Here is a 44,583-nt window from a genome sequence, read left to right as displayed (position 1 = left end):
CATTCTCAGGGTTCACTCCACGTAACAAGGAGGAACTTTATGAAAAAAGAAATACCTTTTGGAATAGCGATTATCCCTATTATCATTACCGTTGCAGTTATGATGGTTACAATTGTTGTATTAAAACAAAGCCCTCACGTTCCACTTATTATCGGTACAACCGTTGCTTCTATTGTCGCTTGGCGTTACGGTTACAAATGGAATGATCTTGAAGAAGCAATGTATAAAGGGATTCGTCTTGCATTACCCGCTATCGTCATTATTATTCTTGTTGGCTTAACAATTGGTGCTTGGATTGGCGGTGGAATCGTCGCAACGATGATTTATTACGGTTTAAAACTTTTAACTCCATCACTATTTTTAGTTTCCATTACTGTCATTTGTTCTATCGTTGCATTAGCGATTGGTAGCTCTTGGTCTACAATGGGTACAATTGGTGTTGCTGGAATGGGAATTGGCCTAAGTATGGGAATTCCAGCTCCAATGGTTGCTGGTGCCATTATTTCAGGCTCTTATTTTGGCGATAAAATGTCACCGCTTTCAGATACAACTAACTTAGCCGCAGGATTAACAAATACAGATTTATTCGCACACATTCGTCATATGTTATTTACTACAGTTCCCGGTTTAATTATTACTCTTATCGTATACGCGGTCTTAGGAAGAAGCTTCGGCGCTAACAATATTGATGCGAAGAGCATCGATCAAACGTTACAAGTATTGCAACAAAACTTTGTTATCTCACCTTTCCTACTCATTATACCCGTAGCTGTTATGGTATTGGTCGCTAAAAAGGTTCCTGCCATACCAGCCATTCTCGTCGGTATTATTTTAGGATTCTTATCACAAGTCTTTATTCAAGGTGGTTCTGTCTCAGCATCTGTCGGTGCACTCCAAGCTGGATTTGTTATAGACACTGGAAACAAGCTAGTAGACGAACTATTTAACCGCGGTGGCTTAGATTCGATGATGAATACAGTCTCTATGACAATTGTCGCTATGACTTTCGGAGGAGTATTAGAACATACAGGTATTCTTCGCTCAATTGTAAATCAAATTTTAAAGTTAGCGAAATCAGCAAAAGGGCTTATCGCTTCTACTATCGCATCTTGTTTTGCAACAAACCTTACTTGCTCTGAACAATATATTTCAATTGTTGTCCCTTCAAGAATGTACGCAAATGCATACACAGAAAAAGGACTACATTCAAAAAACTTATCCAGAGCATTAGAAGATGGCGGAACATTAACTTCTGTCTTCGTTCCTTGGAATACGTGCGGTGTATTTATTCTCGCTACACTTGGCGTAGGTGCATTTGAATATGCTCCTTATGCTATTTTGAATTTCATCGTACCTATTATCTCAATCATTTATGGTATAACAGGTTTCACAATTGTAAAACTATCAGACATTGAAAAAGCAGAACTGCTAAAGAAACAAAAAGCTCAACTAGAAGCTTAAAAATAGTGGTAAATTCAGTTCATATAGTGCGCGAGGTCGCCCTTGTTGATAGGGCATTTCCTCGCCGCAAATATGAGCATACCCGTAATCAACTAATTTCTTTAACAACCTTTCTGTCGATCTTCGAGTCACTTGTAAGTACTCAGAAAGGTCAGCTGCTGTAAATTTCAATGACGGATGCGATTGACTAAATTGAATAATTTTTGACAAGTTGGCCGGACTAAGCTTCGTTTCCTTCGCTATTTTCATTAGTTCCGGATTATCATTTTTCAAACTTTGTACTCTCTGTTCTTTCGGGAATGGACCAAACAAATCTTTATCACTTGTTAGTATATAAAAACAACGATCTATTGGATTATTCTTTGCAAAACTTTGAGCAATTTTTGCATTTTGCTCCGCTTCTTTCACGGTTTTTCCATAACCAAATCCAATAGCTATCGTTCCTTCTACACTCGCAAACAAGTTATCTATCGCATTTGTTTTAATAATTGATTCGATATCACCACGAGTTGTATACAAAATGCATGTCATTTCATCCACTTGTTTAAATGAACCACGTAGTTCTTTTGAAATGACATCTAGTTTTTCAAGCAAACTCGTTCGTAATTCTAAGGACGAAATAATACAAGTACCAACAGTAGCTGAATAGCTTTTTGCTAACTCAGCTTTTATTTTTGCATCTTTTAGCCCATGTATAATGGATTGTGTTGGATCAATCATACGCTCTGAAGGAACACCCATTTTTTGAAGCTCGTCGTAAACAGCGTGAATACTAGTTAAAGCTAAATGAGCTTCTCCAGATTGATATTTAGCTACATGAAAATCGATAACTCTATTTATTTCATCTTTACTCCACAGCATATTTTCATAATCCAACACTTGCGGACTTTCTTTTATACCGATATCATGGAACACATTTGTAATAAACGAGCGGTCTACTAAATCGATGGAAATGTTATGTGGTTGAATACTTTGATGATACATGATAGAAAGAATGGAAGATGCGACAGTTGTCTCGTCTTGCTGTAAGTATGTACTTGGAATTCGTAATTGTTCTCTTACTTCTTTTGCCATATAATAAGGTAAAGCACCTGAGAAAAAGATGACATCACAAGGCTTTAGACACTTTAATAGTTCAGAAGATTCTGCCGGATGAAGGTAAATATAGGAATCAATTTCTATTCCTTCTAATTTTTGAGCAATAGGAAAAAGGTTCTCCATAAACTCCTTTGAACCGACAACTGCAATTTTTATCATCATTTTCTCTAACTCCTTATCATTAATTAACGACTATTTAACGTCAACTATATCAAATGTATAAAACTATTGTAAACAGGAAGGAGTTTCTATTCAATGAAAATTACAGCTATTCATCTTTACGCAATTCGTTTACCGCTTCGCAGTCCGTTTGTTATTAGTTATGGCTCTTATTCTGATATGCCCTCTATTATCGTCAAAATGGAAACAGATGAAGGTATTATCGGTTACGGTGAAGGCGTTGCTGATGATCACGTCACAGGTGAATCATGGGAAAGTACTTTCCATACTTTAAAACATACGCTAACCCCTGCTCTAATCGGGAAAAATCCAATGAATATCGAAAAAATACACGACATGATGGACAATACAATTTACGGTGTTCCAACAGCGAAAGCCGCAATTGATATTGCTTGTTTTGATATAATGGGCAAAAAACTAAATCAACCTGTATATCAATTAATTGGTGGGCGCTATCATGAAGAATTCCCTGTCACTCACGTTTTAAGTATTGCCGATCCTGAAGATATGGCTGAAGAAGCTGCTTCTATGATTCAAAAAGGTTACCAATCTTTCAAAATGAAAGTTGGTACGAATGTAAAAGAAGATGTGAAACGTATTGAAGCTGTACGAGAACGTGTAGGAAATGACATCGCTATTCGCATTGATGTAAACCAAGGCTGGAAAAATAGCGCGAACACATTAACAGCACTGCGTTCATTAGGACATTTAAACATTGACTGGATTGAACAACCTGTTATCGCGGACGATATTGATGCCATGGCTCATATTCGTTCTAAAACAGATCTCCCGCTTATGATTGATGAAGGACTAAAAAGTTCTCGTGAAATGCGCCAAATTATTAAATTAGAAGCTGCCGATAAAGTGAATATAAAACTAATGAAATGCGGCGGCATATATCCAGCTGTAAAGCTCGCTCATCAAGCTGAAATGGCCGGCATTGAATGCCAAGTGGGATCAATGGTCGAATCCTCTGTTGCCTCTTCCGCAGGATTCCATGTCGCTTTCTCAAAGAAAATCATTACGAGCGTAGAGCTAACAGGACCATTAAAATTCACGAAAGACATTGGAAACTTACATTACGATGTACCATTCATTCGCTTAAACGAAAAGCCGGGACTCGGCATTGAAATAAACGAAGATACACTACAAGAACTAACCGTCTTTCAAGACGTTGTACGCTAAAGGAGGACTATCATATGACGGTTCTATACGAAGGAACATTAAAACAAAATAACGAATCATTTCACGTTACATTACTATCACTAGAGCACATCGAACAAATTTTATCACTACAAAACATTGTAGTTGAAGCACTAGAAGATAAAAGTCGTTTACAACCACTCTCACAAGAAGAATTTCAATACATTCTAAAAGGAAACGGCATGATGATCGGTGCTTTTATCGAAAACGAACTCATCGCATTTCGCGCTCTACTCGTCCCGCCTATCGATGATGAACATTTAGGGCTTGATATTGGTTTGCCAGAAAGTGAACTACACCGCGTCATCTATCAAGAAATCTCAAACGTTCATCCGAACTGCCGAGGAAATGGTATGCAAAAAATATTAGCAAACGTCATCATGGACGAATTGCAAAAAGAAGATAGCAAATATGATTATGTATGCTGCACCGTTGCTCCTTTTAACATCCCGAGTTTGAAGGATAAATTTGCGCAAGGGATGGAGATTGCTGTGTTGAAGGAAAAGTATGGTGGTAGTCTGCGGTATGTTTTTGTGAAGAAATTGCGCGGAGATAATGAAAGAGATTGGACGGATGTTCAAAGTATTCTAATGAGTGATGCTAGTGGACAGCAGGCTTTGCTTTCGGAGGGGTATCGTGGGTATGAGATGGAGAAAGTTGATGAAGAATTTGTTGTGAAGTTTGGACGATAATCTATATACTCGAAAAGAGGAGATGTCCCTTGTGGCATCTCCTCTTTTCGATTTGTTGAACAATCCTGTAGTAAATGAAATTATATCAACGATTTTTCGAATATATCTATCAAAACTTACAATATATCAACGATTTTTAAAATATATCTATCAAAACTTACAATATATCAACGATTCGACAAGAAATATCGATTTACCGACAAAAATTGATATCCCTTCCTAAACCGTCATCTTCCAACTAGATAAAGCTAACCAGTTCTCCATTTCCTTATAATCAGGCATTATCTTCCCGACAAGACGCCAAAAAGAGCGATCATGATTTAAATGAACCATATGACACATTTCATGAACGACTACATAGTCAATTACTCGCTGTGGTGCCATTGCTAGCTTCCAATTGAATGTTAGTTGTAAATTCGAATCGCAAGTACCCCAAGTACGACTACTATCTGTAATACGAATAGAACGTGGTTTTGTTTTGAAATTACTTTGATGCGCTTTAATACTCTTCTCTACTAAAGATTTACACTGCTTATAGTAAAATCGTTTTAAAGCTTGTTGTATTTTCTCATCCTTAAGCTCTTTTACATAAATATGTAACTTATCCCCTTCAAATACTGCGTTGTCTTGCTCAATGCTTGCATCTTGGGAAATCTGTATCGGATACGTATTCCCTAAATACAAAAAGCCCTCTCCTTGATCATAATCCTTTTCCTGTGGTCCATGCGCTCGCTCCGCCATTTCCTTACGAGTTGTCTGAATCCAATCCCACTTCTCCTCTAGCAATTGGACTAAGTATTCAACAGGTGTCCCTTTCGGAGCCTGCACTTCCACATTTCCATACGAATCTACAAAAAGACGCACGGACTTTTTCTTCTTATAAGTTATATGAAAATTAATTGTCTCACCTAAATATGTATGTACCATTTCATCACCTAGCGTATTATTTTACAAATAAAAAAGAGTAGGATACAAACGTCCTACTCTACCTATTATATCATTTACTGCTTTAACGAACTCATTATCCTCTATACTTTACACCTAATCCCTTAATGAAATTCCTTGCGTATCTATCGCCGCACTCTTTGTAATTTTTATGACCTTTTTTTCTTAATAGAGCGCCTAACTCTCCTTTTGTTACCGTAACGCCTACGCTATCTAATATATCAAGTACATCCTCACTCGTTAAAGATAGTGCGATTTTCATTTTCTTTAGAAGAAGGTTATTGGCACTCTCCTTACTCTGTACAGGTGCAGGCTGCCCTGGTTTCGGATCTTGCTTTCCTCTTTTTAAAGTAATAAATCCATTGAAAAATGCCTCTAACATCATCATATCGCATGTTTTTACGTACTCATCTTCGATTACATCCGCATCTTCGGCTTCATGCTGAGGAGCTCTCTTTATTTTTGTAAGCATATCAACTACGTCTTCTTTCGTTACTTCCATCCCGCCGAGTTTAAAGATTTCCACCATATCTATATCTCTTATATCTAAAGCGTATCGTACTCTTTTTAATATATCGTTGTTGCTCATTGCCATTGGGTTTCCTCCTGAAATGTTGATTATTTATTCAGCAGTTAAAGTTTATCCTATAACGTGCTTTAAATTATCATGTTTAAATCTAACCTTTTAGTTATTGTCCGCTAAATTAATACTTTAACATTTTAAAGATATGTTTTATAGTCTTACCCGAACTTTTCTCTATCATTGTATCTACAGAGCTCTTACGTGTTTTTTATATGCCTTTAAAAAGATTTCTCTCTTAACATTAACTAAAAGAAAAAAACAGTGCTTTGATTTCTCAAATACACTGTTCTTTTCCAGCTCTACGCTTATTTTCAACTCACTCATGTCATACACTACATATGAAATGATTTAACTGCTTAAAAGTTAAACCGTCTCACTATCCTGAGCAACACCAACACTATCCTCAAACTTATCCAACAAAGCACGCACCTCATTGGTCGATTTCGTACTCATCAATTGATTTCTCAATTCCGCAGCTCCTGGGAAGCCCTTCACATAAATTTTGAAGAAGCGGTGAAGTCCTGTGATTGAGCGTGGCAGTACTTCTGCATATTGATCTTGAAGATCAAGTTGTAGTCTTAAAAGATCTAGATGTTCTTTACTGCTATGCTCTCTTGGCTCTTTTTCAAAAGCAAATGGATTTTTGAAGATGCCTCGTCCGATCATTACGCCATCAATGCCGTATTTTTCAGCAAGTTCCAGTCCCATTTTACGATCAAGGATGTCTCCATTGATTGTTATTAACGTATTTGGTGCGATACGGTCACGTAATTTTTTAATTTCCGGAATTAGTTCCCAATGCGCATCTACTTGGCTCATTTCTTCTCTTGTGCGTAAATGAATAGAAAGGTTCGCAATATCTTGTTTGAAAATGTGCGTTAACCAATCTTCCCACTCGCTTAACTCTTTAAAGCCAAGTCTTGTTTTTACGCTGACAGGTAGTCCGCCCGCTTTTGCTGCTTGGATAAGTTCTGCTGCAACGTCTGGACGTAGAATAAGACCACTACCTTTTCCTCTTGATGCTACATTCGGTACAGGGCAGCCCATATTAATATCAATGCCTTTAAATCCTAACTCTGCCATACCAATACTCATTTGACGGAAATATTCAGGATTATCTCCCCAAATATGTGCCACCATTGGCTGTTCATCTTCTGTAAAAATTAAACGACCACGTACACTTTTCATACCTTCTGGATGACAATAGCTATCTGAGTTTGTGAACTCTGTAAAGAATACATCTGGACGACCAGCCTCACTTACTACGTGACGGAAAACAACGTCTGTCACATCTTCCATTGGTGCAAGTACGAAAAATGGTCGTGGTAATTCACGCCAAAAATTATCTATCATTTCAAATTCAAATCCTCTCACTATGAATACAATTTCAAAATCTCAATTTATAATTTGTGAAAATCAGCAATATTTATTTTAACTAAAATCGCTTATGAATGGTATTTTTGTAAACCAAAAAGCAGATGGTATAGATTTTCCTATATCAACTGCTTTCCTATTATACTAACTTAAGCCAAGCCACACACTCCACATGAGTCGTATGCGGGAACATATCAACAGGCTGTACTTCCTGTGTTTTATATCCGCCTTCTTCTAGTACTTTTAAGTCACGTGCTAATGTTGCTGGGTTACACGATACGTATACGACGCGGTTTGGCTTCATGTCGATGATTGTGTTTAGTAATGCTTCGTCACAGCCTTTACGCGGTGGATCTACGACCATTGTGTCGGCGATTACGCCTTCTTTGTACCATTTTGGAATGACTACTTCTGCTTCTCCTACGCCAAATTCAGCGTTTGTCATGTTGTTTAGTGCTGCGTTTCGGTTTGCGTCTTCGATTGCTTCTGGGACGATTTCAACGCCGTACACTTTTTTCGCTTTTTGCGCTAGGAATAACGAGATTGATCCGATTCCGCAATAGGCATCGATTACTGTTTCGTTACCATTTAATTTTGCGTATTCTAACGTTTTATCGTATAGCACTTTCGTTTGTTCTGGGTTTACTTGATAGAATGAACGTGCTGAAATCGCAAATTTAATGTCACCGATAAAGTCATAAATATATTCTGATCCGTACAGTACTGTCGTTTTATCTCCGAAAATTACGTTTGTACGCTTCGTATTTACGTTTTGAACGATTGATTTTACTTCTGGGAATTTCGCTGCAATTTCTTCAACGATTGCTTTTTTGTTTGGCAATTCCGCTGTACGCGTAATGAAGACAAGCATAATTTCCCCTGTTACTTGTCCGTAACGAGCCATTACGTGACGAAGTGTTCCTTTGTTACGCTCTTCGTTATACGCAGTGATACCGTGCTTTTCACAAATACGTTTTACTTCTTGAATTAATGTATCGTTTTCTTCTGCCTGAATTAAGCATGATTCCATATTAATGATGTCATGCGTTCCTTGGCGATAGAAACCAGCTACAAGCCCACCTTCACGTTCTCCGATTGGTACTTGTGCTTTATTGCGGTATACCCACGGGTTCTTCATGCCAAGTACAGGATGAACAGGAACATCACCTAGTCCTCCGATACGCTGCATAACGTCACGTACTTGTTTTTCTTTCGCTTGTAATTGTCCTTCATAAGTTAAGTGCTGAAGCTGACAACCGCCGCACTGATTATATACTGGGCATTCAGCATCTTTACGATATGGACTTTCTGTATGAAGCTTCATTAAACGACCAAATGCAAAGTTTTTCTTCACTTTAATAATTTTAATTTGCGCTTCTTCACCTGGTAATCCGTTTTTAACGAAAATAGGATAGCCCTTTACTTTCGCAACACCGGCACCATCATGTGTTAAATCTTCAAATACTACATCTATAAACTCGTTTTTCTCAACTGGTGGCGTCATTTTAGTACTCATTTTCCGACCTCTCTTTTTCATAACACTGCGTTACATTTTATCATACTTATATGGTCTTTTTCTATTGGAAGAAAAAAAGCTATTGACGATACTTCTCTGTTAATGTTACGCTACTACTAATTTAATACGGACGATGTTACCTCATATATACTTGATAATATGGATCGAGAGTTTCTACCCGGCAACCTTAAATTGCTGGACTATGGGGAAAACTAATGAATATTAGCCTATGCGTAAAAAAGGACTCATATTGATTAGCTTTCTCTCATAGATGAAAGTGAATCCATATGGGTCTTTTTTTATTTTTATTTTTCTAAAAGGTCAGACATCTTACGTATGACATAAAACCTCGTTCTTTTATTTTTAGTAATATAACGAACGTTTTATGTACAAACTTTATACGAACTTCTGAAAGGGGCAACTACATGCAATATGTAATGAGCATTATCGGTATTCTTGCCGTGTTAGGTTTATGTTTTGCTTTGTCAAACAACAAAAGTAAAATCAACTTCCGTGCAATTGCAATTATGATTGGTTTCCAAATTTTAATCGGTTGGTTTATGTTTGCTACAAAGATTGGTCAACAAATCATTATTTTCATTAGTAAAGTTTTCAACAAACTAATTAAACTTGGTACGACAGGTGTCGATTTTCTCTTTAATGGAATTCACAGAGATTTTGTCTTTTTCTTAAACGTATTATTAATTATCGTATTTTTCTCAGCACTACTTTCAATCTTTAGTTATTTAGGTGTTTTACCATTCATCGTTCGTGTTGTCGGCGGTGCAATTTCAAAAATTACTGGTTTGCCGCGCGTTGAGTCATTCCACGCAGTAAACTCTGTATTCTTCGGTTCAAGTGAAGCGTTAATCGTCATTAAAAACGATTTACAGCATTTCAATAAAAATCGTATGTTTATCATTTGTTGTTCTGCGATGAGCTCCGTTTCTGCTTCTGTTACAGCATCATACGTAATGATGTTAGATGCAAAATACGTACTAGCAGCTCTTCCGCTAAACTTATTCTCAAGCTTAATCGTTTGTTCGTTATTAACACCAGTTGATACGAAAAAAGAAGATGAAGTGATTCAAAAATTTGATAGAACTCTATTCGGAGACAGCTTTATCGGCGCAATGATTAACGGTGCGCTTGATGGTTTAAAAGTAGCTGGTATCGTTGCCGCATTAATGATCGCCTTTATCGGTGTGATGGAAGTTGTAAACTACGTAATTAGTGCAGCTTCAGGCGCAATGGGACATGCTGTTACTTTACAACAAATCTTCGGTTACGTACTTTCTCCATTCGCATTCTTAATGGGTATTCCAACTCAAGATATTATCCCAGCTGGTGGTATTATGGGTACGAAGATTGTTTTAAACGAGTTTGTAGCAATCCTTGATTTAAAAGACACAGCTACAACATTAGCTCCACGTACAGTTGGAATCGTTACAGTATTCTTAATTAGCTTCGCAAGTATTAGCCAAATTGGTGCAATCGTTGGTACAATCCGTGCCCTTTCTGAAAAACAAGGAAGCGTTGTTTCTAAATTTGGTTGGAAAATGCTATTTGCATCAACACTTGCTTCTATTTTATCTGCAACAATCGCTGGATTGTTTATTTAATAAAAAATCACCTTACTTTAACGAGTAAGGTGATTTTTTTGATTCTTTATGAAATCGAACGGAATTCGACTACTTCCTCGTTACTAATAAGTTTTCCTTCGTGTATGCCTTTTACTGAAATAACCATAACAGATTTATCTTCTCCTTCAAGCTTTCCTAAAGAGAATAAATAGATTAAATTTTCTTTTTGTAACATCCATTGTTTGCCATTTACTCGACCTAATATTCTTTTTTCTGAAGATGGCTTTATTTCTCCAACATACTGACATTCTCCAAAAGAAGTTTTTATTATATTCTTCTCTGTATCAATTACTAGATGCTGGAATAGTTCTAGGTTTCTACTTGAAACAATTTCAATTTCATGGTTACTTTTTTGCTTAAATTGAAGTTTTCCATCACTTGTATTAGATAAACTACTATTCTCAACGGCGTTTCTAAAAAAGTTATATTCTTCTTCTGTAATACCAAAGTTAGGATGATACGGTTTCACCTGTTTATCTATATGCCCTGATATATAGTTTATGTACCACTCTTTATCATTCTTTACATGATCACTCATCTTTTTAGTAATAACCTCTACTTTTTTACGTGTATCACGATCCATCTCTAGTGTCATAATATCCGCCGTCACTTCCGCATTCATAAGATGCGATGGAATATACTCTTCCACACTATTCGCTTTACTCACTTCACTTTGACAACCAACTATAAATAGCGATATGAAAAAGATATATATTATTTTTTTATATTTCATTTCTATTCTCCACTCCATACATTATCCTTACTTAGTTTTATAGCGGTTTTTATTATAGTATAAAATCTTTATATTTTAATAGAATCCATACCCGTATGCAAAATTGCATATTAATAAGTCTTCTTCTTACTTTAAAATTAGCTTAAATCACTTTCCAAATTATACAAATAACAAGTTTAAAATGTTATAATTTTCAAAAAGCCATTGGAGGATATTATGAAAGCCCACGCAATTTTCGATTTCTTACATTTACTAGTCTTAACCCTAAAAAGCTATTATGTATGGGGAATGCCTATCTATGTCTTTATTATTCCTCTTATCTTTGTAGTCGGTTATATTATTATTAATTCTAATAAGAAACAAAAAAATACATCTATTCAAAGTCACTAATCTATTACCTTAATAGCCTCCTAAAAATCATATTCCCCTCATTTTCTTCAAATGATATGATGAACAAGGGTATATCCCCACCACTCTTATAGCGGTGGGGATTTTAATGTCAATATGCAACATACTACACAATAGAAGGTGATTTTTATGAGAAAATACGCAACAATTGCTTTATGTACGTCTGCCATTCTAGCAGGCTGCAATACTAGCAATGTAAGCCAAGAACCTAAAAAAGAGAAAAAGGTTCAAGAAGTAGCTAAACAAAAAGAGACTGTACAAGAACAAGGTAAAATTTCTTATACTCCCATCACATACGAATCTACAGACACTACTATTCATATGACAGATATAAAAGATAATTTAACTGAGGTACAATATAAAATTTGGCGCACAGCTGATGGAAAGGAAAGTGCTAAATCTTTTTCTTCTAAAGAAAAAGAGAAACAATTTACACTTCCTTTTGATATAAAAGAATTTGAAGGAAAACGCGGTGAGTTCCAAATTGAAGCAACAGGAATGAAAGAAGATGGGAAAACAATCTCGCTTACGAAATCTACTATTACTTTCGAACAAAAGGTTCCTGTTCTTATGTATCACGCAATTGATGATTATCATGGTCAAGGTATTAAAGACTTATTCGTATCACCAGCTAACTTTGAAGCACAAATGAAACATTTAAAGGACAATGGTTATACGCTGTTAACGTTTGAACGCTGGAGTGATATAAATAAAGTAAATAAGCCGATTTTCGTTACATTTGATGACGGTATGAAAAATAATATGAATGCATTTCGCGTTTTACAAAAGCTAAAAGATGATACTTTCAAACCGGTAGCAACAGAATATATGATTGTTGATAACGTTGATGTAGAAGGAGCATTGTCTACTTCTGAAATAAAAGAAATGGTTGATTCCGGCATTTTCTCGGTGCAATCTCATACTGCAACACATGCAGACTTGCCGAAAATTACAAACTATGAGGAAGAGTTAAAAGGTTCAAAAGAAAAGCTAGAAAAAATAACAGGTAAGCCTGTTATCGCAATCGCATATCCATTCGGCCATGTAGATGATAAGGTTGTTGCAGAAACGAAGAAGTATTATCAATTTGCGACGACGACAAAGCCTGGGCAATTCATTACGAAGGGTGAACCTGATGAATTGTTAAAGATGAAGCGCGTTCGTATACACCATACAACGACTGTAGAGCAATTTGCTTCTTCAATTAAGTAAATGTAAGAGCTCAATACATTTTGAGCTCTCTTTTTGCGCTATATTTATATATATTTTTAGAATTTTCTTGTATTATATATAGTAAGAAATCTTTCAAATTAAAGGAGATTATACATATGTCATTTGAACAAACGTTAGAGAAATATGCTGCTCTTGCAGTTAATGTTGGTGTTAATATTCAACCTGGACAAACTTTATCAATTAGTGCACCTCTTGAAGCTGTACAATTTGTACGCCTCGTTACAGAGAAAGCATATAAATCTGGTGCAAAACACGTATATGTGGATTGGAATGATGAGACGTTAACACGCTTAAAGTTCGATCTAGCTCCTGAAGAAGCTTTCTCTGAATTCCCTTCTTGGAAAGCACATGCTCGTGAGGAATTAGCAAAAGAAGGCGCTGCATTTATGTCTATCTATGCAGAAAACCCTGATTTATTAAAAGGTGTAGAAGCATCGCGTATTGCAACAGCTCATAAAGTAGCTGGAGAAGCGATGAAAGTATACCGTGATTACGTACAAGCCGATAAAGTAAGCTGGTGTGTAATTTCTGTTCCTACGAAAGAATGGGCTGCGAAAGTATTCCCTGACATAGCGCCAGAAGAACAAGAAGCAAAGTTATGGGATGCTATTTTCAAAGCTACTCGTGCTGATTTAGAAAATCCTGTAGAAGCATGGAAAGAACATGATGAAACATTACATACAAAAGTGGATTACTTAAACGAAAAGCATTATAAAGCTCTTCACTATACAGGTCCTGGAACAGATTTAACAATCGAACTTCCAGAAAAACATGTATGGGCTGGTGCTGGTAGCTTAAATGAAAAGAACGTACCATTTATGGCTAATATTCCAACTGAAGAAGTATTTACAATGCCACTTAAAACAGGTGTAAACGGCCAAGTTTCTAGTACAAAACCGTTAGTATTTGCAGGTAATATTATCGATAATTTCACGTTAACATTTGAAAACGGACGTATCGTAGACTATAAAGCTGAAGCTGGTGAAGAAGCTTTAAAACATTTAGTAGAAACAGATGAAGGTTCTCACTTCTTAGGAGAAGTAGCTTTAGTACCTCATGACTCACCAATTTCAAACACAAATGTTTTATTCTACAATACACTATTTGACGAAAATGCATCTTGCCACCTTGCAATCGGAAATGCTTATGCATTTAACTTAGTTGGCGGAAAAACAATGTCTAAAGAAGAACTTGCTGAAAACGGCGCAAACGCTAGTATTACACACAACGACTTCATGATTGGATCCGCTGAGCTTGATATCGATGGTATTACAGCTGATGGCAGACATGAGCCTATCTTCCGTAAAGGTAACTGGGCGTTTTAAATCCATTACCATAAAGAAACACATTGGATAATCCAATGTGTTTTTTATTTATTTGGTTTCAATTCAAATTTTATCGTTCTATTTTCACGCGTAAACTCCGGTCTATACGTAGCGATATACGTATTTTCTTTCGCTACGTCAAATAGCATGATATCTTGAATTTTTTCATCTGGTGCTAACTTTTTACTAATAAAGCTATCAGGGTTATTATATTCTTTAAATCTTGTACCTTTCTTATCGATAATCTCAAATTCATAAAATGCAAAAGGTATTTCCTTTTTACTATTATTTTCCACTTTGAAAATAACCCCCAAAATCTCTTCTTTCTTTTTATCCTCATCATAATCCGGATATCCTAATTTAACTGAATCGATAGTTACTTGCAAACCATCTACGTCTACTGTCTCCCCTATTTTATACACTTTATCTTGAACATCTTCTTGTTTACTTTCATTACTATCTTTAGTCTCAGTGCAAGCACTTAAACTAAAAGCTATGCCAAAAATTAAAACAATTTGACTCACCTTTTTTAACATACTCTTTCTTCCACATAAGACAATATTTCATATGTATCATAACAAAACGCTTTACTCTTTCTTGTCATATTTTGTCGTATTAATTGCTAACTGCACAAATAGAAAAAAGCTATCTTCTACAAAAGATAGCTTTCAGGATGCCGATGAAACCTTAAGACCAATGACACCCAAAACAATAAAAAGAATACAAAATGCTTGGAATAAGCTAATGTGCTCTTTAAAAAAATACACACTAATGATTGTAATAAGTAATGTTCCAACGCCAGACCAAATAGCATAAGCAATACTTAAATGAATCTTCTTCACAACGATGGCGAACACGCTGAAACAAATTCCATAAAATACGAAAATCAATACACTTGGAACGAGCTTTGTTAAACCATTTGATAGTTTCATCGCAATTGTTCCAGCCACTTCAAAAATAATTGTAACAAGTAATAATAGCCAATATACCATACTAGAATCTCCTTCTCTGTTACCTTATAGAGATTCTAGTATACTACTTATAGTCCTAATGAAATATATTTAATTTCTAAATATTCCTCGATGCCGAAATGGCCTCCTTCACGGCCGATACCACTTTCTTTAAAGCCACCGAATGGTGCTTGTGCAACTGATGGAAGACCGTCATTTAGACCAATAATACCGTACTCTAGCGCTTCACTAATTTGGAATGCTTGGCTAATGTCTTTCGTGAAAATATACGCAGCTAAACCGTATGGTGTATTATTTGCACGTTCGATTACTTCATCAACTTTTTTAAATTTCGCAACTGGTGCCACTGGCCCAAATGTTTCTTCGTTCATACAAAGCATCGTATCATTTGCCAACCCAATTACAGTCGGTTGAATGAAATGTCCCTCTAACTCTGCGACCTTTTGACCACCATATAAAACTGTTCCACCTTTTTGAATAGCATCTTCAATATGTTCTTGTACTTTTGAAACTGCATTCTCATCAATAAGTGGTCCGACAGTCGTTCCGTCACCGAAACCGTCTCCTACTTTCAACTGCCCTACTGCCTTTTGGAACTTCTCTACAAATACTTCGTATACTTCTTCTTGAACGAATACTCGGTTTGTACATATACACGTTTGTCCTGCGTTACGGAATTTCGAACCAATCACCGCTTCTACTGCTTTATCTAAATCTGCATCATTCATTACGATAAACGGAGCGTGACCACCTAACTCAAGTGAAACTTTTTTCATCGTTTGCGCCGCACTAGCCATTAACTCTTTTCCGATTTCCGTTGACCCTGTAAAGGACACTTTTCGCACACGACCATCTTCCATCCACGTATCAGCAATTGCTTTTGCACTACCTGTTACGATATTAATTACACCCTTTGGAATATCCGCTTCATGTGCTAATTCAGCTAATTTTAATGCAGTTAGTGGTGTTTGACTTGCAGGTTTTACAACTGCTGTACAGCCTGCTGCAAGCGCTGGGGCTACCTTTCTCGTAATCATAGCAGCTGGAAAGTTCCATGGTGTAATAGCTGCCATAACGCCAACTGGTTGCTTCATAACTAAAATGCGCTTATTCGGATGAGAAGCAGGAATCATTTCACCATATACACGTTTCCCCTCTTCTGCATACCATTCAACAAAGCTATTTGCATAATTTACTTCACCAAGCGCTTCTGCAAACGGCTTTCCTTGTTCCTTCGTCATAATCGCTGCGATCTCTTCCTTATTTTCATCAATAAGTGTGAACCACTTTTTTAACTTCGCTGCACGATCCGCTGCCGTTAACTTAGACCACGTTTTAAAAGCTTCATGTGCAGCATCAACAGCTTGCTTTGCCTCTGTTACTCCGCCTTTTGGTACAGTTGCAAATATTTCCTTCGTCGCAGGATTATTTACTTCAATTTGTTCTTGTAGTGTAATCCACTCACCATTTATATACATCGCCTTTTTATCTATACTTACGAAAGTCGCCTTTTTATCCAATGTTTTCTTCCCCCTCTATGAACTTCTTAATTTTCCTAGTAGCAGCAGATTGACTAATTTGCAAAAACTCAGCCACTTTATAACTTGATCCATACGTTTTATACGCTTTAAGAATAATATTTCTCTCTACCTCTTCCAGCATTTTATAAAGGCTTTGCCCCGATTGTTCAACTGCAGCCTCTTGCATAGAGAGTGGCAAATCCTCTACCGTTACAACATCATCGACAGTAATAACAATTCTCTCAATTACATTCTCTATTTCTCTATTGTTTCCTTCCCACGGATATCCAACAAACATTTGTAATGTACCCGGTGCTAGTTTCACATCACGTCCGTACTTTTTATTAAAGTGCTGCAAGTAATGATAAATAAGCGGTAAAATATCTTCTGTTCTTTCCCTAAGCGGGGGAATTGCAATTGGAATGACATTCAGACGATAGTATAAATCTTTCCGAAATGTTCCTTGTTTCACCATCTCGCTTAAATCTCTATTTGTTGCCGCGACAATTCGAACATCCACTTTTTTTAATTCTCTTCCGCCTATAGGACGAAATGTTTTTTCTTGCAATACTTGCAAAAGCTTTGCTTGGATTTCAATCGGCATTTCACCGATTTCATCTAAAAAAAGAGTTCCTTTATGCGCGGATTCTAATAGTCCCTTTTTCCCTTCACGATTTGCACCTGTAAAAGATCCACCTGAATATCCAAAAAGCTCCGATTCAATTAAATTAGTTGGCAATGCCGCACAATTAATTTCATAGAAACTTTCATTCTTCCGATGACTCACCTCATGTAAATGGCGTACTAATCGACTTTTTCCTACTCCAGTCTCGCCTAAAACGAGAACAGTACTATCCACTACAGATACTTTTTTGATTGTATCGACTATTTTTTGCATAGCTAGACTTTTAAAAATAAGTCCTTCATGCTCATATGTTTCTCTTAATTCTTTTTTATATGTTTTTAGCTGATTATCCATTTCCTCTACCTTTTGACGTAATTGATAGAGTTCAGTAAGGTCGCGAGAATAACTAATCACTCTTCTTAAATTTCCCTCATCATCAAAAACAGGCCTTGTACGAACGTGTAAATACTCTCCTGATTTTGTAGTTTGAACGAGTTCAATTGGCCTCTTTTTTTCAATCACTTCTAATGTCGCTGATGGATAAAAGATTCCATCCTTTTGTAGTTCTTTTACATGCTTACCCACTAACTCTTCGGCAGCTAGTTGGTAGTGCCTTTCACATGTACTATTTACACGCACAACGATCCCTTGCTCATCTGTAACAAAAATTTCGTCAAACGCATATTCAAATACATCTTTTAAATCCATTAACACTCGTTCCTTTTCTGCAACCATCCTAGCCACCCCTAACTTCAAATCCATCGATTCACTTCACTACCTTTATTATAAAGTGAATTTTCTGCATTTAATATAGAGTCAGCTAGAATGTTTGCTATTTATACTTCAGTTTTTAAACGCGAGCGATGTTTGTTTGCTCATAACAAGCTTGCAACGATTCTTCAATTATTGTTAATCCTTCTTCAAGTTGCTCATCTGTAATAATTAAAGGCATTAACACACGTATAACATTTCCATACGTTCCTGCTGATAATAAAAGTAACCCACGCTTATTTGCTTCTGCACATAGATTAGCCGTTAACGTTTTGTCAGGTGCTTTAGTCTTACAATCTTGAACGACCTCAAATGCACACATTGCGCCTAACCCACGCACATCACCGATGCAATGATATTTATTTTTCATCTCTTCGAATCGGTTCATTACGACTTTTCCTAATTCTATCGCTCTATCATTTAGTTTCTCATTTTCTATTACATCGAGAACAGCTAATGCAGCCGCACATCCTAATGGACTTCCTGCATACGTTCCACCAAGTTCACCTGGTGCAGATTCATTCATAATTTCTTTACGTCCAATGACACCACTTATCGGTACACCAGCCCCTAATGATTTAGACACTGTAATTAAATCTGGAACGACATCATAGTGATCAATTGCAAAATATTTTCCTGTACGACTAAAGCCTGTTTGTATTTCATCCGCTACAAATAAGATGCCGTTCTCTGAACAAATGCGGCGTACTTCTTGAACAAATTTCTTACTTGGGACGATAAATCCACCTTCCCCTTGAACAGGTTCCATTACAACAGCTGCAATTGTTTCTGGTGCTACTTCCGATATGAAGAAGTTCTTAAACTCTTCAATAATAAAATCATCATACTGCTCTTCCGTTAATCCCTCTGGGCGACGGTATTCGTATGGAAATGGCGCTTTATATACTTCTGGAGCAAAGGGACCAAACCCAAATTTATATGGCTTCACTTTACTTGTCATCGTCATTGTCATTAATGTACGCCCGTGGAAACCTTTAGAAAATGCGATAATACCAGGTCTCTTCGTATATTTACGAGCGATTTTCACCGCGTTCTCAACTGCTTCTGCACCACTATTTAAAAATAGGACTTGCTTATCGAAACTTCCTGGTGCCAATGCCGCAAGCTTTTCCGCTAATTCAATATATGGCTCATACATCATGACATTAAATCCAGTATGAATGTATTGATCGACTTGTTTATGGAGCGCTTCTTTAACCGTTGGATGACAATGTCCTACGTTAATTGTCCCGATTGCTCCTGCAAAATCAATGTACTGATTGCCATCAACATCCGTTACAAGAGCACCATTTGCAGATTGTACAAACGTTGGGATGCCGTTACTTACTCCTTTTGGTACTATATTTTGACGGCGTTCCAATAAAGATGCCGCTTTCGGTCCTGGAATTTGTTCATTTACTTTAGCAAATTTTTTTGTGTTCATTGCGTACCCCATCCTTTTCTTTACATTGTTTTCTCTTCTTATTGCAAAATGTATGCCAACTTTCCTTTCTAGCATTTATCCTATATTCTTTGTATCCAGGCATAAAAAATAAGTCTATAAAGACTCATTAAGAGTCTTTATAGACTTATTTTCCTTACACATTAGACTTTTCTTTCTCCCAGAAAAACTCACCCGATTGAGAAATAAACTCTCCAACAGAATCTAACACTAAATCAGCAAGTGGTTCTAATGTTGGACGGTCTCCCGTACCAGATAGCACCCCAATTGCATAGCAATCACCACCATTTTTAGCTAAATGTAAATCAGTTGGCGTATCTCCAACAACCGCAACCTCACATGATTCTAAATTAAATTTCTCACAAAACACTTCTATAATCTTTTTATCTGGTTTTTGCGCAAGGAATGTATCCGAGGCTATAATATAATCAAAAAAGTTCTCCAACTTATATTGTTTTAAAAATAATTCTGTTGGTGCGAAATCATCCGCCGTGACAACCCCTAATATAAATCCTTTATCTTTTAATGCCTGTAACACTTTCGGTAAATCTGCTGTCATTTTCATATGCGAACGATGCTCATACATAAGGGAAAATAACTTCTCACTTACCCAATGATGCATCTCTTCTTCTCTAGCAGACTCAATATAATTACAAAGCCCCTTCGCTACATCAAGGCTTGTTCCAGCAGCTATTGCACTCCTCGGATTAACAAATGCTCCCTCTACACCAATCTCTTCTAATAAGGTCTGCCCTATTGTACTTGGTAAATGATATAAACTTATACATTCAGCTACAAGTTCTTCAGCTACTTTTATCCAAATTGAATGAAAATCCATTAATGTCCCATCTTTATCAAATAGTATTGCTTTTACCTTCTCCATAGCATCCTACCTCTCGTTTCTTATCTCCTCCAGTGTATCAATAAAATATGGATGTAAAATAAAAGAATTGTAAAAATACCATAAAAATCAAACTAACTCCCAATTTACAATTCATTTTAACAAAGTAAAAAAGGATGCCTTTACAAGGCATCCTCTTGATGTTCAGGAACAAATAGTTCTAAACAATGATATATATTTTCGAATTCCATCGGTGCATCTCCACCATACTCACCATCTAAATTAATCATTAGTTTATCTGGTGAATGTACTTTAATTCGGTTCGCTTGTGTATATAACACTTTTGGATTATTAATATGTTCACCACGTTGTGCTTGTGTTGCTGCTTTAATTAAATCAGCGATAGAACCTTTTTTCAGTACTAATAGGTCAAATAACCCATCGTTAATAGATGCATACGGTGCTACCTTTTCAAATCCACCTACTGAACGAGTATTCGTAATTAAAAACATCGTAATTTCTTCTTGTAGTAACTTTCCATCATACTCAATTTCAACATATGTCGGATGCAATGATGGTAACATCTCGATACCTTTTAGGTAATAAGCAAGTTGTCCTAATACTGTCTTTAACTTACTCGGTACTTCGTATGTTAATTCTGTAATACGACCGCCACCAGCGATGTTAATAAAATATGTATCGTTCGCTCTACCGAGGTCTAATGGCACTGTTTTTCCTTCGCAAATAATATCTGCTGCCTCTTCAATAGAACGAGGTACACCAATCGCACGTGCAAAGTCATTTGTCGTTCCAACTGGAATAATTCCAAATTTCGGGCGGAATTCATGTCCAACTAAACCGTTTACTACTTCATTTAATGTACCGTCGCCACCAGCGGCAATAACAACATCAAACTTACGATCCGCAGCTTGCCTCGCCGCCACAGTAGCGTCTCCAGGACCCGTTGTCGCATGACAAGATGTCTCATAGCCAGCTTGTTCTAATTTTTGTAATACTTCTGGTAAGCTCTTCTTAAATAGCTCACGCCCAGAAGTAGGATTATAAATAATTCTTGCTCGCTTCATCATTTATTAGCACAGGAAATTTCTTTATGCATCGAAAAAGAACATACCGAACTTCTATTCAGTATTCCCATGCCTACCTCCTCTCATCTTGCTATCCTTCTTTTATCCCGCTCAAACAGGCAGTAAGAACCCGATTCGTGTAGTCCATCAAAAGTAAATATTCATTTCAATGGTTTTGTTTTATTTGACCAAAAAATTTATCCCGCTATTTGTGGGCAGTAAATGCCCGATTGGTGTGGGCTAATAATCAGCTTTGGATGAACCTCCCACTGATTAAAGTTTCACTTTATTTCTATCCATTCTTCCATAAAAATTTACATATAACGAATAATAACTATCTATTATTTCATGAGATGAAAAAAACCTCTATGTTTAGATTTATCATTATTCCCACCTTTTTGCAACTATCATACCATAGTTGCTATACAAACATTTTTCCACTTTTGACAGTTAATCAAACGTTTGTTTAAACGATTTTGTCTCATTTAAACAAACGTTTGATTAACCTAGAAAAACACCCATGTACGGGTGTTTTTCTGCTTAATCTTTAAAAGTCACTACTATTATCGCTTATTAATCTCTTCAAGTAAGATTTTGTTAACAAGCGGTGGATTTGCTTGTCCTTTTGTAGCTTTCATAATTTGACCAACTAAGAACCCAATTGCACGGTCTTTACCGTTTTTAAAGTCTTCGATAGATTGCCCATTATTATCAAGAATTTCTGTTACAACTTTACGAAGTGTACCCTCGTCAGAAATTTGAACAAGACCTTTCGCTTTAACGATTTCTTCTGGGTCTCCACCTTTTTCGATTAATTCATTAAATACTTTCTTCGCAATTTTAGAAGAAATTGTACCTTTTTCAATTAATTGAACCATTTTAGATAAACCAGCAGGCGTTAATGCAACGTCTTTTAATTCTTTTTGTTGTTTGTTTAAGTATGCAAGTACTTCACCCATTAACCAGTTCGATGTTAATTTCGCATCAGCACCGTCTGCAACAGTCGCTTCAAAGAAATCAGACATTTCTTTCGTTAATGTTAATACGTGTGCATCATAAGCTGGTAAGCCAATTTCTGCAACGTAGCGAGCTTTACGCGCATCTGGAAGTTCTGGAATAGAAGCTCGAACTGCTTCTTTCCACTCATCGTCGATGTAAAGTTCAACTAAGTCTGGCTCAGGGAAGTAACGGTAATCGTCAGATCCTTCTTTCACACGCATTAAGATTGTTTTCTTCGTTGCTTCATCATAACGACGTGTTTCTTGTTGGATGATACCACCAGATAACAGTTCTTTTTCTTGGCGCACTTGCTCGTGCTCAAGACCTTTTTGTACGTAAGTGAATGAGTTTAAGTTTTTCAGTTCCGCTTTTGTACCAAACTTCTCTTGTCCAACTGGACGAAGAGAAATGTTCGCATCACAACGCAGAGAACCTTCTTCCATCTTACAATCAGATACACCAGTATATTGAATGATTGATTTTAACTTCTCTAAGTATGCATATGCTTCTTCTGGCGTACGCATATCTGGCTCAGATACGATCTCGATTAAAGGCATACCTTGACGGTTGTAGTCTACTAATGAACCATCAGCTGTATGCGTTGATTTACCAGCATCTTCTTCTAAATGAAGACGTGTAATACCGATACGTTTCTTTTTACCGTCTACTTCGATTTCAATCCAACCATTTTCACCAATTGGCTTATCAAATTGAGAAATTTGGTAAGCTTTCGGATTATCTGGATAGAAATAGTTTTTACGGTCGAACTTCGTTTCCGTTGCGATCTCACAGTTTAATGCCATTGCAGCTTTCATTGCAAAGTTAACTGCTTCTTTATTTAAAGTAGGAAGTACCCCTGGGTATCCTAAGTCAATTACACTTGTTTGTGTATTTGGCTCCGCTCCGAATTCTGTTGGACTCGCAGAGAAAATTTTCGAATTTGTTTTTAACTCAACGTGAACCTCTAAACCAATAATTGTTTCTAAATTCATCTATGCTCGCCTCCTTACAGACTTGCTTTTTTTGTATGATAGTCTGTTGCTTGCTCAAACGCATGTGCAACGCGGTAAATTGTCGCTTCATCGAAGTGTTTACCAATGATTTGTAGACCAAGTGGCATGTTGTTAGCACCGAATCCACATGGAACTGAAATCGCTGGAACACCCGCTAAGTTTACTGGGATTGTTAAAATGTCATTTGCATACATTGTCATTGGGTCGTCAACTTTTTCTCCAACTTTAAATGCCGGAGTTGGTGTTGTTGGTCCAATAATAACATCATAGTTAGCAAATACATTTTCAAAGTCATTTTTAATTAATGTACGTACTTGTTGTGCTTTTTTGTAATATGCATCATAGTAACCAGAGCTAAGGGCAAATGTACCAAGCATAATACGACGTTTAACTTCATCACCGAAACCTTCACTACGTGTGTTTTTGTAAAGATCTAATAAGTTATTTACATTATCAGAACGAACACCGTAACGCACGCCATCAAAGCGTGAAAGGTTAGCAGATGCTTCAGAAGAAGATAATAAGTAATACGTTGCTAGAGCGTATTTAGAGTGCGGAAGAGATACTTCCTCCCAAGTTGCGCCCATACCTTCTAATACTTTTAAAGCAGCTAGTACTGACTCACGAGCTTCTTCGCCAACACCTTCGCCTAAGTATTCTTTCGGTACAGCAATGCGTAAACCTTTAACATCGCCTGTTAAACCAGCTAAATAGTTTCCAACTTCAACATTTGCAGAAGTTGCATCCATGCGGTCAATACCTGAAATAGCTTGTAATAAGTATGCATTGTCTTCTACTGTACGTGTAATCGGTCCGATTTGGTCAAGTGAAGATGCGAATGCTACTAATCCGTAACGAGATACGCGTCCGTAAGTTGGTTTTAAACCTACAACACCGCAATATGCAGCCGGCTGACGGATAGAACCACCCGTATCAGAACCTAGAGAGAATAGTACTTCTCCCGCTGCTACAGCTGCTGCAGAACCACCACTAGATCCGCCCGGAACGTAATCTAAGTTCCATGGGTTTTTCGTAGCGTAGAATCCTGAGTTTTCATTTGAAGAACCCATTGCAAACTCGTCCATGTTTAATTTACCGATTGTAATCGTGTCAGCAGCTTTTAGCTTTTGCACAACTGTCGCATCATAAATTGGATCGAAGTTTGCTAACATTTTACTCGCACAAGTTGTACGAAGGCCGTTAGTTACAATGTTATCTTTTACACCAATCGGCATACCGAATAATAAACCATTATCTTCAGCGCCGATTTTTGCATCTAATTCTTTCGCTTTTGCGCGTGCATTTTCTTCATCTAATGTAAGAAAAGCTTTTACGTTATCTTCAACATCCGCAATACGTTTGTAAGATTCTTCTACTAAATCCGTAACGGAAATTTCTTTGTTGTTTAATTTCTTATGTAACTCTGATACTGAATGATCAAATAATGACATCGAAATTCCCCTCCTCTATTCTAATACTGCTGGAACACGGATTTGATTATCTTTGTGATCCGGTGCATTTTTTAATACTTCTTCGACTGGTAAACCTTTTTCTGGTACATCTTCACGCATAACATTTTTCATAGTTAATACATGAGTTGTTGGTTTTACATCTGTTGTATCTAATTCATTTAACTGTTCTGCAAATGTAACAATTGCATCTAGTTGTTTTTGAAATTTTTCAGCTTCTTGATCAGTAATTGCAAGACGTGCTAAATGTGCTACGTGCTTTACATTCTCAACGGAAATTCTTGACACGGCTAGGCCACCTCCATAATATATCGTTCAATCTACAATACTATTGATGATACCAAATTTTCAGTACTTCAAGCAAGTCAACACACGGCACTTACGCCATTTTTACATAAAAAAAGAAAGGCAAATGCCTTTCTTTACAATTTACTCTTTATCTAACGGTTTATTTTTCGGAAATCTCTCGTTATCTTCTTCATTATCACGAATTGTTTTTTGTAACACAAAACAAGACATCGTTAAAAATAGTGTTCCAATTAAATAGTATCCTTTTACACTAAGCGTTTCATCTAACGTATAAATCCCAATTAGCATACCTGAAAGCGCACAAACAAATGAAGTCCATGCTAAAAATGTGAACGCTTGCGTATTACGTCTTCTCATCGTTCTCCCCCTCGTTAGCTGTATACCCATTATAGATAAGTATATTTACCATGATGGATTTTTATGTAAATTCTAGTTTTATATTTATAAATCTATCATAAAAGAATACTATTTTAAAGATAGTTTTCTTTTTAATCTGAAAAATCAATTAAAAGCATTGACAATTATTTCTATTCTACATAAAATAAAAATAAATATTACGAACCTCGAAATATACGGGAGTGGAATTAATTGTTGCAATATGAACATTTTTTAGACTTACTGCTAGATAACGCCAAGAAACTTTTCTATCCTGAAGAATGGGTAAGCCTAGATTTAACACTTTCTAAAACAGAAGTATTTTGTTTACTTTGGATGGAGCGAAATACAGATATTACAATGACAAAAATTGCTGACCTTCTTGATATACCGATGAGTACAACGACAGGTGTTGTAAATCGCCTCGTAAAAAAGGGCTATATTGAAAGGTACCGTGATGAAAACGACCGACGCATTGTATTAATTCGTTTAACAGAAAACGGCGTAATGCTCGTCCAAGAAGTAAAACAAAATGCAGCCCATTACTTTAACCTAGTGACAGAAGCATTATCAGAAGAAGAAAAAGCATTCTTACTACAAATCTTCCAAAAGATCATGAATCACATCGCTACGTCACAGCAAAAAACAGAAGAAAAGGTTTCTACACCTAAAATGAAAAACATTCCGATTGAATAAAACCCTAGTTGGGTTTTTATTCAATATTTTATTTCGATACTCGTAATATTCGACACTCGAAACAAAGGGGATAGAATAATGAGAATTATTTTGTATACAGGTAAAGGCGGCGTAGGAAAAACTAGCATTTCAGCAGCAACAGCGCTTCAAAGCGCAAAACAAGGATTAAAAACATTAGTAATGAGTACAGATCCTGCTCATAGTTTAGGAGATTCATTTGGTATAAAGCTATCTTCTGAGCCATTAGAAATTCGTGAAAATTTGTGGGCACAAGAAATTAATACGATTTATGAGATGGAAAAAGGCTGGGGGAAATTACAGAAATATATTACGCTACTCTTCACTTCCAAAGCAGCTGATGATATTACAACAGAAGAGTTAACGATGTTTCCTGGTATGGAAGATTTAATTAGCTTACTTCGCGTACTCGATTATTATAAACAAAACACATATGATGTTATTATCATTGATTGTGCTCCAACAGGAGAAACATTAGCAATGCTCAGCTTTCCAGACATGCTCAGCTGGTGGATGGAAAAACTCTTTCCTATTAAAAGAAAAGTTTTAAAAGTTGTTCGCCCTGTAGCTCAACCACTTCTTGGTGTTCCTCTTCCAACCGATGATATTATGGACGAATTAACGAATACACTTGAACAGCTCGGAGAAATGAGAGATATTTTATCAAACCGAGAAATAACAAGTATCCGCATCGTTGTAAATCCCGAAAAAATGGTCATTAAAGAAGCTCAGCGTAGCTTTACTTATTTAAATTTATACGATTATAACGTAGATGCCATTATGATTAACCGCGTCATCCCTAACACTGTCACCGATCCTTATTTTCAAGCATGGAAAGATACTCAAAAAAAATATAAAACATTAATTCAAGATAGTTTTCAGCCGCTTCCTATTTACGAAGCTCCAATGTTTGAACAAGAAGTTGTTGGTTTACCTATGTTAGAGCGTGTAGGAGATGCTTTATTTAAAACTGATCATTGTCCTACTGAAGTGAAATTTAACGGCCGCACACAATATGTAAAAAAAGATGGCGATGATTATATTTTCATTCTTTCTATTCCCTTCTCAAATAAAAGTGAACTTTCATTAAATCAAAAAGGTGATGAACTTATTATTCGAGCCGGTTCTGTTAAACGGAACATCACGTTACCCAAAACATTAACACACCTTTCTATTCAAGGAGCAAAATTTGAAGAAGATGTACTAAATATTCGCTTTGGAGGTGTAGTACATGCATGAGGAATTACTACGAAGGGTAATTCGTACAAAAGTAAAAGTCGGGATGCATATATTAGAAGAGCTACCTAATCCAATCCAGCAATCAGCTAAGCAAATATTAAATATTTTACAAGAGGAACTAGCTGCTTATCCGAAAGAACGAGAGCATCATGATGTTAATTTAAAAAATATCATAATTGAATAACTATCTCTGTATAGAGGGCCTTTTTTAGGCTTTCTATACTTTATTGGAGTGATGTAAGTTGATGAAAAAGCATTCCACTACTATACTCTGGATCATTCCCTTATTATTTTTCATTCATAACCTTGAAGAAGCTTTCCAAATGCCACAATATCTTGCTAATCAATTTTCAATCCGTATTATAACTAGCCAACAATTCTTCATTGCCATTTCCGTATTAACAATCTTTGTATTACTTATCGTCTTTCTATATCAACTTAACTTCTTGTCTTCTATATGCTGGATTATTTTTATACAAGGGGCCATCTTCTTTAACTCTGTTCAACATATTATTTTGTTTTTCATTTATCGCTCCTATAACCCCGGCGTAATATCAGCATTTTTCATTACTCTCTTTTCTATTTTCTTTTTTTTATCAAAAAAACACTTAATTCATCAAAAGCAATTCGTAATTACACTCCTTTTCAGCTTATTTTCTTATCCCATTATAATTTGGATTACCTTACTGTTCGCTATCTACTTTCATTCATAAAAAAAGACCAGGAAAACTCCTGGTCCATTACTCTACTTAACAAACATTGGATTCTACGTTATACAAAATTGGAAGGTACAGAATTAGGGTTCGTTTGTTAAGTAGATTATATGTTGAACGAACTAACAGCGGAGGGGTTCCTTCTGTTAGTCCATTAAACCCAATCATTATTTTACGATTTTTTCAAGCTCCTCAAGTGAAAGGTCAACTGAAATTGAACCATCATTTGTTTCTTTCTTAATTGCATCTGTTACTTCTTTTGAATGATATAATTCAATTACTTTTTTCAGTGTTTGATCATCTTTATCTTTCGTACGAGCTGCGAAAATATTAATATAAGGCTTCGCATTTTCATTCTTTGGATCTTCTAAGAAAATAGGATCCTTCGCTGGATCTAATCCAGCTTGACCAGCAACACCGTTATTAATAACTGAAGCTGCTACATCTTTTAATACACGAGGTGTTTGCTGTGCGATAACCGGCGTGATTTTTAATTTCTTCGGATTTTCAGCAATGCCGCTTGGATCTCCAAATAAGCCAAAATCTTTTTTAAGCTTTAATAATCCAGCTGCATCAAGAAGTTTTAATGCACGTGCTTGGTTCGTTGGATCGTTTGGAATTGCAATTTCTGAACCATCTGGGATTTCATTTGCTTTCTTATATTTTTCAGAGTATAAACCCATTGGTGCAATTTGCGTTGTACCAACAGCTGTAATATCTAACTTATGCTCTTTTTTTAATTGCTCTAAGAAAGCAATATGCTGGAATGAGTTTAATTCAATATCTCCATCAGCTAACGCTTTATTTGGCGTTGTGTAATCAGAGAACTCAATCAGTTTAACTTTAATCCCTTCTTTTTCAGCTTTTTTCTTCAAAATTTCCCAAGCGTCTCCATCCGTTCCAGTTACACCGACGCGAACTACTTTTTCTTTCGCTCCTGCACCCGTGTCTCCACTTGAGCAGCCGCTTAATGCTGAGATTCCTACAATCGCTGATAATGCAAATGCTAAAATTTTCTTCATTTTCTTTTCCTCTCTTCCTTTTTATGATCTGCGTAACAAGACTTTCGCAAAGTAGTTTCCTAAATTTTGAGCTATCTGTACGAGAATAATAAGTAAAACAACCGTTACGAACATAACCGATGTATCAAAACGTTGATAACCATATGTCATTGCCAAGTCACCAAGACCGCCACCACCGACAAGCCCAGCAACTGCAGAAAATTCAATTAAACCAACTGTCATAAACGTGACACCTAAGATTAATGGTGCTAACGCTTCTGGTACAAGGATTTCAAAAACGATTCTAATTGGCGAGGCGCCCATTGCTTGCGCTGCTTCAATTACTCCTTTCGGAACGGAAACAAGATTTGTTTCAACCATTCTAGCAATACCAATTGATGCGACTAACGTCATCGGGAAAATTGCCGCTGCTGTTCCAATCGTCGTTCCAATAACGCTTCTTGTTAGTGGGCTTAAAGCTACTAAAAAGATAATGAATGGTACCGGACGAATTGTATTAATTATGATGTTAAGAATAGAAAAGACCCATTTATTTTCTAAAAAGTTTCCTTTTCTCGTTACATATAAAAGTAAACCTAGAGGTATACCCAGAATTGTAGCGAATATAAGTGTTACAATTACCATTAAGAGGGTATCTCCCGTCGCATCTAGTATGCGCGGCCAAAATATACTCCAATCAACTCGCATGAGCTTCTACCTCCTTCAGCTGCACTTGCAGTCTTAGATGTTGTAATGCTTTTTGAATTTCCCTCTGCTCACCTTGCAATTCTACAAGCAGATTTCCAAATAGCACATTTTGAAGTTCAATAATATTTCCGTACAGTACATTTACATCAACGTTATAGTTTTTTGCGATATATGATAGTACCGGCTGTCCTGTCTCCTCACCAGTAAATGTTAGACGATAAATTTGACCACCATTTTGAATTTTCGCTAGAACACTTTCTGGTAAATGATCATTAATAACAGAACGTACAAAGTTTTGAGTCGTCTTTGTTTTTGGTTGCGTGAAAACATCAAACAGTTTTCCTTCTTCAATAACTTTTCCCTTCTCCATTACAGCTACACGGTGACAAATTTCTTTCACAACATGCATTTCATGTGTAATAAGAAGAATTGTTAAATTGTATTCTCGATTTACTTTCTTTAATAAGTTTAGAATTTCTGTCGTCGTTTCTGGATCTAAGGCTGATGTTGCCTCATCACATATAAGAATATCTGGCGATGTCGCAAGTGCTCTAGCAATACCAACACGCTGCTTTTGTCCCCCTGATAGCTGTTCTGGATAATAGTTTGCTTTATCTTCTAACCCTACAAACCTCAGCAGTTCATTCACTCGTTCCTTTATCTCGTTCTTTGGCAATTTCGCTAACTTTAATGGATAAGCAATATTCCCAAACACTGTTCTTGAATTAAATAAATTAAAGCTTTGAAAAATCATTCCGATTCTTTGTCTTAGTTTGCGTAATTCTTTCGTCGATAATGATGTAATATCTTTATCATCTATTGAAATCGTTCCTGCCGTCGGTCTCTCTAACATATTTACTAAGCGTAATAATGTACTCTTTCCAGCTCCACTAAAACCGATAATGCCAAAAATTTCGCCTTTCTCAACTGATAATGTTACATCCTCCACCGCATGAACAAATTGCCCAGCTGATTCATACACTTTACTTACATTGTTAAAAGAAATCATTTTTCCCCCTCCTATATGCTGTAAAAACTTAAAGTAGAGCTTTCGAGGTAAAATAAAAAGTGCCCTCCTTCTTATCAACCATAAAGATAAGAAGGAGAGCACTTATATGTACTCGTTCACATCTTCTCATCTTCCAAGCCTTTATATGGCTTGCTGGAGTTAGCACGGTATTAAAAAACCCGTTGCTGAGGTATCGTAGGGCCAGTCCCTCCACCTCTCTGGATAAGAATGTATCGATTTAATTGTCGTTTAATTAATTCTCATTATAGAACTCAGAATAATAAGAGTCAATACATTTTTTAGAAAAATATTAATTATTCCTTTATTAAAATTTTCAGATGAATATTCATCTGAAAAATAGTAACTTTCAAGGTTATTTAAAATTCTTCTTCCTCATATTTTTAAACAGGAGAATCCTCTCTACAAATTGAATAAATTTATTTGAATATGAAACTCGGAGGAAGATAAATATATGAAAACAGCTCTTTTACTCGTCGATATTCAAAACGATTATTTTCCAAATGGAAAGATGGAATTGCGTAATCCAGTAGAAGCAAGCGAATATACTAATCAGTTATTACAACACTTTAGAACAAACAGCGAACCTATTTTTCATATCCAACACGTAGCTATAAAAGATGACGCTACTTTTTTCCTACCTAATACAGAAGGTGTACATATTCATGAAAGCGTACGTCCACTTAGAGAAGAAACAGTTATAGTCAAACATTATCCAAATAGCTTCCGAGAAACTAATCTTCTAGAGCAATTAAAACGTTTAAATATTGAACATGTCGTTGTATGCGGGATGATGACTCATATGTGTATCGATGCAACAGTAAGGGCTGCATTCGATTTTGGCTTTCAATGTACCGTTATACATGACGCTTGTGCTACAAAAGACCTTTCTTTTAAGAACGCTACTATACCAGCTGTTTATATTCACAATACAATTTTAGCTAGTTTAAATGGCGTATATGCAAATGTAATAAGCACGCAAGAATTTTTAGCTACATAAAAAAACACTCCTTTCAGTGAGCAAAACTGAAAGGAGTGTTCCTTGTCGAACCATAGATTTTCTTTCAAATTGTATTATACAGGAAATTCTCAAAATGAATACTAAAAAATATGACTAATAAGTCAACTTTTCTCATCATTTTATTTCTGTTCACATGTTTATCACGCTATTAATAGGTTTTAGCTCATTCCCTTCGAACGATGGTAATATATAGGATTTCAATTTTAAAAGGAGCTCTTCACATTCTGTGAAGAGCTCCTCTACTATTTCTTATAAAGTTTCAGAAGTAGTTTTTGCTTGCATGTGAAGTGCTAAGTAATCAGGTCCACCAGCTTTAGAGTCTGTACCAGACATGTTAAAGCCACCGAATGGTTGGTAACCTACGATTGCACCAGTACATCCACGGTTGAAGTATAAGTTACCAACGTGGAAGTCTTCGCGTGCTTTTTCAATATGGTCACGGTTGTTAGTAATAACAGCACCTGTTAAACCGTATTCCGTATTGTTTGCAATTGCAAGTGCATGATCAAAGTCTTTCGCTTTACAGAATGCTACTACTGGTCCGAAGATTTCTTCTTTCATTAAGCGAGCATCTTCTGCAACGTCAGCAACGATTGTTGGTTGGATGAACCAGCCTTTAGAATCGTCTCCTTCGCCACCTGCTAAGATTCTACCTTCTTCTTTACCAATTGCAACATAGCTCATTACTTTATCAAATGCAGCTTGGTCATTAACAGGACCCATGTTTGTACCTAATACTGCTGGGTTAGCAACTGTTAATTCTTTCGTTAATTCAACAGCACGATTTAATACGTGATCGTATACATCTTCATGGATTACTGCACGAGAACATGCAGAACATTTTTGTCCTGAGAATCCGAATGCTGATGCAACGATAGACTTAGCTGCTAATTCAAGATCTGCTTCTTTATCAACAACGATTGTATCTTTACCGCCCATTTCAGCGATAACACGTTTTAACCAAATTTGTCCTGGGTTTACTTTCGCTGCACGCTCATAGATACGGATACCTACATCACGAGATCCCGTGAAGCTTACGAAACGTGTACGAGGATGATCTACTAAGTAGTCACCAACTTCAGAACCGTTACCTGGAACGAAGTTTACTACGCCAGCTGGTAAGCCAGCTTCTTCTAATACTTCCATAAATTTCGCTGCTACTACAGGAGTTGTACTAGCTGGTTTTAGTAATACTGTGTTACCAGAAACTAAAGCAGCTGTTGTCATACCTGCCATAATTGCGAATGGGAAGTTCCAAGGAGAAATGATAACACCTACTCCTAATGGAATGTAAGAGAAACGATTATATTCAATTGGACGGCTTTCTACTGGAATACCGTCTTTTAATTTTAACATTTGACGACCATAATATTCCATAAAATCGATTGCTTCTGCTGTATCAGCATCTGCCTCATTCCATGGCTTACCTGCTTCTTTTACAAGAATAGCAGAGAATTCATGTTTTCTGCGACGAACGATTGCTGCAGCACGGAATAAAATGTCTGCACGCATTTCTGGCTTTGATTTTCTCCAAGTTTGGAATGTTTCATCCGCTACTTGCATTGCTTTTTCAGCTAACTCACGGCTTGCTTTTGAAACACGACCAACAAGTTCCTCTTTATTTGCAGGGTTTACAGAAACAATTTTGTCTTCTGTAGTGATTTTTTCTCCCCCAATAATTAATGGATAGTCTTGTCCAAGATAAGATTCTACTTTCTTTAAACCTTCTTCAAACGCTAATTTGTTAGCCTCCACTGAAAAATCTGTAAATGGCTCATGTTTGTATGCTACTACCATTTTTTTTAGCCTCCCCTTAGAAAAACGTTTACATTTTACAACATTATTCTACACGATAATTTAGATTTATTCAAATATTCCTAGACTTATATTTTAAAAATTAATAAATTTTTAAAATATAATAAAAAAAGAGATTCATACATGCGTATGAATCTACAAAATATGAGTATATTCCAAAACATTTTTCCCGATCAATAATATAGTAACTAATAAAAATAAAGTTCTTACATATCCAACACCTTTTTGAACCGCAAACTTCGATCCAAAATAAGCACCTAAGATCATTGATAATCCCATGATAATACCGTATTCAAAATGAATTATGTCTAAAAATAAAAAAGTAATTAAAGATACAATATTACTAACAAAGTTCAAAAGTTTTCCAGATGCTGCCGCTTGAATAAAATCCAAGCCAATTAATAAAAATGCAAAAATTAAAAACGACCCTGTCCCTGGTCCAAAAAATCCATCATAAAATCCTATCATTAAAATAGCAAAGAAAAATATTAATGTTTTTCTTTACGTCATCTTCTTATAGGTAGACACACTTCCCCAATTCTTTTTTGCAATAATATAAATAGCAATAAATACCAACATTACAAGTACTAATGGGCGTAAAATATCCGATGGAATAAATTTTACTACTAAAGCGCCTGCAACAGCTCCAACAATAGTTAACGGGATTAACTTTCCTACAATTTTAAAATCAACTTTTCCTGATCGAATGAAATACATCGCACTCGTAAACGTCCCCATCGTTGCCGCTAATTTATTCGTTGCAATTGCCGAAGCTGGCGATAAGCCAACAAACATAAGCGCCGGAAGCGAAATTAACCCTCCTCCTCCAACAACCGAATCAATAAAAGCTGCTAAAAAACCGAATGCAATTAATAAAATAATGACTTGAAAACTTAATTCTTCCATGAGCTTTACCCCTTACCCCTATTATTTACAACATTTTAAATTATAACAAAATTGCATAAGAAAAAAAGCTGTTCCTTAGAGGAACAGCCTTCATATTTAATCTAAAATTTTCACAAGTGGTTCATCTTGTTTTGCTTCACGTATAATAATGGCTTCTGGGCGTTCTACAGATTTAATTGTTACTTGTACTTTCATATAATTCGGGAAGTATTCCATAACAAGCCCTGCCACATATTGTGTAAAACCAACTATTTCAGCTTTTCCATTAAATTGGACAGGAATATCAAGCTTCATTTCTCTTAATTCATCATCTCTATACATACCCGTACCAATAACAGCTGTATAGTCGCCTTGGAAATAATCGCTTAGTTTTGCCTTAAAGTTGGATACTCTTGCAAGATCTTCACGTTTATTATCTGTTTTCGCTTGCTCTGATGGGAACAAATAATATTTTTCATTAATTTGTTTCCAATCTTCAACCGTTTCACTACCTTTTTCAACATTTGCATAAGAAACAAAATTACCTGGCACAAGTGACGCCTTCGGAGCCTGACGATAAATTGCAAATGTTATCGGAAGGTTTTTTGTTTCAGGATCTTTTTGATGCATAAACTTCAAGACTTCTTGCGCCATTTTTTTCCCTTCAGCTAACATTTTTTCATTCGAGATTGTAGCTTCACGTGGGTAACCATGTTCTTCATTATAATAATGCACTGAATTCATTGCTAATCCAACTACAATGCCGCTACGCTCATCTTTGTCGCCGTTTTTCACATAATAATCATGCTCTAAAATATTGGAAATATATATTGGATTTTTTTTGTTTTTTTCTTCTAGTATTTCGGATCCTTCACCTAAAGCTGGATTTAATCCTATGTTTGGAAATTTAACTGCATCTTTTTTTAATGTATCTTCTAGTTCTTTCTGTTCAGCATTTGTACGCTTTCTTTTAACAAGCATTTGTACATATTGAGCCTCTAGAGTATCTCCGCCTTTAAAGAAATGATCTTTCGTACTAAATGATTCCTTCGCAATACGCATTAATCCTGTTTCAAATTCATCTATATCAAGACGATTATTTACTCCTTGCACGACTAAACCACGTGCCTTTCCACCATAAAATGGAATAGTCGTCTTATAATATTCATCCGACATAGCGTATTTTGGGACAACTGATTGTTCTTTTGCTTTCCCCGATTTCTCAGACACTTTTTCATCTTTGTCGGCACCTGCACTACACCCACTTACAAGTAGGCCAAGGCTTAATACCGCTAATGCTATTTTTTTCATGGTAAGTTTGCACCTCTTACTTATTTAGCTCTTGTAAGAACCTCTCTTCATTCCAAACCTCAACATTATGTTTCTCCGCTTGTGCTAATTTCGAACCAGCCGATTCACCTGCAACAACCAAATCTGTACTCTTACTAACACTTCCTGTTACTTTTCCACCTAATGCCTCAATCTTCTTCTTCGCTTCACTTCGTCCCATAACTTCTAGCTTACCTGTTAAAACAACCGTTTTTCCTGCGAAGTAAGATTCAACATTTTGTAAATCTGCAATTTTTATACCTTTGTATGTCATATTCACGCCATACTCTTTAAACTGCTGTAATAACTCTAATACATCTTCATTATCAAAATATGTCACAACAGATTGAGCCATTTTTTCGCCAATTTCATTAATTGCTTTTAGTTCTTCTTCTGTTGCTTTTACAAGCTCATCCATCGTTTCAAAGTGCTCTGCAAATGTACGTGCTGCTTTCGCTCCAACGTGTCGAATTCCAAGACCAAATAATAATCGCTCTAACGAGTTTTCTTTAGAATTTTCAATTGCTTGTATTAAGTTTGTTGCTGATTTTTCACCAAAACGTTCTAACTGTAATAACTGCTCTTTCGTTAATGCATATAAATCAGCAAATGTACGAATATAATCTGCATCAAAAAGTTGTGTAATGACACGTTCTCCAAGCCCATCAATATTCATTGCATTTCTTGAAACGAAATGAATTAATCCTTCGCGAATTTGAGCTGGACAAGTTGGATTTATACATCGAAGTGCTACTTCTTCTTCTAAACGAACAAGTTCACTCTCACATGCTGGGCAATGCGTTGGCATGCGGTATTCTTCTTCTTCACCAGTACGCTTATCAAAAATAACGTTCACAACTTCAGGAATAATATCTCCAGCCTTCTTCACAACAACGTAGTCACCAATTCGAATGTCTTTTTCACGAATTAAATCTTCGTTATGTAAAGAAGCACGACGAACGATCGTACCAGCAACTCTCACTGGCTCTAGCTCTGCAGTCGGTGTTACAACCCCTGTTCGGCCAACACTTAATTCAATGCCTGTTAATCTCGTTACAACTTCTTCAGCCGGGAATTTATAAGCAATCGCCCATCTTGGACTCTTCGCTGTAGTTCCTAGACTTTCTTGAAGAGCAACATCATCTACTTTTATAACGATTCCATCAATCTCATAATCAAGATGCGGACGTTTTTCTTGCCATTCTTCTACATAAGCTATAACCTCTTCGATTGTTTCACATGTACGGCGATTTGGATTTGTCTTAAATCCGAGTTCACCTAGGAAATCAAGCGATTCACTGTGCGATGGAATTGTTTTTTCTTCTACATTCGCAAGACCGTACACAAACATAGATAAGTTACGCTTCGCTGCAATTTTCGGATCAAGTTGACGTATTGAGCCTGCTGCCGCATTACGCGGATTCGCAAATACATCTTCTCCATTTTGCTCTTTTTCTTCATTTAGTTTAACAAATGAACGCTTCGGCATATAAGCTTCGCCTCGTGCTTCTAACGTTACTTCTTCATTTAAACGAAGTGGGATAGCTTTAATCGTTTTTAAATTTTGAGTAATATCTTCACCCGTTACACCATCACCACGTGTCGCCCCTTGAATGAAGCGTCCTTTTTCATAATGAAGCGAAACGGCAAGCCCGTCAATTTTTAATTCACATATATATCTTACATTCGCATCATCAATTCCTTGACGTACTCTTCTGTCGAAATCACGTAAATCTCCTTCGTTAAATGCATTTCCTAAACTTAACATTGGTGACTTATGTGTTACTTTTTCGAATATATCAAGAATAGTTCCCCCAACGCGAACGGAGGGAGAATCTTCACTCATAAAATCTGGGTTCTCTGCTTCTAATTTTATAAGCTCCTGCATATTACGGTCATATTCCGCATCAGAAACAGAAGGATTGTCTAATACGTGATATTGATAATTAAATGTATTTAACAAATCACGCAGTTCTTCTATACGTTTTTTTGCTATCTCTTTTGACATATCCTCATTCCTTTCTATTGTTTCGTCACAGGTGCAAATTTTGCTAACAAACGTTTAACACCAATCGGGCTTGGGAACGCAATATCTAATTCTTTTGCATCACCTTCACCTTTTACACTTACAACTGTACCGATTCCCCATTTTTGGTGGGAAGCTTTATCGCCTACTGCCCAGCCAATTTGCTCACCGCCTGTCGTCTTAGCTGCAGGACGCGCGAAAGCTGAACGAGAGCGTGTTGTGGTTGTCGTTGTCATTTTACTGCTACTTGCTGTTCTGCCTTTTGCACCAAACGAATTTTCACGCTTCGGCGCTGTTTCATTTAATGATTCCACTAGTTCTGTCGGGATTTCTGTAATGAAGCGAGACGCAGCGTTCATACTTGTTCTACCAAATAAAGTACGCATTTGCGCATTAGATAAATATAGCTCTTCTTCTGCACGAGTAATACCTACATAAGCAAGACGACGTTCTTCTTGCATTTCATCCTCTTCCATAAGAGAACGAGTATGAGGGAATATCCCTTCCTCTAAACCAACAATAAAGACAACCGGGAACTCTAATCCTTTCGCTGAGTGCATCGTCATTAAGATAACTTCTTCACCAGCAGTTGGGTCTTCATCTACACGATCAATATCAGCAACAAGTGCTAAATCTGTTAAGAATGCAACAAGACTCTTATCTTCGCTTTGAGATTCAAATGTTTGCGTAACAGATAAGAACTCGTCTAAGTTTTCTAAACGACCTTCCGCTTCTAAAGAACGCTCATTTTTCAACATATCGCGATAGCCTGTTTTTTCAATAACTTCTTCTACTAATTCTGTAACAGATAAATACTCTTGCATATTTACCCAGTTGTGTAATAAACTTGCGAATTCTTTTACTGCCTTTGTAATTTTTGCACTTACTCCAACATGCTCAATCTCATCAAATACAGCAGTTAATGAAATTCCGTTTTGCACACCATAATTAATAATTTTATCAATAGAAGTCGCACCAATACCACGCTTTGGCATGTTAATAATACGTGCAAAACTAATTTCATCATCTGGATTACCGATTAAACGTAAGTACGCCAAAATATCTTTAATCTCTTTACGGTCGTAGAACTTCGTACCCCCGACAATTTTGTACGGGATGTTAGATTTAAGGAAAATCTCCTCGACCATACGAGACTGAGCATTCGTACGATATAGTACTGCAAAATCAGTGTATTTTCGTTTCCCCATTTGAAGATCGTCACGAATTTTTTTCGCAACAAAATATGCTTCGTCCTTTTCAGTTGCAGCACGATAATACGAAATTTTGCTCCCAACTTGATTGTCCGTCCATAATTTCTTCGGTTTACGATTCGTATTTTTTTCAATAACAGCATTCGCTGCATTTAAAATATTTTGTGACGAACGATAGTTTTGTTCTAACAAAATTACTTGTGCATTCTCATAATCTTTTTCGAATGACAAAATGTTAGAAATATCTGCACCACGCCAGCGATAAATAGACTGGTCAGAGTCACCTACAACGCAAAGATTTTTAAAACGCGCTGCCAAATGTTTAACAAGAAGATATTGCGCTTTATTCGTATCTTGATACTCATCAACGTGAATATATTGGAACTTACGCTGATAAAACTCCAATACTTCTGGAACACGTTCAAATAGCTGAATCGTCGTCATAATTAAATCATCAAAGTCTAATGAATTATTTTTCAAAAGACGTTTTTGATACTCTGTGTATACATCGCTCGTTAATTTTTCATATGGATCAGCCATTGTAATTTTTTTTGCATATTTATCCGCAGATAACAGTTCATTTTTCGCATTACTAATACCCGCTAAAATAGAGCGCGGCTCAAATTTCTTCGGATCAATATTGCGCTCTTTCATAATTTTTTTGACTACCGTTAACTGATCACCTGAATCTAAGATTGTAAAGTTACGATTAATGCCAATACGATCGATATCACGTCGTAAAATACGTACACACATAGAGTGGAACGTCGAAATCCAAATATCTTCTGCTTCTGGTCCCACAAGTGTATCAATACGCTCGCGCATTTCACGAGCTGCTTTATTTGTGAAGGTAATAGCTAATACATTCCATGGTGCTACACCTTTTTCACCAAGCAAATACGCAATACGGTGTGTTAACACACGTGTTTTACCACTACCTGCACCTGCCATTAATAGAAGTGGTCCATTCGTTGTTTGTACCGCTTTTTGTTGCTGTGGATTTAAACCGTTTAATAACTTATCTGTCATACTCATATACGCCTGCACCTACTCTCCTTTTACTGCTTTAACTGTTTTTAACGCCGATTTTATATCATCATAAATAATATTTCCAACAACTACTGTATCAGCATATTGTGCCATTTCTTTCGCCTGTTCTGCATTAGAAATACCGCCGCCATAGTATAACTTAGCTTGTTTCAATTCTGCTTTTACATTTTTAACAAGTTCAACTTCTCCATACGTACCGCTATATTCTAAATAAAATATCGGTAAATGTAATAACTTGTCTGCTAAACGAGCATATGCAATAACGTCATCTTCTGTTAAATCACATTTCGCATCTGTAAGCTGGGCTACTTTCGCTTCTGGATTTAAAACACAATACCCTTCCATAAAAATTTCGTCCCAGTCCATAATATCCCCAAATTCTTTCAATGCCTCATGATGAACACCTGTTACCCATTCTACTTTTCGGCTATTTAACACACTTGGGATGTAATAAAAATCAAATCCTGGTGTAATTGCTTCTACATCAGAGACCTCTAATACACAAGGAACAGCATATCTACGAATGCTAACTAGCATGTGTAATACGTTATCAATTGTAACCCCATCACTTCCGCCTACAATAACCGCATCAGTTCCAGACTCACAAATCATTTCTAAATGTTCATCGCTTAACTCCTTATTTGGATCAAGCTTAAATACATGTTTCCATCCGGAAATATCGTACATGAAAACACCCTTCCTTTTCTCTAGTTATATCTATAGTTCTGTTTAAAATAACAGTTAGTTTTCATCTTGTTTTTTAAATATTTTTCAAAAAGAATGATTTAATTTCATCTTCTTTTTATGCATTCTTTCATTATAACAAAAAAAGCTACTGACACACACGCCCATTCCAACATCTTTTTCAACGTCAAATGTTGGATTACATATCCCCAAAATCACACGGGATACTAATAAGAGAAGTAGTATTTACTATTTCAATTTTCATAAAAAGGAGTGTTTTTCTAATGAAGCAAAACATCGGGACAATAAACGCTCTAATTCGAATTACACTTGGGCTTGTCCTCTTCGGATGTAGTGCAACTAAACTTGTACGCAATCCATGGTGCACTTGGTCTAACATTTTTCTATGGATTGGTGCAATGAAAGTTGCAGAGGGAATTGTTCGCTTCTGCCCTATTGTTGAAGCGTGGAAGTTTGGAAAATACATGAATATGAGTGCATTTAAAATGCCTAGCATGAATTTTACTGAAAAAGGACATGCTAAAGAAGAAGTGAATCAAACTTCCTCTCATGACAAGCCAAAGTCAAAAGGAAGTTATGACGCTTCTGACAAAGAGATTGAGTCAGCGATTGAAGAAATAATCCTGGCAAAACCGCTTTGAATCATTTGTCACGATGCAAGATGCTCTCAAAGGGACTTAGCTGCTGCAGTGGGCGGTTAAGTCTTCTTTATTTTACCATAAAAACAGAACGTATATTCCCTTTTTAAGCTTAAAATGTATATAAAAGATATCAATCAATAAAATTCAGAAAATTAGGTGCATACCTCTTGCTTAAAATGATATAAAAGTGATATCATTTTTATATCAGGAGGCGATCATATGAAAGAAAAACAAGTATTTTATGTAAATGGTTTTCTCGGTATTATTGGAATTTTGATTTTAGCGGCTATCGGTGTATTTTTCCTTGCACAAGAAATTTTTATAGGAGCAGCACTAACTATTGTATTAGCCGCAATTCTCGCTACGGGTATCGGGATTGTTCAACCAAATCAAGCGAAAGTTATTACGTTCTTTGGTAATTATTTAGGAACAATTCGTCAAAACGGTTTATTTTTAACGATTCCGTTCGCATTCCGTCAAACTGTATCTTTACGTGTTGAAAACTTTAATAGTAAGAAATTAAAAGTAAACGATGTTGAGGGAAATCCGATTGAAATTGCAGCTGTTATCGTATATAAAGTAGTTGATTCTGCAAAAGCAATGTTCGGTGTTGAACATTACGATCGATTTGTAGAAATTCAAAGCGAAACGGCAATCCGCCACGTCGCAACAAAATATCCATATGACAATTTCCAAGATGAAACTTGCATTACGTTACGCGGAAATACTGAAGAAATCTCTGAAGAATTAAAACGTGAGTTAGAGGCACGTCTTGAAATTGCTGGTGTAGAAGTATTGGAAACTCGTTTAACGCATTTAGCTTACGCAACAGAAATTGCCCATGCAATGCTACAACGTCAACAAGCAAAAGCAGTATTAGCTGCTAGAAAAGAAATTGTTGAAGGTGCTGTGAAGATGGCCAAAGATTCAATCCATATGTTAGATGAAGAAGGCGTACTGGAACTCGATGACGAGCGTAAAGCAAATATGGTAAACAACTTATTAGTTGCCATCGTTTCAGATAAAGGTGCGCAACCGGTTATTAATACAGGAAGCCTATACTAAGGGCTATAAGTAATTATGGCTAAAAAGAAAAGCTTTCCATTACGTATTGATCCTGAATTACACGCAGTCATCGAAAAATGGGCAAATGATGAGTTTCGTAGCGTCAATGCACACATCGAGTATTTACTTCGAGAAATGGCAAAGCAAAAAGGGAAATTAAAAAAAGATAAAGATGCATAAAAAATCCCGCTGATTCCTCAGCGGGATTTTTACATATTAACTTCTCGTCATCTTATGCTCAATTGCACGATATCCTATATCACTTCGATAAAATAGACCATCACTCTCAATTTTACCGATTTCTTTATATACTTTATCTTTTGCTTCTTGTAAACTATTCGCCTTGCAAGCAACAAATAGTACACGGCCACCGTTTGTTACAAAATCACCATGCTTCATCGCTGTGCCTGAATGGAAAACAATCGCATCTTGCAGTGCATCTAATCCTTTAATAATGTCACCTTTTTTATATGCTTCTGGATATCCTTTCGAAGCAAGTACAACACCAATTACTGCTTCCTCTGACCATTGTAACGTTAGCTCACTTTCATCTAATACAGCGTTACATACATCAACTAAATCGTTTTCTAAGCGAGGTAATACTACTTCTGTTTCAGGATCACCAAAGCGTGCATTAAATTCAATTACCTTTGGACCATCATTTGTTAAAATAAGACCTGCGTATAAAATGCCTGTAAACGAACGGTTTTCTGCAATCATCGCTTTAGCAGTTGGATGTAATACCGTTTTTATCGCCTCTTGAACTGCTGATTCTGGAATTTGTGGCACTGGAGAATACGCACCCATTCCGCCCGTATTTGGACCTTTATCACCATCAAAAGCTCTTTTATGATCTTGGGCGATTACCATTGGATGTACAGTTGTTCCATTCACGAATGCCATTAATGAAAATTCTTGTCCATCTAAAAACTCTTCAATAACGACCTTCTTACTTGCCGCGCCGAATTTCACATCTTGCAGCATTTCTTTCACAGCTTGTAATGCCTCTTCAAGTGTCATTGCTACTGTCACGCCTTTACCAGCAGCTAGGCCGTCAGCTTTAATAACGATTGGTGCACCAACTTTTTGAATGTACTGTACTGCTTCTTCATAATCTGTAAAAGTTTCATACGCCGCAGTTGGAATATCATATTTTTTCATTAATTCTTTCGTAAAAGCTTTACTACCTTCAATAACAGCAGCCGCTTTATTCGGACCAAATACGCGAAGTCCCTCTTCGTTAAATCGATCAACAATTCCATTCATAAGTGGAATTTCTGGTCCAACGAAAGTTAATTCAACCTTATTCTCTTTAGCAAATAAAACTAATGCATCAAAATCATTTTCATCAATATCAACTGGTGTTGCAACATCGCGCATACCTTCATTACCTGGTGCTACATACACCTTTTCTACTTTTTCAGATTGTGCAAACTTCCAAGCTAAAGCATGCTCACGCCCACCGCGGCCAATTACTAAAACATTCATATTTCATCCCCCAATAACTAAATAAGTACAAACTAGAAGCTATGCTCCTAGTTTGCTTTCTCATATCAATAAAAGTTTAAAAGGAGGATCGAGAGAACCGAGCTGGTCTAG

Annotated in this window: 39 protein-coding genes, 2 pseudogenes and 2 riboswitches; of the genes and pseudogenes, 14 read left to right on the top strand and 27 right to left on the bottom strand. The window is 36.4% G+C overall.

Annotated features, from left to right (window positions below; genetic code table 11):
• The first annotated feature begins 39 nt into the window (after positions 1-39).
• Positions 40-1,461, top strand: a complete 1,422-nt coding sequence (nhaC, locus tag DN403_RS09660; protein WP_000711513.1) for a Na+/H+ antiporter NhaC — start codon at positions 40-42, stop codon at positions 1,459-1,461.
• Here the strand turns inward: nhaC and DN403_RS09655 are convergent.
• Entirely contained in the window at positions 1,450-2,721 is a 1,272-nt protein-coding gene (locus DN403_RS09655) for a hypothetical protein (protein WP_000972820.1), read from the bottom strand. The two genes, nhaC and DN403_RS09655, sit on opposite strands and share 12 nt — an antisense overlap.
• A 93-nt stretch (positions 2,722-2,814) precedes the next feature.
• Here DN403_RS09655 and DN403_RS09650 point away from each other — a divergent pair, with 93 nt between their 5' ends.
• Positions 2,815-3,924 carry a mandelate racemase/muconate lactonizing enzyme family protein gene (locus DN403_RS09650; RefSeq protein ID WP_000704500.1) on the top strand — a complete coding sequence of 370 codons (1,110 nt, stop codon included), beginning with the start codon at positions 2,815-2,817 and terminating at the stop codon, positions 3,922-3,924.
• A gap of 14 nt (positions 3,925-3,938) precedes the next feature.
• On the top strand, positions 3,939-4,634 hold the full coding sequence (locus DN403_RS09645; RefSeq protein WP_000217558.1) for a hypothetical protein: 696 nt from the start codon (positions 3,939-3,941) through the stop codon (positions 4,632-4,634).
• A gap of 219 nt (positions 4,635-4,853) precedes the next feature.
• Here DN403_RS09645 and DN403_RS09635 read toward each other — a convergent pair whose 3' ends face one another.
• From DN403_RS09635 to rlmD, 4 genes are all read right to left on the bottom strand, one after another.
• A complete protein-coding gene (locus DN403_RS09635; RefSeq protein WP_000233758.1) occupies positions 4,854-5,561 on the bottom strand; it encodes a M48 family metallopeptidase in 708 nt (235 codons plus the stop codon).
• Positions 5,562-5,655: 94 nt separating this feature from the next.
• A complete protein-coding gene (locus tag DN403_RS09630) occupies positions 5,656-6,174 on the bottom strand; it encodes a YehS family protein (protein WP_001251723.1) in 519 nt (172 codons plus the stop codon).
• Between the two features lie 351 nt (positions 6,175-6,525).
• The gene (locus DN403_RS09625) at positions 6,526-7,515 is read right to left on the bottom strand and encodes a tRNA dihydrouridine synthase (RefSeq protein ID WP_000566714.1); all 990 of its coding nucleotides are present in this window, start codon (positions 7,513-7,515) and stop codon (positions 6,526-6,528) included.
• Between the two features lie 160 nt (positions 7,516-7,675).
• Positions 7,676-9,052, bottom strand: coding sequence for a 23S rRNA (uracil(1939)-C(5))-methyltransferase RlmD (gene rlmD / locus DN403_RS09620; RefSeq protein WP_000105037.1), 1,377 nt, complete (start codon positions 9,050-9,052; stop codon positions 7,676-7,678).
• A 121-nt stretch (positions 9,053-9,173) separates the two neighbouring features.
• Positions 9,174-9,275, top strand: a riboswitch (purine riboswitch).
• 202 nt (positions 9,276-9,477) lie between these two features.
• Here rlmD and DN403_RS09615 point away from each other — a divergent pair.
• On the top strand, positions 9,478-10,674 hold the full coding sequence (locus tag DN403_RS09615) for a NupC/NupG family nucleoside CNT transporter (protein ID WP_001200491.1): 1,197 nt from the start codon (positions 9,478-9,480) through the stop codon (positions 10,672-10,674).
• Positions 10,675-10,720: 46 nt separating this feature from the next.
• On the opposite strand, the gene DN403_RS09610 is transcribed toward DN403_RS09615, so the two are convergent.
• Complete coding sequence (locus DN403_RS09610) at positions 10,721-11,428, bottom strand: hypothetical protein (protein ID WP_000875600.1); 708 nt, start codon at positions 11,426-11,428, stop codon at positions 10,721-10,723.
• 537 nt (positions 11,429-11,965) lie between these two features.
• Here DN403_RS09610 and DN403_RS09605 point away from each other — a divergent pair.
• Both DN403_RS09605 and DN403_RS09600 read left to right on the top strand, forming a co-directional pair.
• Entirely contained in the window at positions 11,966-13,048 is a 1,083-nt protein-coding gene (locus DN403_RS09605) for a polysaccharide deacetylase family protein (protein ID WP_001233761.1), read from the top strand.
• A gap of 116 nt (positions 13,049-13,164) precedes the next feature.
• Positions 13,165-14,394 carry an aminopeptidase gene (locus DN403_RS09600; RefSeq protein WP_000007370.1) on the top strand — a complete coding sequence of 410 codons (1,230 nt, stop codon included), beginning with the start codon at positions 13,165-13,167 and terminating at the stop codon, positions 14,392-14,394.
• Positions 14,395-14,438: 44 nt separating this feature from the next.
• Here DN403_RS09600 and DN403_RS09595 read toward each other — a convergent pair whose 3' ends face one another.
• The 11 genes from DN403_RS09595 to DN403_RS09545 all read right to left on the bottom strand — a co-directional run bounded on the left by DN403_RS09595 (position 14,439) and on the right by DN403_RS09545 (position 25,816).
• Entirely contained in the window at positions 14,439-14,930 is a 492-nt protein-coding gene (locus DN403_RS09595) for a DUF4352 domain-containing protein (protein ID WP_000915107.1), read from the bottom strand.
• 132 nt (positions 14,931-15,062) lie between these two features.
• Positions 15,063-15,386: a DMT family transporter gene (locus tag DN403_RS09590; RefSeq protein ID WP_000263262.1), complete on the bottom strand. Its 324-nt coding sequence runs from the start codon at positions 15,384-15,386 to the stop codon at positions 15,063-15,065.
• 47 nt (positions 15,387-15,433) lie between these two features.
• Entirely contained in the window at positions 15,434-16,885 is a 1,452-nt protein-coding gene (gene gabD / locus DN403_RS09585; RefSeq protein WP_000358123.1) for an NADP-dependent succinate-semialdehyde dehydrogenase, read from the bottom strand.
• Positions 16,878-18,245: a sigma-54 interaction domain-containing protein gene (locus DN403_RS09580; protein WP_000225139.1), complete on the bottom strand. Its 1,368-nt coding sequence runs from the start codon at positions 18,243-18,245 to the stop codon at positions 16,878-16,880. Before DN403_RS09580 ends, gabD begins: the two co-directional genes overlap by 8 nt.
• A gap of 115 nt (positions 18,246-18,360) precedes the next feature.
• Positions 18,361-19,725: a 4-aminobutyrate--2-oxoglutarate transaminase gene (gene gabT / locus DN403_RS09575; protein WP_179958927.1), complete on the bottom strand. Its 1,365-nt coding sequence runs from the start codon at positions 19,723-19,725 to the stop codon at positions 18,361-18,363.
• Positions 19,726-19,879: 154 nt separating this feature from the next.
• Positions 19,880-20,626, bottom strand: a complete 747-nt coding sequence (locus DN403_RS09570; RefSeq protein ID WP_000416657.1) for an HAD family hydrolase — start codon at positions 20,624-20,626, stop codon at positions 19,880-19,882.
• 140 nt (positions 20,627-20,766) lie between these two features.
• Entirely contained in the window at positions 20,767-21,672 is a 906-nt protein-coding gene (locus tag DN403_RS09565) for a diacylglycerol kinase (protein ID WP_000977679.1), read from the bottom strand.
• Between the two features lie 560 nt (positions 21,673-22,232).
• Positions 22,233-23,660, bottom strand: a complete 1,428-nt coding sequence (gene gatB / locus DN403_RS09560; protein WP_001047684.1) for an Asp-tRNA(Asn)/Glu-tRNA(Gln) amidotransferase subunit GatB — start codon at positions 23,658-23,660, stop codon at positions 22,233-22,235.
• Positions 23,661-23,674: 14 nt separating this feature from the next.
• Complete coding sequence (gatA, locus tag DN403_RS09555) at positions 23,675-25,132, bottom strand: Asp-tRNA(Asn)/Glu-tRNA(Gln) amidotransferase subunit GatA (protein ID WP_000051441.1); 1,458 nt, start codon at positions 25,130-25,132, stop codon at positions 23,675-23,677.
• Positions 25,133-25,147: 15 nt separating this feature from the next.
• Positions 25,148-25,438 (bottom strand): Asp-tRNA(Asn)/Glu-tRNA(Gln) amidotransferase subunit GatC, encoded by a 291-nt coding sequence (gene gatC, locus DN403_RS09550; RefSeq protein WP_000086999.1) that lies wholly within the window; start codon positions 25,436-25,438, stop codon positions 25,148-25,150.
• 141 nt (positions 25,439-25,579) lie between these two features.
• Positions 25,580-25,816, bottom strand: coding sequence for a YiaA/YiaB family inner membrane protein (locus DN403_RS09545; protein ID WP_001254393.1), 237 nt, complete (start codon positions 25,814-25,816; stop codon positions 25,580-25,582).
• A gap of 231 nt (positions 25,817-26,047) precedes the next feature.
• Between DN403_RS09545 and DN403_RS09540 the strand changes: the two genes are divergently transcribed.
• The 4 genes from DN403_RS09540 to DN403_RS09525 all read left to right on the top strand — a co-directional run bounded on the left by DN403_RS09540 (position 26,048) and on the right by DN403_RS09525 (position 28,500).
• Positions 26,048-26,530 carry a MarR family winged helix-turn-helix transcriptional regulator gene (locus DN403_RS09540; protein ID WP_000942477.1) on the top strand — a complete coding sequence of 161 codons (483 nt, stop codon included), beginning with the start codon at positions 26,048-26,050 and terminating at the stop codon, positions 26,528-26,530.
• A gap of 75 nt (positions 26,531-26,605) precedes the next feature.
• Entirely contained in the window at positions 26,606-27,787 is a 1,182-nt protein-coding gene (locus DN403_RS09535; RefSeq protein ID WP_079997070.1) for an ArsA family ATPase, read from the top strand.
• A complete protein-coding gene (locus tag DN403_RS09530) occupies positions 27,780-27,971 on the top strand; it encodes a DUF3926 domain-containing protein (RefSeq protein WP_000544107.1) in 192 nt (63 codons plus the stop codon). Before DN403_RS09535 ends, DN403_RS09530 begins: the two co-directional genes overlap by 8 nt.
• A gap of 61 nt (positions 27,972-28,032) precedes the next feature.
• The gene (locus DN403_RS09525) at positions 28,033-28,500 is read left to right on the top strand and encodes an HXXEE domain-containing protein (protein WP_002083648.1); all 468 of its coding nucleotides are present in this window, start codon (positions 28,033-28,035) and stop codon (positions 28,498-28,500) included.
• A gap of 167 nt (positions 28,501-28,667) precedes the next feature.
• Here the strand turns inward: DN403_RS09525 and DN403_RS09520 are convergent, their stop codons facing one another.
• Genes DN403_RS09520 through DN403_RS09510 form a run of 3 tightly spaced genes read right to left on the bottom strand, consistent with a single transcriptional unit; the run spans position 28,668 to position 31,218 of the window.
• Positions 28,668-29,522 carry a MetQ/NlpA family ABC transporter substrate-binding protein gene (locus DN403_RS09520; protein WP_149185423.1) on the bottom strand — a complete coding sequence of 285 codons (855 nt, stop codon included), beginning with the start codon at positions 29,520-29,522 and terminating at the stop codon, positions 28,668-28,670.
• A gap of 21 nt (positions 29,523-29,543) precedes the next feature.
• Positions 29,544-30,209, bottom strand: coding sequence for a methionine ABC transporter permease (locus tag DN403_RS09515; RefSeq protein WP_001261865.1), 666 nt, complete (start codon positions 30,207-30,209; stop codon positions 29,544-29,546).
• On the bottom strand, positions 30,199-31,218 hold the full coding sequence (locus DN403_RS09510) for a methionine ABC transporter ATP-binding protein (protein WP_000622964.1): 1,020 nt from the start codon (positions 31,216-31,218) through the stop codon (positions 30,199-30,201). The genes DN403_RS09515 and DN403_RS09510 overlap by 11 nt, the downstream gene beginning before the upstream one ends.
• Positions 31,219-31,341: 123 nt before the next feature.
• Positions 31,342-31,447: riboswitch (SAM riboswitch) on the bottom strand.
• A 243-nt stretch (positions 31,448-31,690) separates the two neighbouring features.
• On the opposite strand from DN403_RS09510, the pseudogene DN403_RS09500 reads away from it, so the two are divergent.
• Positions 31,691-32,256 (top strand): annotated as a pseudogene (locus tag DN403_RS09500) (cysteine hydrolase family protein).
• A 250-nt stretch (positions 32,257-32,506) separates the two neighbouring features.
• Here DN403_RS09500 and pruA read toward each other — a convergent pair.
• The 6 genes and pseudogenes from pruA to pcrB all read right to left on the bottom strand — a co-directional run bounded on the left by pruA (position 32,507) and on the right by pcrB (position 41,260).
• Entirely contained in the window at positions 32,507-34,054 is a 1,548-nt protein-coding gene (gene pruA, locus DN403_RS09495; protein ID WP_000259555.1) for an L-glutamate gamma-semialdehyde dehydrogenase, read from the bottom strand.
• Between the two features lie 153 nt (positions 34,055-34,207).
• Positions 34,208-34,978 (bottom strand): annotated as a pseudogene (locus DN403_RS09490) (TSUP family transporter).
• 96 nt (positions 34,979-35,074) lie between these two features.
• Entirely contained in the window at positions 35,075-36,268 is a 1,194-nt protein-coding gene (locus tag DN403_RS09485) for a CamS family sex pheromone protein (protein ID WP_000717037.1), read from the bottom strand.
• A 16-nt stretch (positions 36,269-36,284) separates the two neighbouring features.
• Entirely contained in the window at positions 36,285-38,294 is a 2,010-nt protein-coding gene (gene ligA, locus DN403_RS09480) for an NAD-dependent DNA ligase LigA (protein ID WP_000031422.1), read from the bottom strand.
• Between the two features lie 14 nt (positions 38,295-38,308).
• Entirely contained in the window at positions 38,309-40,558 is a 2,250-nt protein-coding gene (pcrA, locus tag DN403_RS09475) for a DNA helicase PcrA (RefSeq protein WP_003309016.1), read from the bottom strand.
• Positions 40,559-40,570: 12 nt separating this feature from the next.
• Positions 40,571-41,260, bottom strand: a complete 690-nt coding sequence (gene pcrB / locus DN403_RS09470; protein ID WP_000272084.1) for a heptaprenylglyceryl phosphate synthase — start codon at positions 41,258-41,260, stop codon at positions 40,571-40,573.
• A gap of 281 nt (positions 41,261-41,541) precedes the next feature.
• On the opposite strand from pcrB, the gene DN403_RS09465 reads away from it, so the two are divergent.
• The 3 genes from DN403_RS09465 to DN403_RS09455 all read left to right on the top strand — a co-directional run bounded on the left by DN403_RS09465 (position 41,542) and on the right by DN403_RS09455 (position 43,164).
• On the top strand, positions 41,542-41,919 hold the full coding sequence (locus DN403_RS09465) for a YgaP family membrane protein (RefSeq protein WP_000812356.1): 378 nt from the start codon (positions 41,542-41,544) through the stop codon (positions 41,917-41,919).
• Positions 41,920-42,138: 219 nt separating this feature from the next.
• Positions 42,139-42,984, top strand: coding sequence for an SPFH domain-containing protein (locus DN403_RS09460; RefSeq protein ID WP_000660674.1), 846 nt, complete (start codon positions 42,139-42,141; stop codon positions 42,982-42,984).
• Positions 42,985-42,999: 15 nt separating this feature from the next.
• Positions 43,000-43,164 (top strand): type II toxin-antitoxin system antitoxin, encoded by a 165-nt coding sequence (locus DN403_RS09455; protein ID WP_001085171.1) that lies wholly within the window; start codon positions 43,000-43,002, stop codon positions 43,162-43,164.
• A gap of 36 nt (positions 43,165-43,200) precedes the next feature.
• On the opposite strand, the gene purD is transcribed toward DN403_RS09455, so the two are convergent.
• The gene (gene purD / locus DN403_RS09450) at positions 43,201-44,472 is read right to left on the bottom strand and encodes a phosphoribosylamine--glycine ligase (protein WP_001101961.1); all 1,272 of its coding nucleotides are present in this window, start codon (positions 44,470-44,472) and stop codon (positions 43,201-43,203) included.
• Between the last annotated feature and the right edge of the window lie 111 nt (positions 44,473-44,583).

Origin of the sequence: Bacillus sp. AY2-1 (assembly GCF_008368965.1) — a bacterium.
Taxonomy (GTDB): domain Bacteria; phylum Bacillota; class Bacilli; order Bacillales; family Bacillaceae_G; genus Bacillus_A; species Bacillus_A thuringiensis_S.
This window is presented reverse-complemented; position numbering and strand designations above follow the sequence as displayed.

Coding starts and splice junctions, on each gene's coding strand:
- DN403_RS09580 (WP_000225139.1), bottom strand. CDS start 18,245: ATGGTTGCAGAAAAGGAACGAGTGTTAATGGATTTAAAAGATGTATTT.
- DN403_RS09645 (WP_000217558.1), top strand. CDS start 3,939: ATGACGGTTCTATACGAAGGAACATTAAAACAAAATAACGAATCATTT.
- DN403_RS09565 (WP_000977679.1), bottom strand. CDS start 21,672: ATGATGAAGCGAGCAAGAATTATTTATAATCCTACTTCTGGGCGTGAG.
- DN403_RS09515 (WP_001261865.1), bottom strand. CDS start 30,209: ATGCGAGTTGATTGGAGTATATTTTGGCCGCGCATACTAGATGCGACG.
- DN403_RS09610 (WP_000875600.1), bottom strand. CDS start 11,428: ATGAAATATAAAAAAATAATATATATCTTTTTCATATCGCTATTTATA.
- DN403_RS09485 (WP_000717037.1), bottom strand. CDS start 36,268: ATGAAAAAAATAGCATTAGCGGTATTAAGCCTTGGCCTACTTGTAAGT.
- DN403_RS09600 (WP_000007370.1), top strand. CDS start 13,165: ATGTCATTTGAACAAACGTTAGAGAAATATGCTGCTCTTGCAGTTAAT.
- DN403_RS09595 (WP_000915107.1), bottom strand. CDS start 14,930: ATGTTAAAAAAGGTGAGTCAAATTGTTTTAATTTTTGGCATAGCTTTT.
- DN403_RS09545 (WP_001254393.1), bottom strand. CDS start 25,816: ATGAGAAGACGTAATACGCAAGCGTTCACATTTTTAGCATGGACTTCA.
- DN403_RS09465 (WP_000812356.1), top strand. CDS start 41,542: ATGAAGCAAAACATCGGGACAATAAACGCTCTAATTCGAATTACACTT.
- DN403_RS09615 (WP_001200491.1), top strand. CDS start 9,478: ATGCAATATGTAATGAGCATTATCGGTATTCTTGCCGTGTTAGGTTTA.
- DN403_RS09570 (WP_000416657.1), bottom strand. CDS start 20,626: ATGGAGAAGGTAAAAGCAATACTATTTGATAAAGATGGGACATTAATG.
- ligA (WP_000031422.1), bottom strand. CDS start 38,294: ATGTCAAAAGAGATAGCAAAAAAACGTATAGAAGAACTGCGTGATTTG.
- DN403_RS09510 (WP_000622964.1), bottom strand. CDS start 31,218: ATGATTTCTTTTAACAATGTAAGTAAAGTGTATGAATCAGCTGGGCAA.
- gatA (WP_000051441.1), bottom strand. CDS start 25,132: ATGTCATTATTTGATCATTCAGTATCAGAGTTACATAAGAAATTAAAC.
- DN403_RS09655 (WP_000972820.1), bottom strand. CDS start 2,721: ATGATGATAAAAATTGCAGTTGTCGGTTCAAAGGAGTTTATGGAGAAC.
- DN403_RS09650 (WP_000704500.1), top strand. CDS start 2,815: ATGAAAATTACAGCTATTCATCTTTACGCAATTCGTTTACCGCTTCGC.
- pcrA (WP_003309016.1), bottom strand. CDS start 40,558: ATGAGTATGACAGATAAGTTATTAAACGGTTTAAATCCACAGCAACAA.
- DN403_RS09530 (WP_000544107.1), top strand. CDS start 27,780: ATGCATGAGGAATTACTACGAAGGGTAATTCGTACAAAAGTAAAAGTC.
- gabT (WP_179958927.1), bottom strand. CDS start 19,725: ATGAACACAAAAAAATTTGCTAAAGTAAATGAACAAATTCCAGGACCG.
- DN403_RS09460 (WP_000660674.1), top strand. CDS start 42,139: ATGAAAGAAAAACAAGTATTTTATGTAAATGGTTTTCTCGGTATTATT.
- DN403_RS09525 (WP_002083648.1), top strand. CDS start 28,033: ATGAAAAAGCATTCCACTACTATACTCTGGATCATTCCCTTATTATTT.
- DN403_RS09625 (WP_000566714.1), bottom strand. CDS start 7,515: ATGATAGATAATTTTTGGCGTGAATTACCACGACCATTTTTCGTACTT.
- pcrB (WP_000272084.1), bottom strand. CDS start 41,260: ATGTACGATATTTCCGGATGGAAACATGTATTTAAGCTTGATCCAAAT.
- DN403_RS09520 (WP_149185423.1), bottom strand. CDS start 29,522: ATGAAGAAAATTTTAGCATTTGCATTATCAGCGATTGTAGGAATCTCA.
- DN403_RS09455 (WP_001085171.1), top strand. CDS start 43,000: ATGGCTAAAAAGAAAAGCTTTCCATTACGTATTGATCCTGAATTACAC.
- nhaC (WP_000711513.1), top strand. CDS start 40: ATGAAAAAAGAAATACCTTTTGGAATAGCGATTATCCCTATTATCATT.
- DN403_RS09630 (WP_001251723.1), bottom strand. CDS start 6,174: ATGGCAATGAGCAACAACGATATATTAAAAAGAGTACGATACGCTTTA.
- DN403_RS09590 (WP_000263262.1), bottom strand. CDS start 15,386: ATGGTATATTGGCTATTATTACTTGTTACAATTATTTTTGAAGTGGCT.
- pruA (WP_000259555.1), bottom strand. CDS start 34,054: ATGGTAGTAGCATACAAACATGAGCCATTTACAGATTTTTCAGTGGAG.
- DN403_RS09605 (WP_001233761.1), top strand. CDS start 11,966: ATGAGAAAATACGCAACAATTGCTTTATGTACGTCTGCCATTCTAGCA.
- gatB (WP_001047684.1), bottom strand. CDS start 23,660: ATGAATTTAGAAACAATTATTGGTTTAGAGGTTCACGTTGAGTTAAAA.
- purD (WP_001101961.1), bottom strand. CDS start 44,472: ATGAATGTTTTAGTAATTGGCCGCGGTGGGCGTGAGCATGCTTTAGCT.
- DN403_RS09635 (WP_000233758.1), bottom strand. CDS start 5,561: ATGGTACATACATATTTAGGTGAGACAATTAATTTTCATATAACTTAT.
- rlmD (WP_000105037.1), bottom strand. CDS start 9,052: ATGAGTACTAAAATGACGCCACCAGTTGAGAAAAACGAGTTTATAGAT.